Annotated in this window: 66 protein-coding genes and 1 pseudogene (1 of these 67 only partly in view); 56 read left to right on the top strand and 11 right to left on the bottom strand. The window is 43.4% G+C overall.

The genetic code is table 11. The features are described from left to right. The 7 genes from pfkA to OEL90_RS08695 form a co-directional block, all read left to right on the top strand. Positions 1-466: the final stretch of a 6-phosphofructokinase gene (gene pfkA, locus OEL90_RS08725; protein WP_300688048.1), read on the top strand. Its footprint begins 494 nt before the window's first position; 466 of the gene's 960 nt are visible here — the last part of the coding sequence; its start codon lies off the left edge, out of view; it ends in the stop codon at positions 464-466. A gap of 83 nt (positions 467-549) precedes the next feature. Next, a complete protein-coding gene (gene pyk / locus OEL90_RS08720; protein ID WP_300688007.1) occupies positions 550-2,304 on the top strand; it encodes a pyruvate kinase in 1,755 nt (584 codons plus the stop codon). A 5-nt stretch (positions 2,305-2,309) separates the two neighbouring features. Continuing rightward, on the top strand, positions 2,310-2,753 hold the full coding sequence (locus OEL90_RS08715) for an acyl-CoA thioesterase (protein WP_300688005.1): 444 nt from the start codon (positions 2,310-2,312) through the stop codon (positions 2,751-2,753). 65 nt (positions 2,754-2,818) lie between these two features. Further along, the gene (locus OEL90_RS08710; protein WP_300688003.1) at positions 2,819-3,823 is read left to right on the top strand and encodes an aldo/keto reductase; all 1,005 of its coding nucleotides are present in this window, start codon (positions 2,819-2,821) and stop codon (positions 3,821-3,823) included. Between the two features lie 13 nt (positions 3,824-3,836). Beyond that, positions 3,837-5,108 carry a glycerate kinase type-2 family protein gene (locus OEL90_RS08705; protein ID WP_300688002.1) on the top strand — a complete coding sequence of 424 codons (1,272 nt, stop codon included), beginning with the start codon at positions 3,837-3,839 and terminating at the stop codon, positions 5,106-5,108. Positions 5,109-5,319: 211 nt separating this feature from the next. Then, positions 5,320-6,261: a hypothetical protein gene (locus tag OEL90_RS08700; RefSeq protein ID WP_300688000.1), complete on the top strand. Its 942-nt coding sequence runs from the start codon at positions 5,320-5,322 to the stop codon at positions 6,259-6,261. Positions 6,262-6,263: 2 nt separating this feature from the next. Beyond that, complete coding sequence (locus OEL90_RS08695) at positions 6,264-7,076, top strand: alpha/beta fold hydrolase (RefSeq protein WP_300687998.1); 813 nt, start codon at positions 6,264-6,266, stop codon at positions 7,074-7,076. 71 nt (positions 7,077-7,147) lie between these two features. On the opposite strand, the gene OEL90_RS08690 is transcribed toward OEL90_RS08695, so the two are convergent. Then, positions 7,148-8,647: a CAP-associated domain-containing protein gene (locus tag OEL90_RS08690; protein WP_300687996.1), complete on the bottom strand. Its 1,500-nt coding sequence runs from the start codon at positions 8,645-8,647 to the stop codon at positions 7,148-7,150. A gap of 252 nt (positions 8,648-8,899) precedes the next feature. Beyond that, on the bottom strand, positions 8,900-10,264 hold the full coding sequence (locus tag OEL90_RS08685; RefSeq protein ID WP_300687994.1) for a GerMN domain-containing protein: 1,365 nt from the start codon (positions 10,262-10,264) through the stop codon (positions 8,900-8,902). Between the two features lie 145 nt (positions 10,265-10,409). Between OEL90_RS08685 and rlmD the strand changes: the two genes are divergently transcribed. The 45 genes and pseudogenes from rlmD to OEL90_RS15095 form a co-directional block, all read left to right on the top strand. Next, complete coding sequence (gene rlmD / locus OEL90_RS08680) at positions 10,410-11,810, top strand: 23S rRNA (uracil(1939)-C(5))-methyltransferase RlmD (RefSeq protein ID WP_300687992.1); 1,401 nt, start codon at positions 10,410-10,412, stop codon at positions 11,808-11,810. Between the two features lie 224 nt (positions 11,811-12,034). Next, positions 12,035-12,400, top strand: coding sequence for a hypothetical protein (locus tag OEL90_RS08675; protein WP_300687990.1), 366 nt, complete (start codon positions 12,035-12,037; stop codon positions 12,398-12,400). After that, positions 12,397-12,855, top strand: coding sequence for a putative immunity protein (locus OEL90_RS08670; protein WP_300687989.1), 459 nt, complete (start codon positions 12,397-12,399; stop codon positions 12,853-12,855). The genes OEL90_RS08675 and OEL90_RS08670 overlap by 4 nt, the downstream gene beginning before the upstream one ends. A gap of 388 nt (positions 12,856-13,243) precedes the next feature. Beyond that, entirely contained in the window at positions 13,244-13,690 is a 447-nt protein-coding gene (gene arr, locus OEL90_RS08665) for an NAD(+)--rifampin ADP-ribosyltransferase (RefSeq protein ID WP_300687987.1), read from the top strand. A gap of 185 nt (positions 13,691-13,875) precedes the next feature. Beyond that, entirely contained in the window at positions 13,876-14,565 is a 690-nt protein-coding gene (locus tag OEL90_RS08660; protein WP_300687985.1) for a hypothetical protein, read from the top strand. A gap of 118 nt (positions 14,566-14,683) precedes the next feature. Beyond that, positions 14,684-14,971: a DUF4314 domain-containing protein gene (locus OEL90_RS08655; RefSeq protein WP_300687984.1), complete on the top strand. Its 288-nt coding sequence runs from the start codon at positions 14,684-14,686 to the stop codon at positions 14,969-14,971. Positions 14,972-15,151: 180 nt separating this feature from the next. Then, the gene (locus OEL90_RS08650) at positions 15,152-15,508 is read left to right on the top strand and encodes a hypothetical protein (RefSeq protein ID WP_300687982.1); all 357 of its coding nucleotides are present in this window, start codon (positions 15,152-15,154) and stop codon (positions 15,506-15,508) included. Between the two features lie 15 nt (positions 15,509-15,523). Continuing rightward, entirely contained in the window at positions 15,524-16,372 is an 849-nt protein-coding gene (locus OEL90_RS08645; protein ID WP_300687980.1) for a DNA adenine methylase, read from the top strand. Continuing rightward, positions 16,369-16,866, top strand: a complete 498-nt coding sequence (locus OEL90_RS08640; protein WP_300687978.1) for a hypothetical protein — start codon at positions 16,369-16,371, stop codon at positions 16,864-16,866. The genes OEL90_RS08645 and OEL90_RS08640 overlap by 4 nt, the downstream gene beginning before the upstream one ends. Before the next feature lie 62 nt (positions 16,867-16,928). After that, on the top strand, positions 16,929-17,486 hold the full coding sequence (locus OEL90_RS08635; RefSeq protein WP_300687977.1) for a YodL domain-containing protein: 558 nt from the start codon (positions 16,929-16,931) through the stop codon (positions 17,484-17,486). 24 nt (positions 17,487-17,510) lie between these two features. Continuing rightward, positions 17,511-17,750 carry a DUF6133 family protein gene (locus OEL90_RS08630; RefSeq protein WP_300687975.1) on the top strand — a complete coding sequence of 80 codons (240 nt, stop codon included), beginning with the start codon at positions 17,511-17,513 and terminating at the stop codon, positions 17,748-17,750. Between the two features lie 17 nt (positions 17,751-17,767). Further along, a complete protein-coding gene (locus tag OEL90_RS08625) occupies positions 17,768-18,145 on the top strand; it encodes a SpoVG family protein (protein ID WP_300687973.1) in 378 nt (125 codons plus the stop codon). A 65-nt stretch (positions 18,146-18,210) separates the two neighbouring features. Beyond that, entirely contained in the window at positions 18,211-18,405 is a 195-nt protein-coding gene (locus OEL90_RS08620; RefSeq protein ID WP_334305966.1) for a DUF6133 family protein, read from the top strand. Further along, positions 18,365-18,817 carry a prepilin peptidase gene (locus tag OEL90_RS08615; RefSeq protein WP_300687969.1) on the top strand — a complete coding sequence of 151 codons (453 nt, stop codon included), beginning with the start codon at positions 18,365-18,367 and terminating at the stop codon, positions 18,815-18,817. The genes OEL90_RS08620 and OEL90_RS08615 overlap by 41 nt, the downstream gene beginning before the upstream one ends. A gap of 14 nt (positions 18,818-18,831) precedes the next feature. Beyond that, positions 18,832-19,035, top strand: coding sequence for a hypothetical protein (locus tag OEL90_RS08610; RefSeq protein ID WP_300687967.1), 204 nt, complete (start codon positions 18,832-18,834; stop codon positions 19,033-19,035). A 39-nt stretch (positions 19,036-19,074) separates the two neighbouring features. Continuing rightward, positions 19,075-19,875, top strand: coding sequence for a Flp pilus assembly protein CpaB (cpaB, locus tag OEL90_RS08605; protein WP_300687965.1), 801 nt, complete (start codon positions 19,075-19,077; stop codon positions 19,873-19,875). 1 nt (position 19,876) lies between these two features. Beyond that, on the top strand, positions 19,877-20,689 hold the full coding sequence (locus OEL90_RS08600) for an AAA family ATPase (protein ID WP_300687963.1): 813 nt from the start codon (positions 19,877-19,879) through the stop codon (positions 20,687-20,689). Beyond that, entirely contained in the window at positions 20,683-22,140 is a 1,458-nt protein-coding gene (locus tag OEL90_RS08595; RefSeq protein ID WP_307730932.1) for a CpaF/VirB11 family protein, read from the top strand. The genes OEL90_RS08600 and OEL90_RS08595 overlap by 7 nt, the downstream gene beginning before the upstream one ends. 2 nt (positions 22,141-22,142) lie before the next feature. Beyond that, positions 22,143-23,072 carry a type II secretion system F family protein gene (locus OEL90_RS08590; RefSeq protein WP_300687961.1) on the top strand — a complete coding sequence of 310 codons (930 nt, stop codon included), beginning with the start codon at positions 22,143-22,145 and terminating at the stop codon, positions 23,070-23,072. Between the two features lie 6 nt (positions 23,073-23,078). After that, a complete protein-coding gene (locus tag OEL90_RS08585) occupies positions 23,079-23,951 on the top strand; it encodes a secretion protein F (protein WP_300687960.1) in 873 nt (290 codons plus the stop codon). Between the two features lie 14 nt (positions 23,952-23,965). Then, positions 23,966-24,361, top strand: a complete 396-nt coding sequence (locus tag OEL90_RS08580) for a DUF4320 family protein (protein WP_300687958.1) — start codon at positions 23,966-23,968, stop codon at positions 24,359-24,361. Further along, on the top strand, positions 24,358-24,894 hold the full coding sequence (locus tag OEL90_RS08575; protein WP_331488123.1) for a hypothetical protein: 537 nt from the start codon (positions 24,358-24,360) through the stop codon (positions 24,892-24,894). The genes OEL90_RS08580 and OEL90_RS08575 overlap by 4 nt, the downstream gene beginning before the upstream one ends. Positions 24,895-24,994: 100 nt before the next feature. Further along, positions 24,995-25,552, top strand: coding sequence for a DUF6550 family protein (locus OEL90_RS08570; protein ID WP_300687954.1), 558 nt, complete (start codon positions 24,995-24,997; stop codon positions 25,550-25,552). A 63-nt stretch (positions 25,553-25,615) separates the two neighbouring features. Further along, complete coding sequence (locus tag OEL90_RS08565) at positions 25,616-27,358, top strand: hypothetical protein (protein ID WP_300687952.1); 1,743 nt, start codon at positions 25,616-25,618, stop codon at positions 27,356-27,358. Between the two features lie 28 nt (positions 27,359-27,386). Next, the gene (locus tag OEL90_RS08560; protein ID WP_300687950.1) at positions 27,387-27,728 is read left to right on the top strand and encodes a DUF3852 domain-containing protein; all 342 of its coding nucleotides are present in this window, start codon (positions 27,387-27,389) and stop codon (positions 27,726-27,728) included. 12 nt (positions 27,729-27,740) lie between these two features. Next, complete coding sequence (locus OEL90_RS08555) at positions 27,741-28,178, top strand: hypothetical protein (RefSeq protein ID WP_300687949.1); 438 nt, start codon at positions 27,741-27,743, stop codon at positions 28,176-28,178. Between the two features lie 68 nt (positions 28,179-28,246). Then, positions 28,247-29,149, top strand: a complete 903-nt coding sequence (locus OEL90_RS08550) for a conjugal transfer protein TrbL family protein (RefSeq protein ID WP_300687947.1) — start codon at positions 28,247-28,249, stop codon at positions 29,147-29,149. A 19-nt stretch (positions 29,150-29,168) separates the two neighbouring features. After that, the gene (locus OEL90_RS08545; RefSeq protein WP_300687945.1) at positions 29,169-29,426 is read left to right on the top strand and encodes a hypothetical protein; all 258 of its coding nucleotides are present in this window, start codon (positions 29,169-29,171) and stop codon (positions 29,424-29,426) included. Between the two features lie 2 nt (positions 29,427-29,428). Then, complete coding sequence (locus OEL90_RS08540; protein ID WP_331488120.1) at positions 29,429-30,034, top strand: hypothetical protein; 606 nt, start codon at positions 29,429-29,431, stop codon at positions 30,032-30,034. After that, on the top strand, positions 30,027-31,856 hold the full coding sequence (locus OEL90_RS08535) for a VirB4 family type IV secretion system protein (protein WP_331488119.1): 1,830 nt from the start codon (positions 30,027-30,029) through the stop codon (positions 31,854-31,856). The genes OEL90_RS08540 and OEL90_RS08535 overlap by 8 nt, the downstream gene beginning before the upstream one ends. Beyond that, a complete protein-coding gene (locus OEL90_RS08530) occupies positions 31,856-32,344 on the top strand; it encodes a hypothetical protein (RefSeq protein WP_300687941.1) in 489 nt (162 codons plus the stop codon). The genes OEL90_RS08535 and OEL90_RS08530 overlap by 1 nt, the downstream gene beginning before the upstream one ends. A 12-nt stretch (positions 32,345-32,356) precedes the next feature. Further along, positions 32,357-33,406, top strand: coding sequence for an amidoligase family protein (locus tag OEL90_RS08525; protein ID WP_300687939.1), 1,050 nt, complete (start codon positions 32,357-32,359; stop codon positions 33,404-33,406). 8 nt (positions 33,407-33,414) lie between these two features. Continuing rightward, complete coding sequence (locus OEL90_RS08520) at positions 33,415-33,918, top strand: gamma-glutamylcyclotransferase family protein (protein WP_300687937.1); 504 nt, start codon at positions 33,415-33,417, stop codon at positions 33,916-33,918. Between the two features lie 6 nt (positions 33,919-33,924). After that, positions 33,925-35,004 (top strand): M23 family metallopeptidase, encoded by a 1,080-nt coding sequence (locus OEL90_RS08515; RefSeq protein WP_300687936.1) that lies wholly within the window; start codon positions 33,925-33,927, stop codon positions 35,002-35,004. Between the two features lie 15 nt (positions 35,005-35,019). Beyond that, positions 35,020-35,595 carry a DUF6329 domain-containing protein gene (locus OEL90_RS08510; protein ID WP_300687934.1) on the top strand — a complete coding sequence of 192 codons (576 nt, stop codon included), beginning with the start codon at positions 35,020-35,022 and terminating at the stop codon, positions 35,593-35,595. An 11-nt stretch (positions 35,596-35,606) separates the two neighbouring features. Next, positions 35,607-35,987: a DUF3846 domain-containing protein gene (locus tag OEL90_RS08505; protein ID WP_331488118.1), complete on the top strand. Its 381-nt coding sequence runs from the start codon at positions 35,607-35,609 to the stop codon at positions 35,985-35,987. A 12-nt stretch (positions 35,988-35,999) separates the two neighbouring features. Continuing rightward, the gene (locus OEL90_RS08500; protein WP_300687932.1) at positions 36,000-36,410 is read left to right on the top strand and encodes a DUF6103 family protein; all 411 of its coding nucleotides are present in this window, start codon (positions 36,000-36,002) and stop codon (positions 36,408-36,410) included. 63 nt (positions 36,411-36,473) lie between these two features. Continuing rightward, entirely contained in the window at positions 36,474-36,734 is a 261-nt protein-coding gene (locus OEL90_RS08495; protein WP_300687930.1) for a DUF6103 family protein, read from the top strand. Positions 36,735-37,141: 407 nt separating this feature from the next. Continuing rightward, complete coding sequence (locus OEL90_RS08490; protein WP_300687928.1) at positions 37,142-37,561, top strand: hypothetical protein; 420 nt, start codon at positions 37,142-37,144, stop codon at positions 37,559-37,561. A 14-nt stretch (positions 37,562-37,575) separates the two neighbouring features. Then, positions 37,576-40,257 (top strand): MobP3 family relaxase, encoded by a 2,682-nt coding sequence (gene mobP3, locus OEL90_RS08485; RefSeq protein WP_300687926.1) that lies wholly within the window; start codon positions 37,576-37,578, stop codon positions 40,255-40,257. 211 nt (positions 40,258-40,468) lie between these two features. Then, a complete protein-coding gene (locus OEL90_RS08480; RefSeq protein WP_300687924.1) occupies positions 40,469-41,872 on the top strand; it encodes a DUF3991 and toprim domain-containing protein in 1,404 nt (467 codons plus the stop codon). A gap of 55 nt (positions 41,873-41,927) precedes the next feature. After that, positions 41,928-43,775, top strand: a complete 1,848-nt coding sequence (locus tag OEL90_RS08475) for a VirD4-like conjugal transfer protein, CD1115 family (protein WP_300687922.1) — start codon at positions 41,928-41,930, stop codon at positions 43,773-43,775. A gap of 4 nt (positions 43,776-43,779) precedes the next feature. Then, positions 43,780-44,043, top strand: coding sequence for a helix-turn-helix domain-containing protein (locus OEL90_RS08470; protein ID WP_331488116.1), 264 nt, complete (start codon positions 43,780-43,782; stop codon positions 44,041-44,043). Positions 44,044-44,177: 134 nt separating this feature from the next. Then, positions 44,178-45,401, top strand: coding sequence for a site-specific integrase (locus OEL90_RS08465; RefSeq protein WP_300687919.1), 1,224 nt, complete (start codon positions 44,178-44,180; stop codon positions 45,399-45,401). After that, positions 45,394-46,158: pseudogene (locus OEL90_RS15095) on the top strand (tyrosine-type recombinase/integrase); the annotation flags it as partial. The gene OEL90_RS08465 and the pseudogene OEL90_RS15095, both read left to right, overlap by 8 nt. Before the next feature lie 27 nt (positions 46,159-46,185). On the opposite strand, the gene OEL90_RS08455 reads toward OEL90_RS15095, so the two are convergent. From OEL90_RS08455 to OEL90_RS08415, 9 genes are all read right to left on the bottom strand, one after another. Continuing rightward, positions 46,186-47,754, bottom strand: a complete 1,569-nt coding sequence (locus OEL90_RS08455) for a recombinase family protein (protein WP_300687918.1) — start codon at positions 47,752-47,754, stop codon at positions 46,186-46,188. Beyond that, the gene (locus OEL90_RS08450; RefSeq protein ID WP_300687917.1) at positions 47,747-49,399 is read right to left on the bottom strand and encodes a recombinase family protein; all 1,653 of its coding nucleotides are present in this window, start codon (positions 49,397-49,399) and stop codon (positions 47,747-47,749) included. The genes OEL90_RS08455 and OEL90_RS08450 overlap by 8 nt, the downstream gene beginning before the upstream one ends. After that, complete coding sequence (locus OEL90_RS08445) at positions 49,400-51,010, bottom strand: recombinase family protein (protein WP_300687915.1); 1,611 nt, start codon at positions 51,008-51,010, stop codon at positions 49,400-49,402. Between the two features lie 155 nt (positions 51,011-51,165). Beyond that, a complete protein-coding gene (locus tag OEL90_RS08440) occupies positions 51,166-51,399 on the bottom strand; it encodes a DUF6870 family protein (protein WP_300687914.1) in 234 nt (77 codons plus the stop codon). Between the two features lie 501 nt (positions 51,400-51,900). Beyond that, a complete protein-coding gene (locus OEL90_RS08435; protein WP_300687913.1) occupies positions 51,901-52,320 on the bottom strand; it encodes a sigma factor-like helix-turn-helix DNA-binding protein in 420 nt (139 codons plus the stop codon). 585 nt (positions 52,321-52,905) lie between these two features. Next, positions 52,906-53,679, bottom strand: a complete 774-nt coding sequence (locus OEL90_RS08430; RefSeq protein ID WP_300687911.1) for an ImmA/IrrE family metallo-endopeptidase — start codon at positions 53,677-53,679, stop codon at positions 52,906-52,908. Positions 53,680-53,687: 8 nt separating this feature from the next. Further along, positions 53,688-54,050, bottom strand: coding sequence for a helix-turn-helix domain-containing protein (locus tag OEL90_RS08425; protein WP_300687909.1), 363 nt, complete (start codon positions 54,048-54,050; stop codon positions 53,688-53,690). A 175-nt stretch (positions 54,051-54,225) separates the two neighbouring features. Further along, positions 54,226-55,041: a helix-turn-helix transcriptional regulator gene (locus tag OEL90_RS08420; protein WP_300687907.1), complete on the bottom strand. Its 816-nt coding sequence runs from the start codon at positions 55,039-55,041 to the stop codon at positions 54,226-54,228. A gap of 187 nt (positions 55,042-55,228) precedes the next feature. Beyond that, on the bottom strand, positions 55,229-55,540 hold the full coding sequence (locus OEL90_RS08415) for a helix-turn-helix transcriptional regulator (protein ID WP_308207479.1): 312 nt from the start codon (positions 55,538-55,540) through the stop codon (positions 55,229-55,231). Between the two features lie 258 nt (positions 55,541-55,798). Between OEL90_RS08415 and OEL90_RS08410 the strand changes: the two genes are divergently transcribed. The 4 genes from OEL90_RS08410 to OEL90_RS08395 form a co-directional block, all read left to right on the top strand. Continuing rightward, positions 55,799-56,119 carry a helix-turn-helix transcriptional regulator gene (locus OEL90_RS08410; protein WP_300687905.1) on the top strand — a complete coding sequence of 107 codons (321 nt, stop codon included), beginning with the start codon at positions 55,799-55,801 and terminating at the stop codon, positions 56,117-56,119. A gap of 12 nt (positions 56,120-56,131) precedes the next feature. Further along, positions 56,132-56,437, top strand: a complete 306-nt coding sequence (locus OEL90_RS08405) for a hypothetical protein (protein WP_300687904.1) — start codon at positions 56,132-56,134, stop codon at positions 56,435-56,437. An 18-nt stretch (positions 56,438-56,455) separates the two neighbouring features. Next, complete coding sequence (locus tag OEL90_RS08400; protein WP_300687903.1) at positions 56,456-56,917, top strand: hypothetical protein; 462 nt, start codon at positions 56,456-56,458, stop codon at positions 56,915-56,917. An 18-nt stretch (positions 56,918-56,935) separates the two neighbouring features. Next, the coding region (locus OEL90_RS08395) for a Mov34/MPN/PAD-1 family protein (protein WP_300687902.1) at positions 56,936-57,516 on the top strand (581 nt) is incomplete at its 3' end.

The raw sequence follows: 57,516 nt of genomic DNA, 5'->3' as shown, positions 1-57,516 counted from the left end.
TGTGGAGGTCATGGGGCGGCACTGTGGGGATATTGCGCTGTTCGCCGGGCTTGCGGGCGGCGTTGAGGACATTCTGATTCCGGAGCGGAAGTTCGATCTGGATGACGTGGCGCGTAAAATATTGCAGGGCAGGCGCCGGGGCAAGCTGCACAGCATTGTCCTGGTCGCGGAGGGCGTTGGAAAATCCTACGAGATCGCGGAGCGCCTTGAAGCCCTCATTCACCAGGAGGTGCGCGTGACCGTGCTCGGTTATCTGCAGCGGGGCGGAACGCCTTCCGTTACGGATCGAATCCTGGGCGCCCAGTTTGGACAGCGGGCTGTGGAGCTGCTGCTGGAGAACAAGTTTGGACGCGTCGTCGGGATTCGGGATAACAAGATCATTGATCAGGACCTTGAAGCGGCGCTTGCTGAACCAAAGCGGTTCGATCAGGCCAAATATGACCTGGTGGAGCTGTTATCGCTTTAGAGGTGCGCATTGCAATGCGCAGACATTTTAACTTAACATGGAGATAATTAAAATTTGGCCACACCCTTAGGAGAGATGATGCAATGAAAAAAACTAAAATAGTATGTACCATAGGACCCGCAAGCGAAAATCCTGAAGTCTTTAAGACTTTGGTCGAAAGCGGCCTGGATGTCGCCCGCCTCAACTTTTCCCACGGCAGCCACGAGGAGCACCTCGCGCGCATTCTGATGATCAAAAAGGTCCGCGCGGAGCTGGAGAAGCCTGTAGCGATCCTGCTGGACACCAAGGGTCCTGAGATCCGAACAGGCAAATTTGCTCAGGATGTGGAGCTTGCGGAAGGTCAGACCTTTACGCTGACCACCCTGGACTATCTGGGCGACCAGGAGAAGTGCCACGTGTCGTACGCCGGGCTGCCTCAGGACGTGTCGGCAGGCACCAAAATTCTAATCGATGACGGCCTGGTGGGCATGGAAGTCGTCTCAGTCACCGAGACGGACATTGTCTGCCGCGTGCTCAATGGCGGGACTGTCAAGAGCAACAAGGGCGTCAACGTACCGGGGGTCAGCATTCAGCTGCCGGCAATTACCGAAAAGGATATCAACGACATTATTTTTGGCATCGACAACGGCATTGATTTTATAGCGGCTTCCTTTATCCGAAAGCCTGCGGACGTTCTCGAGATCCGCAAAGTCCTCGAGGAGAACAGCGGCCACCACGTCCACATCATCTCCAAGATTGAGAATCAGGAAGGCGTGGACAACATGCGTGAAATTCTCGAAGTCTCTGACGGCATCATGGTCGCCCGGGGCGATCTGGGCGTCGAGATTCCGACGGAGCGCATCCCGCTGGTTCAGAAAGAGCTCATCAAGCTATGCAACCGTGCGGGCAAGCCGGTTATCACCGCCACGCAGATGCTGGACTCCATGATCCGCAACCCGCGACCGACCCGGGCAGAAACCACAGACGTGGCAAATGCCATCTTTGACGGCACGGATGCCATCATGCTGTCCGGCGAAACCGCAGCGGGCAAGTATCCGCTGGAGGCTGTCAGAACCATGGCGGTTATTGCAAAGGCGGCTGAGGAGAGCCGGGATTACGAAGCGCTGCTGCGCGGCGTTCACAAGTCAGATGAGGATGACAACGTCACCTTCGCTGTCAGCCACGCCACCTGCCTGACGGCTCTGGAGCTTGAAGCCAGCGCGATTATGACCGCCACTTCTTCCGGATTTACAGCAAGAAAAATTTCAAAGTTCCGACCTAAAGCGCCAATCATAGCCGCGACCACCTCTGAGCAGGTACGCCGCAAGCTGTCACTGGTCTGGGGCGTTGAGTCCATTTCGCTGGGCAAAGCGGATTCCACAGACGAGATCATGGAGAAATCCCTGAAGAGCGCTCAGGAAGAGGGCCTCGTTGAGCAGGGCGACCTGGTCATCCTGACAGCGGGCATTCCGGTAGGCGTCGCTGGCGCGACCAATATGATGAAGGTTCACCTGGTGGGTGAAGTGCTCATTAAAGGTACAGGCATAGGCAAGGGCATGGCCACAGGTGCATTCTGCATAGCGAATACGCCGGAAGAAGCTCAGGCCAGCTTCAAAGAAGGGGACATTTTGGTATCCGGCTCAACGGACCGCGATATGATGCCGTTCATCACCAAATCCAGCGGCATGATTGTCGAAGAAGGCGGCTACACCAGCCACGCGGCTATTGTCGCGCTGTCGCTGGGTCTCCCGACAGTGGTCGGCGCGGCGGACGCCGTCAAGCTGCTGAAAGGCGCGCCAAATGTCACGGTGGACGCCACCAAAGGCATAGTCTACGCCGGACGCACCAGGATGCTTTAAAGCTTATGAATTATTACGATTTCGAGATCCGCCCCCGATACGAAGAAACCGATCAGATGGGTGTGGTCTACCATGGCAACTATTATCGCTACTTCGAGGTCGGACGCTGCGAGTATCTGCGGTCACTGGGCTACTCTTACCGCGGCCTCGAAGAAGCAGGCATCATCCTGCCTGTCGTCGAGAGCAGCTGCCGTTACCGCGTGCCCATTCTCTACGATCAGGAAGTCATTATCCGCACATTTATTGAAACCTTCAAAGGCGTCAAGATTGCGTTTCTTTATCAGCTTCTGGACAAAGAGACAGGTCAGCTTCTCGCTGAGGGCCAGACTCTTCACGCCTTTGTCGACAAAGCCATGCGCCCGCTGCGTGTCAGCCGCCTCGACAAGGCGTTCGTCAAAGCCATCGAGGATGCCATGGAAGGCAAAGAATCACAAAGCATCCAGGAATAAAATGGTGGCCGATGGTCTCCCATCCGCCACCGAATCATAAAATGCATGGCAAAGGAGTTGCATCCATGAGAAAACGTCTCTTGGGCAAGACAGGACTGATGGTCAGCGAGGTAGGCTTTGGCGGCATACCCATCCAGCGCGTCGACGCGCCTGCCGTCAAAACCATTTTGATGGAATGTTTGCGGCGTGAAGTCACCTTCATTGACTCCGCCCGGGGCTATACGACCAGCGAAGAGATGATTGGCGCAGCCATAGAAGGCCACCGCGGCAGCTTCGTCCTCGCAACCAAGACCATGGCGAAGAGCTATGAGGATATGAAACGCGACATCGGCATCAGCTTAATCAACTTTAGAACGGATTATATTGAGTTATACCAGGCGCACTTTGTCCGAAATCAAGAGGCTTATGACGCCCTGATTCAACAGGGCGGCTACGAAGCCATGCTGGAGGCTAAACGTGAAGGGCTGATCGGTCACATTGGCATCACGAGTCACGACCACAAGCTCCTCGAAAAGATCATTGAAGACGGCCGATTCGAAACGATCCAGTTCCCTTACAATCTGGTGGAGCATCAGGGAGAGCGGCTGTTCCAGCGCGCCCATGAGCTCGGATTAGGTGTCATTGCCATGAAGCCGCTGGCAGGGGGTGCCATTTCTAATGGTCCTCTCAGCCTTAAATACATTCTGAACAACCCCCACATTTCCGTGGCGATCCCAGGCATGGACAGTCCGCAGCAGGTTTCAGAGAATGCTGTCATGGGCAGCGCAGAGCTCAACTATACTGAAGAAGACCTAAAGAACATGGAGATCGTGCGTCAGGAAATGGGCGAGCATTTCTGCAGGCGCTGCGGGTATTGTCTCCCGTGTCCGCAAAACCTTGATATACCAACCCTGTTCCTCATGGAAGGTTATTTGAAGCGCTATGGCCTCAAGGATTGGGCACAAGAGCGGTATGGCTCCATGGCTTTCAAAGCTGCTGATTGTGTCGAATGCGGCATTTGTGAGACGCGGTGCCCTTATGATTTGCCTATTCGCAACATGCTCAAGAAAGTGGATGAGAGTTTTAAATAGGCAGGTGACGGCTATGAATAGAATTAGGCAGGATGCGCTAAGAATTATCGACTCATCCATCGATGGCGTACTTCCGGAGGCGGCAGTTCAGACTGCATTGAAAGACAGAGCCATCACCAAGGCTGTCACAGTCATTGCTATTGGGAAAGCTGCCTGGAGAATGGCAGAGGCGTCCTACTCAGTATTGGGTGAAAAAATTCGTCGAGGCTTGATTGTCACGAAGTATGGTCATTCTCAAGGCGTTTTGCCGAATTTCGAGATCATCGAAGCCGGCCATCCCATTCCGGATGAGAATTCGGTTTTAGGCGCTGAAAAAGCCCTTGAAATGGTTTCGGCCGCTGATGGGAGTGAGGATTTAATTCTGTTTTTGGTTTCCGGTGGGGGTTCCGCGTTGTTCGAACTGCCTCAGCTGGGGTTGAAGCTCAGCGAAATTATGGAAATCACGGACCAGTTACTGTCAAGAGGCGCGAACATCATAGAAATGAACGTTGTTCGGAAGCATTTGTCCAGAGTCAAAGGCGGCAGGTTCGCAGAGGCTTGTGGTCAAACAGAGCTTTTTGTAATTGTTCTGTCAGATGTCATTGGTGACCCGCTGGATGTCATTGCGTCGGGACCGGCGTTTCCGGATCCGTCGACATCGGCAGAAGCCTTAGGAGTTCTTGAAAAATTCGGGATTGCTTATAGTGCCAAGGTGAAAGCCGCGATCGAAAAGGAGACACCCAAATCACTTGGCTTCTGCGAGAGCATCATAACCGGAAGCGTTACAACCCTCTGTGATGCGGCGGCAGCGGCCTGTGAGGCTTTGGGATATGCTCCAATAATACTGTCCACCGAGATGACTGGTGAAGCCTCTGAACTGGGTCGAACGTTGGCATCATTTTCCCGGGAGATCCTGCTGGGCAAGTCAAGTCCACACAAGCTGCGTCCGCCATGTGCGATTATAGCAGGCGGCGAAACGATTGTTCACCTCAAAGGAAAAGGCAAAGGCGGCCGCAATCAGGAAACTGCCTTGGCAGCGGCTTTTGGCATTGAGGATTTGGAGCATGTCGTGATCTTTTCTGTAGGCTCTGATGGGACAGATGGCCCTACAGATGCTGCGGGAGGTTTAGTCGATGGGAATACCCTCTCCAGGATTCGCAGCGCAGGATTCGATCCAAAACAGCTTCTCGCTGAAAACGATTCCTATCACGCCTTAGAAGCCAGCGGAGATTTGGTTATGACCGGCCCAACCGGGACCAACGTCAATGATTTGATGGTGGTGCTGATTGGGGAAGTTAATAAATGAGTTTTTTTCAGAATGACATATTGAAAAGACGTCCAGTTTCAGATGCTGTTGGACGTCTTTTTTCTTTTTTTGAATTTCGCCAGGACGGCATCAGATAAAAGGTGTGATGTGAATTACGGCTCGAACCATGACCATCGGCCAACAAAATTCTTTGAGTGGGAAAACGCGGGGTACATTATGGGTAGAATGACTTTGAAAGAGGTGTAGCGTCATGGACCCATTGCTCAACTGGCTTATGTCGGGCGACGTGAGCCTGCAGTACCTGACCGGCAAATATCTCCTGTACAAACCTGAGGATGAACTTGCTGCGCTCAGAAAAAAGATTGCTGCCGATGGTTGGGGAAAAGCCTTCCTCGACGCCAGGAAGCCTTCAGGCCACTGGGGCCGTGATTTCTACCAGGTCAAGTGGATCAGCACCCACTACACGCTGCTGGATCTCAGATACCTGGAGATAGAGACGGCAGAGCCTATTCTGGAATCGTTGAACCTGATCCTGCGAACCTGCAAATCAGCTGATGGCAGCATCAACGAGTCGCATACCATTCCATCCGGCGATCTCTGCGTAAACGGTATGTTTCTGAATTATGCTTCGTTCTTTGGGATCCAGGAGTCAGAGCTGGAGTCCATCGTCGATTTTATATTGGACAGCAGCATGGCGGATGGGGGATTTAATTGCAACTACAAGAGGTATGGCGCGGTTCACGGCTCCATGCACACCACGATCTCCGTGCTCGAGGGGCTTTGGGAATTTCTTAAGGCCGGTCATTATTACCGAAAAGAAGAGATTGAACAGGCAAGGCAACGCGCGGAAGGCTTCTTACTGGATCACAGATTGTTCAAGTCGGACAAGACTGGTGAGATCATTGATAAAAGGTGGTGCATGCTGTCCTTTCCTTCCAGATGGCGCTACGATATTCTCAGGGCTCTGGTCTATTTCGCTGACGCGGGAAGGCCTTATGATCCGCGGATGGAAGACGCCCTCAGGATTCTTTTAGATAAAAGGCGGAAGGATGGCACATGGCCGGTGCAGATGAAACTCCCGGGCAAGGTGCACTTCGAGATGGAAAAGACCGGCGCACCGAGCAGGTTCAATACACTGCGGGCGCTGAGGGTGTTGGCTGTCTTTGGGGACAGCGGATTGAAGGAGGCATGATTTTGAAACAGGAACAAAAGGTTGTTGAGCTTCCCAATCATCTTTTCATCCCGTTCCTCGAAAAAGGAGACTTTAATGGAAAAGCTTTGATCTTGCTGCACGGCGTCGCAGATTCCTGTGTCGCCTTTGAGCCCATACTGCCTTTTCTCTCAAACGAGTTTCGTTCGTTGGCAGTGACTTTGAGAGGGCATGGCGATGCAGGAAAGCCTGAGACCGGGTATTCAACGAACGATTTTGTTGAGGATTTAGTTTTATTTTTAGATAAACTGGGCATTGAAAAAGCGGTGCTGCTTGGGGCCTCAAGCGGCGGATTTCCTGCCAGAAGCTTTGCGGCGGCCTATCCGGAACGAACCGAGGGGTTGATTTTGCTGGGTTCACCTGCAACGCTTGGGGATAAACCTGGTGTTGTAAAGGTTTGGAATGAGGTTATCTCCCTGTTGACAGATCCGGTAGACGAAAGCTTTGTCAGGAGGTTTGCACAAGGCCTTGAAACCGAAAATATACCTCCAGATTTCTTGGAAGTCATGCTGAAGGAAAACCTCAAAGTGCCGTCGAGGGTCTGGATTGAAACCATCAGAGGCTTAATGAATGAGCCTTTTCCGGGATCACTTGGGAAGATCGAAGCTCAGACGCTGATCTTATGGGGCGATCAGGATGTCATTTCCACCCGGGAGGATCAACAGATATTGGAAAAGTTGATTCCAAACGCTCAATTGAAAATTCTCTCAGGTTTGGGACATTTGCTGTATTGGGAGGCTCCAGATCGCATTGTGAAGGAGATCAATGAGTTTGTAAGGAGTAAAAAAAGGAGTTAGGGACAAAAAAAGAAGTTGGGGCCAACAGGCGTAAGCCGCCGACCCCAACTTCATTTCATTTATACCCGCGCTTACCGCGGCGTTAAAAAATTCTGCGTAAAATACTGCTTGTACTCGCCGCCAAAAGCTACACCGGTCCCGAGCTGTGTATAATTCCCGAGCAGGTTCACTCTATGGCCCGGTGAATTGACCCAGCCCATGTGCGTTGTCACAGCGTTTATGTAACCCGCAGCGATGTTCTCCGACGCCGCCGAGAAACTCAGCCCTGCTGCTTGCATCCTGTCAAATGGCGACTTGCCATCCGGATTTACATGATCGAAAAAGCTGCGGTTCAACATGTCCAAACTGTGAGCGTAGGCCACTTTTGAAGCGGTGGCGTTGTAAGTGACCACAGACTTGCCTTTGGCGATCCTGAAAACATTGACCAGATCAAAGGTCTGCTTCTCGTAAGCTGTACGAAGCCCTGCGCTAGCAGTGGGATACAGGCTCTTGAACGCCTCCTCGGTCACCGGTGCGATCAGTTGAAATGCCATCACCTTCTTGCTGTCCGCCAGATCATAAAAGAACGTGGCGTACCCAGCCTGAAGCTTGTAGGTGTCAAATTCCTCACTCGTCTGGATCAGGAAGGTAAAGGTTCCCTTGTTGATTTTCGTCAGGCCAGCGCCGTATTTCGACTGAACGTCACTCCTGGTACTGCCCATTCTGAGGCCGATAGCTGACTCGAACGGCCCATAATGCGTAAACAGCCCCACTACTTTGCCAGAGGAAATGCCAATCATAACGTAATCCTTATAAGTTTTGTGATAGACATACCATTCAAAGCCATATTCGCTGAGGTCCTTGCGCACCGGCGTCCCGAGGGTTTGAGTCACCTTCTCCAGTGAATCACCAATGCTGATGCCGGCGACTTTAAAGGTGGGGGATGAAACCGGCGGTGTTGAAACAACTATGTCGCCCAAATTCAGCCGGTCAGCCAGAAGCTTCGCGCTCACCACGGAGGATTCAGCCCGGGTCGCGGTTCCCGCAGGCCTGAAGCTGCCATCCGTATAGCCGCTCAGCAGCTTGACTGCGTAGGCGACCAGTGTCGGCTCCTGATAGCAGTCCCGGACAGCGTCCAGATCGCTGATCTTATCCGCTGCGATATCCAGTGTGGATGCCGTGGGGCGCTCGTTGGACCTTAAATAGGCCGCGGAAACGATGCCGGCCATTTCTTCCCTTAGGATGGGTCTGTCGAAAGTCGAAGCTGTCAGTGACGCAAAATCTGAGGACTGGATTAAGCCCAAGGCCTTCGCCTTGTCAATATAAGGCTGTCCCCAGTATTCTCCGGATGAAGCCGTCCGAACAGTTTCGCCCAGGGACTTTAGCGTCATGACCAAAAATTCTGATCGTGTGATTTGGGCATCCGGCCTGAAGCTGCCATCTGGGTAACCGTTAACGATGCCATACTTTACCAGGGTCCCGATATAATCGCGACCCCAATGCTGGTCCGTGTCTTCAAACGCAAAGGCAACAGGTGCCACAAGAGACACCATCAGTACAAGGGTGAGCAGCAGTCTTCCAAGTTTTCTCATAGGTCAGGGTTTCCTCTTCTTATGTAAGTTTTGGATTGTGCTGTAAGAGAGTTGTGAGCAATCCTTTTTACATGATAACATAGTTAACATAATAATGTCACCCCCAAAAGAGCAAATTCCCAATTGGAAGAACAAGGCGCGGCCGATGGTCGCAAACCAAACATCGTGAAACTCGGTGTCAGACACCCAGTTTCCAATGGAAACCGGGTGTCTGACACCGAGTTTCATATTGTCTTCAAAAAAAACAACCCGCTATTCAAGCGGGTTGATCAATGCCTTTCGTCTTTGTACTTCCGTCAAATCAAGCCCATTGAGACTCGTCACCGGCGCGCCGCCCAAAGTATAGAGAACGCCATCCACGCCTGGGAGGGAGGTCAGAGACTGGGTCATAGCGTCAAACATGAACGCGGCCAAAGCTTGGTCGCCGCCGTAAAGGTCGCCCTCAATACCGAGGTCCACTTTCAAAGTGGTGCCCTCCTGGGTCGTGGAGACCACAGTGACATTCGCAGGAATTGGCGCAATCAGCGCGTCGCTGTTACCCTCCTGGACAATGCCGCTCTTCAGCAGGGCCATGACATCCTCAAGGGGCGTGGCCAGCGTTGGATAGACCTTCACAAGACCGAGGAGCAACCGCTCGCCCCTGGTTCTGACGCCCAGCCATGCCGTCGGCGTATTGTCCCGTTCATAGACGGTTTCCAGGTCCATGCCGTGAAGGAAAGCGCCTGTCGATCTTCCATCCACATAAAATTTGATCTTCTGGACATAATCAATATTGAAAAGCGAGTACCGGATTGCCTCCACGGCCATCATTGAACGCGTACTGCCCGTCGAAAACGGGGCGAGATCCGCAGATCTGGTATACATATTCGCCAGTCCCTGTGCGTACTGAATGTTTGGCACACGGAAGGCCGCAGCCTCGTTCAGGAGCCCCAGTCCCACAGGCGGCGGCGCCGCCAGAGCATTTACCGTTTTTCTCAGGACTTTGTCATTCGCCGTCGCCTGGGACAGCGGGATCAAGTGCATCAGTTGCTCATCCGGATAATAGGTTTGAATAGACACATAACCATTTTGAGTAACTTGTTTCGCCGGCACATAGCGCTTGCCCGCGAAAGTGGACACCTCCGCGGAAACCGTGTTCGCGTCTGCAGCCAAATGGTTACTCGCGCTGCTGAACTCCAGCCGGTAGTGTCCGGCTTCCAGTGCCAGCGCCGCCACGTCCACAGTCAGTTCAACCTTGGTCTTATCGATCAGCCGGTCCTCCAGGAAAGGAATCTGCACGCCTGTCAGGGTCTTCACCTGTCGGTCTTTGTCGCTGACCGTCAGCGTCATCTGATCCCGTATGGCCGCCGCCGTCTGCACCACCTCGCCGGTGCCTTCGACCAGGATCACCAGGGACTCAGGCTGAAAAAGATAAGGTATGCCGATGGTCATGGTTGCGTCCTCGGAACCATCGGCCACAATCACTGGGATCTCTGCTTCTGGCTGATTGTTTTGCTCCCACTCCGTAAAACCTTCAAAGGAAAAATTAAAATCCAGAATTTTTTTATTAACGGGCATAGTGGTCAGTGTAAAAAACATGACGGTCAAAAGCACAAAATTAAATAGAAATTTTGACACGCTACCCCTCCTAACAATCGAAGTCTTTGAACTTGTTCTAAATTACATTATAATTCATTATGAAGGGCTTTGCCACCTATGAATGCAGGCAATAGGATTCTCGGTATTATGTATACCCAAAATAGAACTAATTGGAGGAACTGCCATGGATGATATTTCAATGAAACCGCAGCAGCTTACGATCACAGCGCTCAGCGAGGAAGGGGAGGGCATAGGCCGCCTGGACGGCATGGCGGTATTTATTCCCGGGGCGCTGCCAGGGGAGACGGTGGAATGCCATCTGGTTGAGCAAAAGAAAAATTATGCGAGGGGCCGGCTGACACAGATCCTGGCGGCATCACCTGCTCGTGTTTCGCCGCCCTGCCCCTATTTTCCGGAGTGCGGCGGTTGTCAGCTGCAGCATCTGGACTATCCGGCGCAGCTGGAAGCCAAACGTGTGACTGTTCAGGACGCCCTCGAGCGGATTGGCGGCTTTAAAGGCATTGATGTGCCGCTGACGCTGGGGATGGCTGAACCTTTTCGATACAGGAACAACGGCCAATATCCTATCCGGAAGGTCAATGGACAGGTTCGGATTGGCTTTTTTAAGGCGGGTTCTCATGAGGTCATTGACATCAAGGACTGCCTGATTCAACCGGAGATCAATGCGCGGGTCGTCGCGGCGCTCAAGACCTGGATCCAGGAGTCGGGCGTGACGACCTACAATCCCAAGACTCAGGAAGGGATGATGCGGCATCTGATGATCCGGCATTCCAACATCACCGGCGGACTCATGGTGGTGTTGGTGGCGACGGTTAAGACGCTGCCGGGAGAAGCCGGGCTTATCGAGCGGCTTCGTGGCGCAGTGCCGGAGATCGAGAGTCTGGTGCTCAATACGAACACCAAACCCGGCAGTCAGGTGCTGGGGCCTCAGAGTAGGGTGATTTATGGGAAAGAGCGGATCTTTGGGGAAATAGACGGCTTTAAATTTGGCATCAGTCCGCTGTCGTTCTTCCAAGTCAATACAGCCCAGACGAAAGTGCTCTATCAGAAAGCCATTGAGTTTGCTGATTTGAAGGGCAGCGAAACCGTTTTTGACGTTTATTCCGGTATCGGAACGATCTCTCTTAGTTTGTCGAGAAAAGCACGGAAAGTCTACGGGATTGAAAGTGTGAGGCCGGCGGTGGAGGATGCGGTTGAAAATGCCAGACGCGCCGGGGTGGAGCATGTGGAGTTCATTGCCGGAAAGGCGGAGGATGTCATGCCACGACTGGCGGAACAGGGCGTGCGGCCTGATGTCGTCGTCCTCGACCCACCGAGGAAAGGCTGTGAGCCGGAGGTGCTGCGGACACTGCTGGACATGAAGCCGGAGAAGATTATCTATGTGTCCTGTAAGCCTTCCACGCTGGCACGGGATCTGAAGATTCTGTGCGTCGGCGGGGAGTCGGGCCTGGAGGAACCTGCCTACAGGTTGGCAGCGGTGCAGCCGGTAGATCTTTTTGGGGAGACGGGGCACGTAGAAGCGATAATTCTGATGACGCGTAGTGGTTCAGGCGATAAAAAGTAGAGGTTGACCACAACATATAGTGGTTTTAGTCCGATTTTGGGGCAAAAAACAGACGAAAAAATGACGTTTTTTGACCCCTGAAAAAGGGCTAAAATATAGATGACATAGCAGTTTTTCATAAAAACTATAGATTTCGAGTTAATTTGATTGATTAAAAGTTAATACGACACCCCTGGAAATTCTAACGGAAATATGCAGTGTATAAAGATCTGAGGTAGTGTGATATGGAAAAATATACGAGTGAAGATTTAGCTGGTGCATTAAAAGTTGTAGATTCTACCATTAGCAATTGTGAAAAGATACAGCCCAAATTTTCAGAGGGCACATCTCAACATACCCTTCTGAAGAACAGAATAAAGGCGTTATATATATCAAAGGCTCTAATTATTAGGGAACAAAACATTGAACAGTATTCAAAAGAAGAACTGATTGACGCATTAAAACCGATTGTATCAATAATAAATAAGTGTGAATCAGGACAAAGAAAACATGAGATTGAAGCTATTCAATATAAGCGCTTTCAAAAGATTATCGATGCGATGAATACTTCCAAAATGCTGATAACAGATGAAATTGGAAAGAGGGGGTGATTGTTATTGCAACAATTGCTAAAATCAAAATAAAAGACATAGTTGAATTACGGATAAAACTTGACCAGATTTATGAGGATAAGTCGCAGATTGACTTGGCTAAGTGGGCTTTACAGTTGTCAAAATATATTTTTTCATTAATTGAATATGATTATGAAAATGAATCAGCTATTGTGGATGGGTTTACCACTAATGAAAAATGGCAAATTGGAGAGGCAAGAATGCATGATGTTCGACAGGCTGGATTTAAAGTTCATAAATTAGCAAGGGAATCTAAAGATACAGTTTTACAGGCGGCACTTCGTGTTGCAGGTCAGGCTATAGGAACAGGGCATATGAGGGAACATGCAATGGTAGCTTCCGATTATGCTATTAAAGTGGTTAACTTGAAATATCCAAATGATATGGAAGCTGTCAAAGAATTGCGAGAGTGGCAGATTCGAACAATGGAATAAATTTTATTTATCAAGTAAAAGGAAAATATCAAAGATAGAGGCAGAGTTTTTAGGTCAACTTAAACGACCTATAGACTCTGCCTCTTTTTTATTCACGAAATATGAAAGCGTAGCATAAAACAATGACCAATTTTTAATGTATGGTTCAGAGCACCCAAAATTAACCAGTCGCTTTTTAATAGATATGAAATTGTGACAATTTGCTGTTTCTGTATACTTATATTAGAATAAAAAAAAGAGAAGTTGCATTTATATTGTGCATAAATAACCCTCTCCTTAGTTTAATTATAACATAAGAAAAAAAATAAGAGTAGACTGTTTGTTCCTAGTTTTCGATGCTATAATCAAAGTACCTTAATGGAGTTCAATCATTTGGAGGAATAAGACAATGGAACAAAAAAATAACGAACAAAATCAAAGTGGACAAGGAGCAACGCCATTTGCTCAAACTTATTTTCACGGAACAAAGGCAAACTTAAACATTGGTGACCTCATTGAAGTTGGTTACAACTCAAACTATGGGCAGAGAAAAAATGCGAAATACATTTTTTTGTCTGCAACATTAGATGCTGCAATTTGGGGTGCTGAACTCGCCATTGGTGAAGGACGAGAAAGAATTTATTTAGTAGAATCAACAGGAAAAATTGAAGATGATCCCGATTTAACGGACAAAAAATTCCCGGGTAATCCAACTAAATCGTATCGCTCTACTGAACCATTTAGAGTTGTAGGAGAAATTTCAATTTGGCAAGGACACCAGGCAGAGCAGGTTAAAGCAATGAAAGACGCATTAGAGAGGCTTAAAGAACAAGGTATTAATTCGATAAATGACTAATAATTTGGGATTTTTATAAGTATGTGAAGAAACATTCCAAAGCTAAATTCCAATTTAATATTTAAATATGATTGCGATATTAGTGAAAAATGATTTTGCAATTTATACGGCAAGCTTAGGTCGAATTAAAGACCTACAGACTTGCCGTTTTTTTATGCCAAAAATCAGAAAGAGAGGGAAAAAATATGTCAAAGTATTTTATGAATGATTCAGAACTTCAAGAGCTAGAGCAGTTGATGATGTTGGTTCCAAATTTCTCACCAAGGGGTAGAGGAATAATTGTGGTCCACGGATTTGGAAAGGCAGATGAACAAGAAAGAGAAGAAGAGGTACGGCCCACCTTACCAGAACAATTCAGATTTGATTCAGATATTGGATGTCTGAATAGTAATGGTAGAGGTGCATCCTATGATCGATTCATTTCAAGTTGCTTTCATGTGTGTAAGTCGTACCGGCTTCAAAGTCGCCTTGAGTATTTGATTAGAAACTGTGCAGGTGATTTTTTCATTAGCCAAATACACAGAGCGAGATTTGATTCAGTGTGTCGGTTACAAGAAATTCTAGTTGAAAACAGAAGTCCAATCCTTCTGGCTGTTTTATTTCTACTGACTGCTGATGATAAACTTTGGTCTGCGGCTAAGGATCATGTGTATGATAACCATTTAGACTTTAAGAAAATGAATCTAAGTGGTATCAATACTGATGGCTATGCCATCTATCAAATGGCAAAGACCATCTATACGGCAAGAGAATATATCAGAATGGATGAAATCGCTGACAAGTTTTTAATAGGTGATCAGGCATTCAAAGCAATCATTCATTCAATACTCATTGCCAAATACGGAGCGACAGCGCTCCAAGTAAAGTTCACTTAAGCCACCTTCTACAAAAACAAAATGTAGGATGTGGCTTTTTTATTGTCAAAAATGAAATGGAGGGAAAAGCATTGTACATTACAATCAAGAAATCAAACAAAATGGAGGTATCGGTAATATGAAAGGTTTTAAATCTCGAAAGGAAGTTGAAAGCATCAAAGAGCAGTACCCTGTAGGCACTAGAATTGAACTTGTCCAGATGGAGGATCCATATGCACCTGTTGAGTCTGGTATGCAAGGAACCGTTAAAATTGTTGACGATGCCGGTACCCTTCATATGAAATGGGATAACGGTAGAACACTGGGCATCGTTCCCGGGGAAGATCAGTTCAAAGTAATCTCAAAACCTACTGAGGAAACAATGGACAATGATCAAAAGCAAGGCATGGGAGGGATGAATATGTAAATGTAAAACCGAAGACTGCTAGAATGAATTGAATAATCAAAGGCATAAGCGTACGGAGTTCAAACCGTACATTTTTTATGCTTAAAATCCTATGGCCGCTTGAGTGACTGCAATATGCAGTGAATCAAGCGGCCTTTTTTTATGTCTAGAAACTATCCCACCAGAAAAGGAGGCGAGGAGGTGGAACATGTAAATCTAAATGAGAGATTTTTAAGTCACTTAAAAAGAAATCACACAGGTGCAGGGAGGGCTGTGCAAAGCAAGGGGTTGGAACTTCGGTTTCAGATGAGTGGAAGGAAGGTTCGTGACATAGTCAATGCACTCAGGTGTGAAGGGCATCCCATCTGCAGTGACGATGGCGGTTATTATTATGGCGCTAATAAACATGAGGTTCTTGGAAGCATCCGTCAGCTGAGTAGCCGGATTGAAAAAATTGCAGAAGCTAAAAATGGACTCGTAAATGCCCTATCCCTCTATCCAGATTCAAGTAGCGGTGAACAGCTTCAAATCTGGTTTGTGTGTGTGAAGGAGGGATGATGTATTAATAGTTTTATGAGTTGGATAGGCGGAAAGAAATCCATGAGGGAACTGATTGTTTCACTCTTTCCGCTTTATTATGAAAGGTATATTGAAGTATTCGGAGGTGGTGGCTGGGTTCTATTTCATAAACCACCGGGCAATGATTTTGAAGTCTACAATGACTTCAATAGTTTGCTTGTCAATTTATACCGATGTGTCAGGGATCAATATGAAGAACTTCAAAATGAGCTGAAGTATGTTTTAAATTCCAGAGAGGATTTTGATGAAGTCAAAGCAGTGCTTGATAAGGCGTATGTTGAAAATGATATCAAACGTGCAGCGTGTTTTTATCAACTAATCAGATACAGCTATGCATCGGGGCTTACAAGTTTCGGTAGCCAGCCACATGATATCAGAAGCAATTTTCCTATCATAGAGCAAGCTCACCGAAGACTTGCTAAAGTCGTCATCGAAAATAAAGATTTTGAAAAGTTGATAAGGCAATATGATCGCCCTGTCAGCTTTTTTTATTTGGATCCACCGTACTTCGACACCGAAAAATACTACAAGAATGTCGGTGAAGGTGGTTTTCAAAAGGAAGATCACATCAGACTCAGAGATACACTGCTTGGCATCGAAGGGAAATTTCTTCTCTCTTACAACGACTGCGAGTATATCAGAGAACTGTATGATGCCCCTGGCATTATGATCGAAAGTTACAACCGAATCAATAACATCAAGCAACGATATGATAACGGCGCTCAGTTCCCAGAGATACTCATTGCTAATTATGACATGCACGAACGTGAGCGAGATGGCTCGGGACAAATGAATTTATTTGATATCAATAACGAACTAAACAAGGAGGAAATCAGCTTATGAAAAAATCAGAGCAAAAGGTCAAAGGTTTTCTGTGCCTTCCCATTACAGAATCAGCAGAAAGAAAAATTGGTGATGTTGGAATGCTCGAAGCAACCATTATCAAAAGTGGTGTAGTGCTTACCAAATCTGAAATGACAGTGATGGATGTATTAGAAACCATTGAGGGACTTGAAGAAATACTCAAAGAATTGTACAACGCTCTCGTTGGTGCAACAGGCATTTGCTGTGAGGACTGCGATCCAGCTGAAACAGAAGATGCAGTCGCAATCAAACTGCCAGATTTTATTCTTGAAGAAGCAGGCATTCCAAAAGACGCTAAGCTTTGTGCTTTCACAACGGAGGCGAGTGGTGAAGTAATGGTCATGGAGGCTGAATACAAACATGATCTCACCGATGTGCCTGAAGACATGCTTAGGCTACTTAATGACATTGGGGTTTGCTTATCTTGCCTCAATGAGTGTCTGATGACTGAAAGAATCATTTATGGGAAGTAGAAGTAACCAAAATCTTAAAACAGTTTATAGGGGTGGGCATGGGGCAATGGGAGGTGATGTAAATGGGCGGTATTGAAATGAAAAATGGACTGCTAATCTATTATGGGAATCCTGCAGGCTATGTCAAAGAAGATAGAGCGACAGTAGACACAATTTTTCAAAGTAAAGAATTCGAAGAGTGGCTTGCAGATAAAAAGTTCAATACAAATTGGACTGACGGCGTTTTCGAAAGGCTTTCTAAAGGTGAACAGTTAGGTGACTCATTAGAGCATAGCAGTCCCCTTAAAAACGTTCGAATCTGGCAGTTGAAGTCAGACTCAAATCTCGAACTGAGGTTCAGAGCCTATGATGAAGTACTGAAGGTATCAGGAGAACCGAGTAAAGATAATTACGATGTAGTCTTTGATGGAGGACTAGACACCAATAATCTTGAGTCTATCTATACAAAGTTCAACATGGACCATCCATCAGATTTTAAAGGACATTCTCTTTCAATTTCTGATGTGGTGGAGCTTTACGATGATAGCAGCAGTGAATTTCACTATGTGGACCAATTCGGATTCAAAGCAATTGAATTTGCTGATCAGTCACGCGAACAGGGCATGACACTTAGTATGTAAAACTAAAATTACGGAGGATTATCAATGAAGAGATTACTAAAGAAATCAAATGAGTTTGCTTTAAAACAGTTTATCAAGGCACAGACAGCCATGAGAAATAACAGAGGGGAAGGCTATATCGATACGGCAGTAAAAATTTTGATTGCAGTGGTCCTTGGCGCACTTCTCCTTGCAGGGCTCTACGCTTTGTTTGGCGATGTGGTCATGCCGACACTGACTCAAAGAATTAGAGACATGTTCAATTATGGTGGTAGCCCACATTAAGAGAGGAGCGATAAATCATGGGAAAAACAACAAGCAAGCAGAAAAAAGAAGAATCAGGCCTTCACTATGATGTGAAAATCCAAAGCATCAGACCAGAAGGGACCTTAAGAGCAACTGCAACCGTTAACATCAATAATGCTTTCGCTATCAGAGGTATCAAACTCATGGAAGGGTCAAAAGGATTATTTGTATCTATGCCAAGCTACAAAGCAGGTAATGGAGAATACAAAGACATCTGCTTTCCTTGTACCACCGAGTCTAGAAAAGAGTTTGATCAAGCCGTTCTAAATGCCTATGAACAAGCATTGACTCAGGGGCATGCACAGGAACAAAAGAATGAGCAAAAGCAGGAAGTACCTGAACAAAGTGATCCATCGCAAGAGATGACGATGTAAATAAAAAATGAAAGATGAGGTTAAATCATATGAAGAGAATCATGAGAAAAGTAAGCAATGAAATAATGTCAAAAGTAGTTTTAACAAAAGCTGCAATCAGCAACAACCAAGGTGAAGGCTACATCGATACAGCGGTCAAAATTCTGATTGCAGTAGTACTTGGCGCTCTACTTCTTGCAGGGCTTTATGCTTTGTTTGGTGATGTGGTTATGCCCACCCTTGAGCAAAGAATCAGGAATATGTTCAACTATGCCGGGTAGCAGCATCGTTCAAGCGGTGCTGTTTTTCTGCTTGATGGGATGTGCAGTCTATACAGATATCAAGAAAAGAGAAATACCAACGGCCATTTGGTCGTTGGTTGCACTGATATCAATACTAGATTTTAAGATTGTTCATCTATTTGGCATAATGGCAGCACTCCCATTACTCTTTGCAGCTATGGTGAGTCCATCAGGGATTGGTGGTGGAGATATTAAGCTTGTAGCTGTAGTCAGTCTTGTTATTGGCTTTTGGAAAGCATTGATTGGTATGGCCATTGGACTGAGTCTAGTGATCATTTTTCACGGAACAGTAAAACTGATTTATAGAATCTCGAGCAAGGAGTATGGGCGCAGGGCATATCCGCTAGCGCCTTTTCTCGCTCTTGGCTATGTATGTGTCTATTTCTTATAAAGGAGATGGTGAAAGTGTTTGTAAAAGGACAAAGATTTGAAACGAGCTATAACCATGAAACCTATGCGTATGCAGGCAAGTGGTCAGGATCTATGGTACTTGCTCCTGAAAATGATGAGAATGCAGAGGTGCTCATCTATACAGAGAATGAAGTTAACGAACTGATTGAGACTGGCGAATTAAAGCTGATCACAGGTCAGGAAATGGTGATGCGGTAATAATCTAAAGAAAAGAATCCATAAAAATCGGAGGTACGTATGAATCTATTTAAAAACAGAATGGTTGTTGGGGTGTTTTGCATTGTGCTTTCACTCCTCATTTGCTTTGGCATAACGCCGTTATTCAATAAAGGCATCAGTCAAAAGACGGATATTGTCCGTGTAATAAAAGAAATCAAGGCAGGGGAACAAATTACTAAGGATATGGTTCAGAACGTTGAAGTCGGTGGGTACAATCTCCCAACAGATGTCATGCGATCAAAAGAAACAGTAGTTGGAAGCTATGCACTTGCTGATTTATCCATTGGCGATTATATCTTGAATGTAAAAGTTTCAAAATCACCGGCTGCTGAAAATGCTTATTTGTATAATCTGGATGGCAGTAAACAAGCCATGTCCATTACCATTAAAAGCTTTGCAAATGGTCTTTCAGGTAAGCTTCAAAGTGGTGATATTGTATCAGTTATTGCGCCTGATTATAAAAAACTTGGGGCGACTGTTATTCCACCAGAGCTTAAATATGTAGAAGTCGTATCGGTGACTGCTTCAAGCGGTTACGATGCCAATACAGGAGAGAAGAAGACGAATGAGGACGAAAGGGAATTGCCTTCAACCGTTACACTGCTTGTAACTCCAGAACAGGGTAATATACTAGCAAGTCTTGAGTCTGATGGAAAGACCCATCTATCACTTGTATATCGTGGTGAACCGTTAAATGCGAAGAAGTTCCTTGATATACAATCAAAGGTTCTTTCAGATGCATATCCAAAGAGCACAACAGCTGATAAATCTGAGAAAAATGAATCTGAAGTTTTAAATCAGGTTGGTGAGGTGGAGTAAAATGATTAACTTTAAAAAGAATTCAATCTTCTCCCGTGATGCCAAAGAAGAATCGGTAAAAGAAGAGATCCTCCATGGCGGCGTTCTTGCTGTTTGGGGGAGTCCTGGATCAGGGAAAACAACAACAGCAGTTAAACTAGCTAAGTATCTTGCGGATAAAAAGAAAAATGTCATTTTAGTGCTCTGTGATATGACTGCACCGATGCTACCTTGTATTTGTCCGCCATCAGATTTGGAATGTGAAAAATCCCTTGGAAGTATTCTATCTGCAACACATGTGACCGAACCGTTGGTGAAATACAACATGATCACCCACAAGAAGATGGCGTATCTAACGATGATTGGCATGCTGAAAGGCGAAAATGAGTATACCTATGCTTCGTATTCAAAAGTACAAGCGTTGGAATTCATTGAATCGCTAAGAAGAATTGCGCCGTTTGTCATCATTGACTGCAGCAGCTATATTGCCAATGACATTTTATCAGCTGTTTCGCTTCTTGAATGTGATAGCGTCCTCAGGCTTGCCAATTGTGATTTAAAATCTATAAGTTATCTCTCCAGTCAGCTGTCACTCTTGCAAAATAGCAACTGGGATATGGACAAACAGTACAAAGTCGCTTCCAATGTCAAATCCAATCACGGTATAGAGCATATGGCCGGGGCGCTTGGGACTGTTTCATTTAAACTGCCAAATTCTGAAGAAGTTGAAGAGCAGACGCTCTCAGGAAATTTACTTGCTGACCTGACACTTAAAAACAGCAGGGAGTTCAGAAAAGAAATTGAAAAAATTGCAAAGGAGGTGTTCGGATGTTAGATAATCAAGAGGTATTAGGCATTGAACCAATGGAAAAACGAATGGAAGAACTGATGAACACCTCGAGTAAACATAAGAAAAACAAGGAGCTGGGTACTGAAAATCGTACCCACTCCTTATTTTTTGCCCCAGAGTCAGAGAAAAAAGATTTTCAAACGGTGCTCAAAGAAGTGCAAGAATTCATCTCAAGTAATTATTCGGTTTTGATTACTGATCAGGGATTGGAAGATGCCAAAGCGCAGATGAAACGCTACATCAGCAATTATGTCATGAATGAAAGAATTGCAGTTAAGGGCATGGATGGACAGGAACTGGTGGATGTCCTATATACCGAGATGGCTGAGTATGGTTTTCTGACAAAATACATCTTTGGGAAAGGCATTGAAGAGATAGATATCAACTCATGGAAGGATATCGAAGTGCAATACTCTGATGGGCGAAATGAAAAATTAAAGGAACACTTCGATTCGCCTGAACATGCCATCAATGTCATTAGAAGAATGCTTCACGTCTCTGGGATGGTCCTTGATAACGCAAGCCCTGCAGTCCTTGGACATCTTTCAAAGAATATCCGAATTGCTGTCCTTAAAACGCCACTTGTGGATGAAGACGTTGGCATTGCAGCATCTATCCGAATTGTTAATCCTCAAAGTATGAAGAAAGAGGATTTTGTCAGGAGTGGTACAGCAACGGAAGAGATGCTCGACTTCCTGTCCAACCTCATCCGCTACGGCATTTCTGTTTGCGTAGCAGGAGCAACAAGCTCTGGTAAAACAACGGTCCTTGGATGGCTACTGACAACCATCCCAAACAATAAGAGAATCTACACCATTGAAAATGGATCCCGTGAGCTTGATTTGATCCGTCATGATGAGGGGAAGGTCGTCAATTCAGTGATTCATACCATCACTCGTGACAGTGAGAATGAAAAACAAAGAGTCGACCAAATCATGCTTCTTGATATGGCACTTAGGTTTAACCCTGATATTGCAGTAGTTGGTGAAATGCGTGGTGCTGAAGCAAACGCGGCTCAGGAGGCCGCTCGAACAGGTATTGCGGTACTTACAACAATTCATGCCAACTCTTGTGAAGCAACCTACCGAAGGATGGTATCCCTTTGTAAACGTGCGGTGGATATGTCAGATGACACGCTTATGGGATATGTAACAGAAGCCTATCCAATCGTGGTCTTTTGCAAACAGCTTGAAAACAAGCAACGAAAGATGATGGAGATCATGGAATGCGAAATTCTACCGGATGGATCCAGGAGTTATCGTGCACTGTTTCAGTACATCATTACTGAAAATCGAATGGATGAGCAAGGCAAATTTATCATTGAGGGAACACATAAACAGGAGTGCACTATATCTGAGAGCCTTTCAAAACGACTCCTTGAAAATGGAATGCCTATTGAAATGATCAATCGCATGAAACGAAGGGAAGTGACTTAGAGATGAATGTAATACTACTAATAGCCTGTATCGGAATGATAACGGGCTTTTTTATACTCTTATCGTTATCACCAATGGAATTTACAGATAGCGTTTTTAAAAACATTTTGAACAAACCGCGCAGTATCAAAGAAGAAATAAATGAAATAACCAAACGAAAGAAAGTGTCTTACTTTAGACGAGAAGTCATTGAAGTGCAGTCAATATTGAAGCTGACTGGGCGAGAAGGATGGTTTCCAATGATCTGCGCAGTGTCGCTATTTCTTTTTGCCATTGGAAGCGGCATTGCAATTGTGCTTGGCAATTTCTTTTCAGTGCCTGTACTTGGCATCGGTTTTATGCTTCTACCGTTTTGGTATGTGAGGCTGACACAGACCCATTTTAAAAGGGATATTGCAGCTGAACTTGAAACAGCTCTGTCGATCATCACGACAGCGTACCTAAGAAATGAAGATATTGTGACTGCGGTAGAAGAAAACATCGACTATCTGAATCCGCCAGTTCTGTCTGTATTCAAAGGTTTCGTCTATCGCATTAAGATGATCAACCCAGACATTGCAGCAGGTTTGGAGGACATGAAAGTACAGCTTGAAAACGCTGTGTTTCGTGAGTGGTGCGATGCTTTAATTGCATGCCAGATTGATAGAAACCTAAAAACCACACTGACACCCATTGTATCAAAGCTTTCTGATATGCGAGTGGTAAATGGTGAGCTAGAAAACATGGTTTTTGAACCAAGAAAAGAATTTATCTCTATGCAGCTCTTAGTGGTTGGCAACATACCGCTATTATATTTTTTGAACAAAGACTGGTATAACGCTTTAATGCATACACCTCTTGGCCAGATTATTCTAGCCATCTGTTTTGCTGCTATCTTCATTTCGGCAGCATTTGTTATTAAGCTGACACAGCCCATTGAGTATAGGAGGTAGGCAGAAATGATGATATTGATTGTGTTATTTGGACTTCTGTTTGCCGTGGGTCTATTCTTCATACTAGCTGAGGTATTCAAGCTTCCAAGGCTTGCAACGGGGAAAGCCATGATCTCTGCAGTGAGTCAGAATAAGGGTAAGGCGAAAAATCTGGATGTTTTGATTGGCAGTTTGTCGGTGAAGATTGCCAAACATCTTCCTATGGATGAATACAAAAAAAGCAGGATGAAAAATACTTTGAAAGCCGCAGGAATGAGCCAAAGCCCAGAAGAATTCATGGCGTTCGCACTTGTTAAGGCTTTACTTGTGGCGATTAATGTTATTCCATGCCTTCTGGTTTTGCCGTTACTTGCTCCTGTTTTGATGTTCCTTGCTGTGATGATCTACTTTAAAGAAATTAAAAAGGCAGATGAAAAACTGTCTGCCAAAAGAGAAAAAATTGAATCCGAACTGCCAAGATTTGTGGCTACGATTACACAAGAATTAAAAGCGAGCAGGGATGTCCTTGGAATACTTGAGAACTTTAAGAAAAATGCTGGGGAGGAGTTTGGAAATGAACTGGACGTTTTAACGGCGGATATGCGGTCCAGCAGTTATGAAGCTGCTTTGACAAGATTTGAGGCAAGAATCAATTCACCTATGCTATCAGATATCACAAGAGGATTAATTGGTGTTCTTAGAGGTGACGAAGGTGGCGTATATTTTCAAATGCTTGCTCATGATATGAAACAACTGGAACTTCAAAGACTGAAGGCACAGGCGATGAAAATACCACCTAAAATTCGAGTGTTCAGCTTCATCATGCTCATGTGTTTTCTCATGACCTACATGGCAATTATTGTGTATGAAATTCTACGTTCCCTTGGTGGAATGTTCTAGGGAGGAGGTATCGTGTGAAGCATTTATTAAAAAGCAACCGTGGTGAAGGATACATTGATGTGGTAGTACTTGTCCTTTGTGCAATGCTCGTGATTGCGCTAGCGGTTAAGGTATTTCCTGCCTACATCATCAAACAGCAGGTGGACACCTTTGCCGTAGAGCTAATGAGAGAAGCAGAAATTGCTGGAAGAGTGGGAACAGAAACTACCCAAAGAGAACTGATTTTAAGAGAAAAAACTGGAATTATCCCAACGATTGTATGGTCAAAATCAGGTCAGATTCAGCTCAACGAGGAAATAACAGTGACTGTGACTTATCCGATTAACATAGGACTGTTCGACGGTTTTGGATCTTTCCCGATTACCCTCAGAGCTGATGCTGCAGGAAAGGGGGAAGTTTATTGGAAGTGAAAAGAGTACTGTCAAACAACAGGGGCAGTGGTTTTCCACTGGCAGTTGCCATCACGCTGTGCTTGGTTATGATTTTCACTGGAATCTCTGAATATTTCAGGCTCATGATTGTTGCACAAGGTGTCCGTGATGCACTTCAGTCAGCTGTTATTTCAACAGTCAGTGACAATTATGACGATGTATATCATGGTGTTCGTGAAGGGTACTCAGGTGGGTATCAACCTATTGATTCGGATTTTGAAGAGTCCTTCGATTATGGGGATATTTATGATCGATTAGATGGCATTCTCGGTTTGAATCAACTTGGCTATGACCATATAAAAATAACCAACGAAGGTAAAACAGAGTTCAAAATATGGGATTTGAACGTTGATATTCAAAATGCGCCACTGGCTAGCGGAGATATCCATCAGCAAAGGTTTAATGTGGATAGTTCCATCATGCTTGAAGTACCTGTATCATTTGGTGGAAAACTTCTGCCACCCATGATAATTAAGGTCAAAAACAGCGCTGGTTATACCCCAAAATTTTAGACTCTAAGAACTTGTCAAATTATAGTAGACTGTTCAAAAAGCTTGTGCTAGGGTGAGGTTTAAGAGGGACAATACTTTAAAAATTAAGGAGGCATTTCTCATGAAAAATATGAATGATAAAACGAAGAAAAGAGTAGTACTGGCTTGCGGTCTTGTGATCAGCGTGGCACTTATTGTGATGATCGGGGCTAGATTTACGGAAGCACCAGTGGCCGAGGAGGTCAATAAAGCACAAAACACTGAAATCAGTGAAGTTGTCGTAGAAAATCCAAATGGTGTAGAAACAAATAAAAATGACGAGGTCAAGGTCGAGCCAATCGAAGTGCCAAAAGAAACTCAAGTGGATAGTGGTGCAGACGATACAGGAACAGACCAAAAAATTCAAGGTGATGTTCCCGATAAACCAACTTATACTGAAGAACAACTGACTGATCCGACACAAAAGCCTGACGGCGAAAAAGTAGATCCACCAAAATCAGAAGATAAGAATCCTACAACGACTACAACACCAAAGCCAAATAAACCGGTAACGACTACGGAACAGAAACCTTCTGGTGGATTACCTGGATTTGATAGTGTGCCAGATGGTGGAGCGAATCAAGTGATTAACGGAGAAAGCGATGGAGATATCAACAAAGAAGTTGGATCGATGGATTAAGAATAGTAGCAAATGAGGGCACTGCATATAGCGGTGCTTTTTCTTTTGCAGAAAGGAGCACAAATGAAAAAAATAGCTACAAGCGTTTTGATGATTCTGATGATATTCAGTCTATTGGTACCAGTGAATGCATTTGCTGATGGGGACGGAAACATCGATACAGGTGGTGGAGACATGGGTTCGGGAACAAGTACCAACGTATGGAATCCCGGGAATGAAGGCGTTAGGGTTACTGTTGTTCGTAGCAGTGATCACGCAGTTGTAACTACACCGATTGATATTACAAACAAGCAACCCAGTGCGTCCATTTATCACTTTGGTAAAGTGAGTAAAGTCCAATACAGTAGCGGTAGAGCACTGTCGCCAGTAAAAGGTGGATATACTAGTGTGAAACCATCTCTGAGCATGCCTAAGATTATCAGTACGAGCGGAAAAAATAATATAACAGCTATTAAAAAATACTTCTGTTCGGAGTATCTAGTCAAGTTGATTACCAATCAGACAGGTATGAACTATGACGTTTTAGTCAGTGGCGATTATAAATTACTCCTTGAACCGATGGCATATTACAAATTTGAAGGGGTTATGATTGCAACTACTGCGACTGAAGCCGCCATGTATGATGAGAAAGTAAACGGTTTACTAAGAAAACGTATGGTCTCGTTGACTCATAAAAACTTGCCACTAGCCATGTTCTTAGAAGTTGCGGATTTAGGATATCCTGCGTGGAGTGGTAGCACGACAACACCAGCTACAAATGCAAATATTAAATCCTCATTAGGACTTGGTTTAGTCAGGTATAAGGATGAGCCAACCGAAGCACCAGTAGTAAGTGCTAATGATTATGAATACCGAGTCAACACTGATGTCATCACAGCGGTTACAGTTAGTGGTGGTCAATCGGATCCAGATCACCCAACGCGGGTCAGTTTTAGCATTGAAGGAACTACCTATAACGTTGGAAATGTATTTTATCCGAGTGGTGATTCACAATTGGCATGGGTCAAATGGAGGACGCCTTTAGAACCAAATAACATGACCATACAAGTAACTGTAAGTGGTCCCGGAAATACTTCGAAATCAACGATTCATGTTAAAATCATTGACCTTGATAAGAATCCGCCACCAAATCCTGTAGCAGATGATAGGAACGATGAGTTCACATTTTCATCAGTACCTGCAAGACAAGAAATGACAAGGGCAGATTGGAGTATTTGGCGCCCTTGGTGGTTTGCATACTGGGTCGATGAAGGTCATTGGGAGAGAGACTCATGGACGGATAGCGAGGGACACTCGCACTCGAGTAGTTATTGGGTATCCAATTGGGTTGATCGAGGATGGTGGGAATTTAACCTTGATCAATATTATGCTACTTTTTCATCGAACATGAGTATCAAATGCGACAGTAAAAACCCAACCGCAAATGGCAGAACAATGAAAAGTGGATACGGAATCAATGAATCTGTAACTGCATCAATCATCAGTAACCAAAGCACCGCAATCACACATCCTCAGAATGCAGTGGCTTATTTTCCAGAGTTTCAGTACAAAACTTACTGGAGGCTACTTGAAAAAATTCAAAGTGGATCAACGGCAAGATTTGAGTATAAGAGGAATCCATATAGCACTTACAATAACCGAACACACTTCACACCTATATGGATGCCTGATGGAAACTACACAGTGAATACTTGGGTCATCGATGCATGGACTCCTGTTGGGATGTTATCCATGAACCTAATGGACTCGTTAACAATCAGGGGCAACCTTTGGAATGACTGGCACATTGCACCGCTAAAACCTTAGTTAAAAACAAGAGAGGTGGAAAATCTAAATGAAAAAATATAAAAAAATAGCAGTGATTATCTGCATGGTATTACTGCTGACATTAATGTTTAGTACCACAGCCTTTGCAGGTGGTACTGGAGATGTTGCAGGAGCAATTGAGAGCACTTGGACTGATGCCTCTGGGCAAATCAAAACCGTTGTGAACAAGGTAGTCTTTCCGGCAATCGACCTTATTCTAGCGGTTTTTTTCTTTGCTAAACTTGGGATGGCATACTTTGACTATCGGAAACACGGACAATTTGAATGGGCAGCGCCGGCCATTTTATTTGCGTGTCTTGTTTTCACATTAACTGCCCCAACATATATTTGGAAAATACTTGGGATATAGGAGGCCTTGTCTATGAACTTTTTTGAACAGGAACTAAAAAGATTTTTCGCAAAGGATCACGCATTCGATGATGTCAAATTCATAGGAAAAGCCTGCTATGGTACTTTGGGTGAGAAAACTAGAATGAAACTTGAATTTGTTACTCTAGGTACCTATCAGAAATATGAGGGAATCAAGGCGACAGTCATTGATAAAAATGATGGCGTCATTGACACACTCACTTTGAAGTTTTCAGATGTTTGGGGAAAGAAAAAACTCAACAATCCTAACTTTAGAGATGGAATAGAGCCATACGTCTGGATTTATAACGAAAAAGTGGAGTGGTATGCCTACGAGCCAACAAATTCTGATTACAAAGTAATGGCTGAATCAGTGAGTGACTATGCTGAGCTATTCAAAGAGCAGACACAGGAGATAAAAAACAGTTATTCTCTAAATCAACAAATGTAATAAAGAGAGGCATGTCGTGATAAAAACGGCATGCCTTTTCACTTTGATGGAAAGGAGGTTGCTGTCAAATGTTTATTTGGGATTTTGTAATGGGTGATGTCATGGATCAGATTATTGACTGGTTCTATGGTCACCTCGTTGGTTTTCTGGGAGATTTCTTTGCCCAGATGGGCAACATGGGTGTTGAGCTTTTTGATATGACATGGGTGCAAAGCATTGTGCTTTTTTTTACTTATCTTGCTTGGATACTGTATGTGGTGGGGTTAGTTGTGTCTTGCTTTGAAACAGGAATTGAGTATCAATCAGGAAGAGGAAGTGTCAAAGATGCTGCGCTTAATGCCATCAAAGGATTTATGGCAGTGAGTCTTTTCACAACTGTACCGATTGAACTCTACAAGCTATCAGTAACGCTACAAAGCAGTTTAACTGCAGGCATTACGGGTCACAATAGCGGCGTTGGAGATCTTGCAAATGCAATTATTGGGGAACTGGGAAACATCAGTGATGTTTCAAGCGTAGGCAGTTCAGGTGTTTTCGGTGGACTTTCTACGATAACGAGTCCTATTATGGCTCTTTTTATTATTATCCTCATGGGATATGCAGTCGTGAAAGTGTTCTTTGCAAACCTTAAAAGAGGTGGAATCCTGCTCATACAGATAGCTGTAGGAAGTCTTTATATGTTCTCGGTGCCAAGAGGATATATAGATGGATTTATTCAGTGGATAAAGCAAATCATTGGTCTGTGCCTCACGACTTTTTTGCAGGCAACAATACTGACTGCAGGGCTAATGGTGGTAAAAGATAACGCGCTCCTCGGTCTTGGACTCATGTTATCAGCTGGAGAAGTACCAAGAATCGCGGGTGCCTTTGGTCTAGATACATCAACAAAAGCCAATGTGATGAGTGCGGTTTACACCGCTCAAGCAGCCGTTAATACAACTAGAACGATAGCACAGGCTATACCAAAATAAAAAAGAGGAGGAGTGATAGATGTACATGTACCCTGACAACCTGAAAGCTAAAGCCACACTTTGGCTTTGGGAACTAAAAGATATAGGCATTATTGGAGTGGGACTTCTGATATCTGTATTTGCGCTTTCACAGACTGGAATCCTGCTTCCTATAGTGTTAACAGCAGTTTATGCCTTTTTAGCAATCCGATTTGAGGACACGAGTATTTTGGATTTTATCTGTTATGCTTGTGCCTTTTTTATTTTAAAGCAGCAAATGTATGAATGGAGGTTGTAGATTTGAAAAATAATCGTCAGAAAGAAAAACAAAAGCAGTCTACTAGGGAGCTCATAGGGATTAATGAAATCACGGACTATAGCATTAAAACGGCATATGGGGAACTAGTCTATTTCATCATTCATCCAACAAACATTTCTGTTTTATCTGAATCAACAGTCAGTGCAAGGATCTATGCCCTCATGACTGTGCTTAAAGGAATTGCTGAGATTGAAATGCTTTGTCTAAACTCGAAAGAGAACTTTGATGAAAACAAGCAATACCTGAAAAAAAGAATGGAAGAAGAATCAAATCCAGTGATTAGAAAACTACTTCAAATGGACAGTACGAATCTCGACCGAATGCAGGTTCAAATGGCTACTGCTAGGGAGTTTCTAATTATTATTAGATTAAACAGAGGCGATGAGAAAGGTCAGAAAGATAATACTTCAGATGTGTTTCCATATCTATCAAGAATTGAAAAAAGCCTTAAGGATCAAGGCTTTACTGCAAGACGAGCAGACAATGCTGACATAAAGCGATTACTCGGAGTCTACTACGAGCAGAATGTAACGACTGAGAAGTTTGAGGATTATGATGGCGAAAGGTGGGTGATTATCGGTGAGTAAAAAAAGAAGTGAGAAGTTGTCCAGTTATGATAGTGAAAAAATAAAAGCCTTTGTCGACATGATTGCTCCATCAGTCATCAAATTCAACGTGGACCATTTCATCTGCGGCAACACATTCCGCTGTGTTTGGGCACTTCGAGAGTATCCGACAAGCACCAATGAGCAAGCAATTCTTAGACACTTGGGAGAGAAAGATGGCGTTACATTACGTATCTATACAAGACAGGTGACAACAACAGAGGAAAAGAAAATCATTCATAATGCAGCCAACAAGAACCGAATGCATTCCACAAGCACGAATGATCTTCAGCAAACCGTCACAGCCGTAAGCAACCTTCAAGATGTGGTTACCTTGGTATCTACCATGCATCGAAATAGAGAACCACTGATTCACTGTGCTGTTTATATTGAACTTACTGCTAGTGATATGGATGGCTTAAAGCTCTTGCAGACGGATGTTCTGACTGAGCTCGTAAGGAGCAAATTGAATGTGGATCGGTTGATGCTTAGACAGCAGCAGGGTTTGATGTGTGTTGGGCCAACGGGTAGAAATGTGTTCGGCTGTCAGTATGAAAGGGTGCTTCCGGCATCATCAGTCGCCAATTTATATCCCTTCAACTATTCGGGGAAGACCGATAGTAATGGCTTTTATTTAGGCAGAGACAAATATGGATCCAATGTCATTGTAGATTTTGACAAGAGAGATGATGACAAAACCAATCCGTGTATCCTCATCTTGGGGAACTCCGGGCAGGGCAAGAGCTATCTCTTGAAACTCATTTTGTGCAACATTTTGGAATCAGGCAAGAATGTCATCTGCCTTGATCCTGAGCATGAGTATGTGGAGCTCGCTGATAACATCGGTGGATGCTTTGTAGATTTGATGTCTGGTGAGTACATGATCAATCCGCTTGAACCCAAAACATGGGATGAGGGTGGATCGCCACAAGATAAGGATGCACCCATTTCTTTTAGACAGGCAACAAAACTCAGTCAGCATATTTCATTCTTAAAAGACTTCTTTAGATGCTATAAGGATTTTGATGATAAGCATATTGATGTCATTGAAATTATGCTTGGCAAGCTATATAGCAAGTGGAACATCAGTGACAATACCAATTTTAAAAGCTTAAGCTCCAATGACTATCCAATCCTATCAGATCTTTATCAGTTGATTGAAGAAGAATATCAAAACTATGATAAAGGCAAATTTCAACTGTACACGACAGAACTGCTTCAAGAAATACTCCTTGGGCTCCACTCCATGTGTCAGGGGGCTGAAAGCAAATTCTTTAATGGACACACCAACATCTCATCGAATCGCTTCATAGTGTTTGGTGTGAAAGGTCTACTTCAAGCAAGTAAAAATGTGAAAAATGCTTTGCTTTTCAACATACTGTCCTTCATGAGCGACAAACTTTTGACGGAAGGCAATACAGCTGCCGGGATAGATGAACTCTATCTGTTCCTGACCAATCTCACTGCAATTGAATATATAAGAAACTTTATGAAACGTGTGCGTAAGAAAGAATCATCGGTTATTCTAAGTTCTCAAAACCTTGAAGATTTCAATATCGAAGGGATTAGAGAACTGACAAAACCGCTGTTTTCCATCCCAACGCATGCGTTTTTATTTAATGCTGGCAATATCGACAAGCAGTTTTACATGGACACCTTGCAGTTAGAAGAATCAGAGTACAACCTCATTAAGTTCCCTCAACGTGGTGTCTGCTTATATAAGTGTGGGAACGAACGATATAACCTTGCCGTACATGCCCCGGCATATAAAGAAAAACTGTTTGGAAAGGCAGGTGGAAGATAATGAATACCCAGAGAAATCTAGTGGAACTTAGAAAGAAGAAGGACGATATCATTGCTGACATGAAAGCTTGCATTACCTATACACCAGATCAAGTAAACGATCTGCTATGCCTAATGGAGCAATATATAAAAGCAGAGACTGAAGAACGGCAAAGGCTTATTGGCCAGATCAGAAGATGCATGGATGGAGAAATCTATGATAATCCTTTCGAAGCCTATTATTGTTATTCAATTGATGACATTGAAAGATTCGATCAGATCTTGAGCAGTTTCATTAATCAAAGTAAGGGCCTTGGCTATAGGCAACTTGAACTTGAAGTTGAAGTTCAACAGGTTGTAAAACAGCTGAATCATTTGAATGCTAGTTGCCGTGATGAGTTAATTGATCCTTACCGAAGAGAAAAGCTGCTAAATCTGTTTGAAGAAGTAGGAAAGCTTCTAAAAGTTGATGGAATCAAAGGAACAATCAATGATCACCGAACATGGTAAGGCGGTGACTTCATGGACCTACGAGATCAGAAATTTGGAATTGAAATTGAAATGACGGGCATTACAAGACAAAGAGCTGCCGAGGTGCTTTCAGAATATCTTGGCGGCTATACAGATTATGAGGGAGGTGGGTATGGCACTTATACTGTAGCTGATAGTGAAAACAGAAAGTGGAAACTGGTCAGTGATGCCAGCATTCAGTGCCAGAAAAAAGTGGGGAACCGCAAGCAGATTGCCGACCGAGATTACAGTGTTGAACTGGTAAGTCCGATTTGTAGGTATGAGGACATTGAAAAGATTCAGGAGATGATCCGAGTGCTTAGAGAGGCAGGGGCTTTCAGTAACAAATCATGTGGCATTCATATTCACATCAATGCAGCACCCTTTGAAGCGTATCAGCTCAGAAATTTGGTGAATATTATTGCTTCGAAAGAAGACATGGTCTACCGTGCTTTACAAGTGGATTCACAGAGAGAACGGCGATATTGCAAGAAAATCGATTCAGAGTTTCTCGAAAGCATGAACCGCCATAAGCCTAAAACTATAAGTCAGTTGCAGAACCTTTGGTACAAGGGGAACGATGGCAGCTATCAGCATTATCATGACAGTAGGTATCACTGCCTTAATCTTCATTCTGTCTTTCAAAAGGGAACGATTGAATTCAGAGCGTTTAATGGAGCTCTTCATGCAGGTAAGGCGAAAGCTTATGTTCAGTTCTGCATGGCAATTACAGCCCAAGCTTACAATCAACGCTCAGCGAGTCCTATCAAAACGGTATCAGACAATGAGAAATATACGTTCCGTGTTTGGCTACTTCGCCTTGGTCTTATCGGAGATGAATTTAAAACAGCACGAAAGCATCTGTTAGATCATCTTGAAGGGAACATCGCATGGAAATCCCCAGAACAGGCCATTGCACAGAAAGAAAGACTTCGAAAGAAAAAGGAGCTAGAGCTCATTGAACCTAGTGCATCAGTAATAAATCAAACAGAATATGTAGTCATTGAAGAAATTCAGCAGGAGGAAGAGTCTCCTGCTTTTTCTATGTCTATGGGAATGTAGGAGGAAAAATGCAGAAAGAAAAACTATATATCGCCTATGGTAGCAATATGAATTTGCCCCAAATGAAACAACGTTGTCCCACAGCAAAACCAGTGGGGACAACTGAAATCAAAGATTACGAACTGCTATTCAGAGGTTCTAAAACGGGTGCTTATGCAACGATAGAGCCAAAGGAAGGTAGCACTGTTCCTGCTATGATTTGGTCTGTTGGTCCAAAGGATGAAATTGCACTAGACCGATATGAAGGATATCCGAGATTTTATGACAAAGAAACTGTAGAACTTGAGGTAGATGGTGAGTCTGTGTCGGCTTTTGTCTATGTGATGACAGAAGGTCATTTGCTTGGTATTCCATCTGATTTCTATTTGAGAACCATTGAAGAAGGCTATCAGGCCGCAGGTTTTGATACGGAAATTCTAGAACGGGCAGTCGAGTATACCAAAGAACGAATGGAATCAGAGCAAGTTGAAGACTACGAACAAGATAATATGTATGGACTCGGGTGGTGGTGATAAAAAATGGCGGATCCTGTTTTAGTGGCTAGAGCTGTGGCAATGGCCCTTAGTGATGAAAGAATTAGAAAAAGTGTTGGGTGGACGATAGTCGCTATACTGTCTCCAATCATTGTGTTAATCGCTATCCTTTGCGGGATGCTTTCTGGGTCTGCAAATCATAACAATACAGCACTTGAACTGTGCTTTCATGGAGGTGCCATAGCAGGGAGTGTGCCGGCAGAGTATCGCGAGCACATCGAGAATATGCGGGGTAGTTTTTCTGTTCTTGATGATGCGATAAAAGAGGTAAATTCAAGTATGGAGGGTGGAGATAGTCTGGATTCAACAAGAATCAAGGCTATTTTTTATTCTCTGTATTTCGGCGCCGAGCAGCCATCCCAGGTAAACAGCAAGACATTTGTTGATTGCTTTGTAACTTATGAAGAACGCACAAGGTCGGTGATTGGTGAAGACGGAACAACTCATACTGAAGTTTATACCGTTACAGTTCCAATAAAAGACCAGCCTAACATCTATAAAAATATTGATATGACAATGGGCAGTACCATCACAAGTGAAAATAAAGCAAACGCAACAGAAATCTATTATCGGATTTTGTATGGAAAACCTGCGCCTACTTACGGTAGTGAGTTTGACGATTTTATTAATGGAATTGCAGTTTCAACGGAACCTTTCATTGGTGAGGATGGGTTCTGTTCGCCTGTCGGTGCTAATTGGAGGAGTGCTGTGACGAGCGAATTTGGATATCGAGCGGATCCTTTTACCAAAAAGAAAAGAGGGCATGGTGGTATAGATTTGGGGATGCCCAAAGGAACACCTGTCTACTCGGCTCTAAGCGGTACTGTCATGTTGGTGAGGTACTCAACCTCTGGATATGGCTATCATGTCGTTGTTGATCATGGCGGTGGCGTTATCACTTTGTATGGGCATTGCTCGAAAATTCTTGTTAGTGAGGGAGAACCCGTAACTGTAGGTCAAGAGATTGCCAAGGTCGGCTCTACTGGAAGAAGTACAGGAAACCATCTACATTTTGAAATCAGAGTGGGCGGTGAAAAACAAAATCCAAGAAATTACTTACCTTAGAAAGGACGTGGTGAAATGCTAAAAACAAATGCTATATTTTTTAGAAAAGTAAGCGAACTAGAAACACAGCCATGTGTGATTGAAGCTATACAGCTGATGAACCAGAGTGAATATGATGAGCTTTCAAAAGGATTACTTAGGGATAGGTCCTTTATTTCAGATAAAAAAGAAGATATGTTCACAGACCAATCTGGACAAACCCACTGTCTGCTTGCACTGAATGAAGAAAGTGGTGACGGAATTTTGATTGATAGCAGCGGCTATAACTATGCAAGATACATCAGCTTCATGCCTAATATTAAGGCGTACATTGATCAGCAAATCTCTCAAGTAGCAGATCAAATCCTACAGGAGGCCGCCGAAAATACATCGAATGGTAGTTGGATTGTGTACTTTGATGAAATCGCTGAACAGCACAGTCTTAATGTGAAAGTGAATAACGGAATAGGCACATTGCTTGTGAACGAGCTTCAGGGCAGAGAAGAAATGGCGGAAATTAACTTAGAGGAGGATTGTCTTGATATGACGCTTTACCTCGACTTCTGCAAGAATATCAATCCATCTGAGTTAGAACAAAACATGGGAATGTAGGGAGGACTACGATGATGAAAAACGAAAATACGATTAAGGTAATGAAAATTGAACCCGGGAAAATGCCTTATGAAAAAGAAATGGTCAATGACCTTGAAGGGATTCAAGCTGAAGTAGAAGGTATGTTTGAATGTGTTTATCTGGATAATAACTGCATTGCTGTTGTGAATGAAGAAGGAAAATTGAATGGAATGGAGTTGAATCGAAGGATTGGTAACGACATTATTGCCGGTCCTTTTTTCATTTGTGGCGATAGCGATGATGGTGAATTTATTTCATTAACAGATGAGCAGATGGATGTGTTCGCTAGTGAATTTAAGTATGCCCCTGTATTTACTGGTGATGAGCCAGAGGCACAACCGAGAATGATCGTTACTAGTTTCAACTATTAGGAGGTGCAAATCATGAGTATAACAACAGAAAAAACAACGCTTCAGGTGAGCTTTCCAAAAGAAAAGTTGGAGGCGCTCAAGTTTTATATGGACGAAAAGGATACCACTGTTGAAAAAGAATTGCAGGGTCATATCAAAAGTATTTATGAAAAATATGTTCCTGCAGCAACAAGAAGATACCTTGATCGAAACGATCCTGCGGAAGGTCTGCAAACTGAAGTCAGGGTTGAAGCAGAGGAACAAGCACAAGAACAAGCACAAGAAATAATCGCACCAACGCCTTCGACACGTGGCAGAAGACGTAACGCCAGAGAACAAAATGAGGAGACTGTGGACTCAAATCAGTTAGTTGAATCCGAAAGTGCAGATGAAAATCAGGAGCAAAGTGAAGAACAATCACAAGGGATGAGCATGTCTATGTAGACTTTTCTCATCTTAACATTGCACATTAAAGCTATGAAAAATCATATTTGGAGGATGTCGATTATGAAAAAAGAAACAATTGCAATCAGCCTTGAGGCTGAAAAACTGAGAGCGATTAAGAAGTATATGGAGAAAAAAGAGGCCGATCTGCAGGCAGAGATGGCGGATCAGCTACAAAAGCTTTACGAGAAATACGTGCCGGCCAATGTCAGAGAATACATTGACGAACGAGAAGAGGACGAAATCGCGCCAGAAAAGACAAAAAAAGTGATCAAAACGATTACTCAGCCGAGATCCATTCCAACATCTCATGAAGGGCAGTAGTTAATCGGCTTTTTGAGCCGTTATTTCCCCTGTGTGCGATTATTTAGCATGGAGTGGAGTAACACTACCCCCTGCTAACATTTGAGCGAAATTTGAGCCGAGTTTGGCAGAAATAAAATCTGGCATGTGATCGGAAATCAAAGTCTAAAATAGGGGTTAATCGTGCCTGATTCTATTTATGATTCTGGTGCGGGATAAAGCAAGGTGCTGTGAACCGCCCCTTGCACTCACAGCGGTCGGCAGTGCCGACCGCAATTCTAAAGGTTTTAGGGATTCTCACGAATGAAGTGTTAGGTGCTGTAAAACGACAATTATGCTGTGTAAGGTGCTGTAGATGGCTTTAAAGCCTAGAAAACACCTGAGATTTAGGTGCTGTAAGAGGTGCTGTAAAGAAAGGAGGTCAACATTTGGAGAAAAAGAGTGAATTGAAGGAGCGTGTTGTGGCTTGGCTTTACCCTGAAATGATCGAAAAGATGAATAATCTCATGGAAAGCAACAACATGAGGAATCATACAGAGTTTGTCGAGCAAGCAGTTAATTTCTATATAGGATATTTAAGTGCACAGGACAGCACTATGTATCTTTCAAAAATAATTCTCGGTGCAATACAAGGCGTGCTAAAAGAAACGGAAAATCGACAAGCTAATAATTTATTTCGCTTGTCGGTTGAAATGTCCATGATGATGAATATCCTCGCAGCTGGACTTGAAATCGGTGATGAAGACTTGCGAAAGCTTCGTGGACGGTGTGTCAATGAAGTGAAAAAAACTAAAGGGAGGATAAGTATGGATGAGGCTGTGAAGTTTCAACAAGGGATAGAAGAATAGATGGGAGGTGACCTATGCCCAGAATCATTTTGAAATGTCCTTATTTGAAAGGAGGCAGAAAGAAGACTGCTTCTCATCTTTCAAATCTAGTGACCTACATGGCGACAAGAAGCGGTGTCGAAAAAATATCGAAGTCCAAGGCCACTCTTCCATCTAGTTTGAAACAAGAAGATTTGATTCGTCAAATCATTCAGGAATTTCCTGAAACCAAGGATCTATTTGAGTATGAAGACTACGCTCAAAATAAAACAGTTGAGAATGCATCAGAATTTATTTCAATTGCATTAGAACAGAACATCGATAAGATAGGTCAGCGAAAAAACTATATCGACTATATTGCCAATCGTCCAAGGGTCCAGCGGAAGGGAACACATGGTTTATTCACTGGTGGAGATGATGAAATTGTATTAAGTCGTATTGCCGAAGAAGTTAGTAATCATACCGGTAACATTTGGATTCCAATCATTTCACTTAGAAGAGAAGATGCGATTCGCACAGGATTTGATAGTGCTGAAGTTTGGCACAATATGCTTTCTTATTTTGCTCCTGAAATCGCAGAGTCGATGAAGATTCCGATTGAGAATTTTAGATGGTATGCAGCATTTCATAACGAGAGTCATCATCCTCATGTGCATATGGTGTGCTATTCGACAAATCCTAGAGAAGGTTACCTCACGAAAAAAGGTATCGATAAGATGAAGTCTGGGCTTGTAAAAAGTGTTTTTAAAAATGAGATGCATTCAATCTATGAAGAGCAGACTCGAAGACGCGATCAACTTAAAAGTGAAAGTCGCAAGGTGATGCTTAAACTCATTCAAGAAATAAAAGTGGGTACTGTAAATAATTCCAGAATTGAAGAACTCTTTTTGCACCTTTCAAAAGAACTTAAGTCAGCTACAGGCAAAAAAGTATATGGATATCTTACTCCTGGGTTAAAGGCGATAGTTGATGAGCTTATAGATGAAATTTCTAAAGAGCAAGTTGTATCAACAGCCTACGAGCTGTGGTACGAAATGCGGGAAGAAGTAATAAATAGTTATATGGATGAGTTCTCTGAGCATCTTCCACTTTCAAAACAGAAAGAATTCAAGTCAATCAAGAACATGATCATTGCTGAAGCTAATCAGTTTTCGATGGATGCATATGATATCAATGAGCTCGATGGAATAGATGATGGCGAATTGCTAGAAGAGATTTTTGAAAGCAATGAAGCTTTTGTTGTCAACAGTCCAGAAGAAATTGACAATGAATCATTAGGAAGTGTCGAAAGTATCGTAAGTAGTGAAACCTCTGAAAATATGTTTGTGAAATGGACTGATGAATATAAACTGGCTCGTGATTATCTTTTTGGCACGGAGGAGATTCAACAAGATTTTGGTGAAGCACTTTCTCTGCTTTCGGAAGAAGCACAAAAGGGAAATGTACTCGCCGTTTATGACATAGGGCGAATTTATTCAGACGGTCTTGGTGTTGAAAAAGATCATGAGATTGCTCATGAATATTATGTAAAAGCACTTTCGGGTTTTCAAGAAGTGGAGGCACAGAAACCTTGGAAATACACTGAATACCGCATAGGTAAAATGATTGCCGTAGGACTTGGGACGGAACAAGATTATCAGATTGCAGCTGAGTGGTTTCATTTATCAGCAGAGAAAAAATACAAATATGCACAGTATTCTCTTGGAGCACTGTACCACAGAGGGAAAGGTGTTGAACAAAATCTCGTAAGAGCATTTGAGCTATACCTGAAGTCTGCAAATCAAAATTTTCCTTATGCAGATTTTGAAGTGGCCAAGATGTATCGTGACGGAATTGGTACCGATCAAAACGGAACAAAATCTGGACATCACTTTCAAAGAGCTTTCAGTGGTTTTGAAGTCTTAGAGAACACTAGTCATGATGAAAAAATCCAGTATCGTTTGGGGTGGATGCTTCAAAATGGTATTGGAACAGAGCCAGATTTGCTAAGAGCTAAAGATTACTATGAGAAATCAGCAAAGCTTGGCAATGTATATTCAAGCTTCGCACTAGCAAAGATAGTTCTTAAAGAGGATAACCCTGATCCAGAAGAATTGAAAAAAGCAATCGAGTTTCTGAGTGCCGTTACAAACAGTGATGATTTAGTACCAAAACATATTAAATCATCCGCAGTCTATTTACTTGGAAAACTTTTTCTTGAAGGTAAGGTAATGACTAAAAATATAAACCAAGCGATTCGATGCTTTGAGACATCTCATGAATATGGAAATCAGTGGGCAAGCTATCAGCTTGGGAAGCTGTTCTTGCAAGGAAAGGAGAATCCAAAGAACATTGAAAGGGCCATTTTTTATCTGACAAGCTCTGCAGAAGCTGGAAATCCGTTTTCGCAGTATCTATTAGGTAAGACCTATCTGCTTGGTAAAGATGTCGCTAAAGATAAGGACCAAGCAATCAAGTGGTTGACCTTATCTGCTAAGCAAGGGAACGAATATGCAAAACTTTTTTTAGATAATATTGATAAGTTCAAAGATCCTTCTGTAGCACTTGTCATATCCCGTCTGCTGAATCATATGGGAAAGATCTTTGAAGAGAACCTGATACCACATAGGAACTCAAATGGAATGAAAATTGATAGTAAACTGCTTAGAAAGTTGAAGGAGAAGAAGGTGGCGCAAGGTCATAAAAGAAATGATAAGGATCATGAGATGCTAATTTGATAATGTTTATTGCAGAAATAAGAAATAGTCACATTTGATTCCTAAACCTATTAAACGAGGAGAAGTTGAATGAAGGAAAATCGAAAAACCAAATCAAAATCAATCTATAGAAATTTTGAAAAGTTAAACATCAATTCCTACATGAAACGCCGTCCAGTAAAAATGACGGCGTTTCATCGTATAGGAACTAGAAGACAATAGGCGGTGCATTATGGGGACATACATTCATTTTACCGACGATCAAAAGCAAAGAGCCAATAGCGTAGATCTTGTTGAATTTTTAAAAATGCAAGGTGAGACACTTTTGTCTTCCGGAAGAGAGAAGCGCCTTGAAAGTAACCACAGCGTAACTGTGCGAGGGAATGAGTGGTTTGATCATGCAACTAAGGAAGGTGGACTTGCGATAGATTTCGTTCAATATTTCTATGGGCATACATTTCCTGATGCGGTTACAATGCTTCTTAACGGCGAGCAAGGCATTCCATACATTAAGGCAAAAAATGATCAAGAGACTAAAAAACCATTTAAACTTCCGCCGTGCAATAATGACATGCGAAGATTATTTGCATATTTAACCAAGCATAGATTGATAGATCCTGAAGTGGTGAGTTTCTTTGTCAAAGAAAAACTTATTTATGAAAGCAAAGAGCTGACTGCTGATGGATCAAAGGAATATCATAATGCCGTGTTTGTGGGCTACGATGAAAATGGAGTTTCAAAGCACGCTCATAAAAGAGGACTCTACTCGGAAGGAAAAGGCTACAAAGGGAATATCGACAGTAGCAATCCGTGTTACAGCTTTCATCATATCGGAAACAGCAATCGATTATATGTATTTGAGGCCCCTATTGATCTACTGTCATTTATCACAATGCATAAAGAATCGGGCTGGAGAAAACATAGCTACCTTGCACTTTGTGGTTTATCAGAACAGGCACTTTTCAAAACCCTTGAGTATAATGCAGAATTAACGCATGTTGTTTTGTGCTTGGATCATGATGCGGCTGGGATTGAAGCTTGCGAGAAAATTGAAGATATACTTGCTGAGAAAAATAAAAGTTGTAGCAAATTACAGCCTTGTTTCAAGGATTGGAATGAAGACTTAAGAGCAAGACAGAACTTAGTTGCGATTCCGTCTGAGGAGCACCCACAGCATCGATTGAAAAATGATCTGTGCGAAGAAATACTGATTCTCATGAAAGATATGGGATCGATGAATTTAGGATATCCCGATGGAGTAGACATACTGAAGCAAGCCCAAATAAAAAATGAAAATCAAGCTGAAGCCATGAAGTTGGCATCAGCTGTTTTTTTATGTTTTGCATTGAAAGAACATCGGCAATTCGGGCATCAGATAGAGGTAGAAGAAATCGTTCAAAGTATGTGTGAACAGTTTCGTGCATATCAAAATCGGAGCCGATGGGATCCTACGTTGTCTGAAGTATTCGATGAGTTTTCTAGAATAAAAATGAATGTAGAAGCCATTGATGAAACAGAAGTATTGAGCTATGCCATTGGATTTCAGAAAGTTGCTTTAGCCCTTTTGAAATCTACGATTAAGCGAGAACTTCTTGTGCAAAAGCAGATACAGACTCAATCACTTAATATGGCATGAAATTATGAGGCGTGGGAGAAATCTCATGCCTTATTTTTATGAAAGGATGTGAAAAATGAATTCTCAAGTATATATGTTAATAGCTGCTGCAGCCGTTATGTTCTCTGTTATCGGCGGACTGTCCTTACTAGCCCATTACTATACTTTAAACGGTATCAAATCCAAAACCGTTGGGGATGGACAGCATGGTGTCGCAAGATTTGCAACGAAAAAGGAAATTGAAATCACTTATCATCATATACCATTCAAGGTTAAAGAGTGGCGACAAGGTATCAACCTACCAATTGATGAAAAAGGCAATCCGATGCAAGGATTAATAATTGGATGCAAAGAATCAAATAACATGGTGACCGGTCTTGTGGATCCTGGAGATGTCCACTGTTTAATGATTGGCGCGGCAGGCGTTGGTAAGACGGCATATTTTCTATATCCGAATCTAGAATATGCCTGTGCCAGTGGAATGTCATTCATTACAACAGATACCAAGGGTGATCTCGCAAGAAACTATGGAATGATTGCTAAGGAGAGCTACGGCTATAATATTGCGGTCATTGATTTGCGTAACCCAACCAGAAGTGATGGAAATAATCTACTCCATCTGGTCAATAAGTACATGGATTTGCATCAAGAAGATAACAGCAATTGCACTGCGAAAGCAAAAGCAGAAAAATATGCAAAGATCATTTCTAAAACGATTATTTCAACGGATGGAAACAATGCTACCATGGGGCAGAATGCTTTCTTCTATGATGCGGCAGAAGGGCTCCTCACATCTGTAATTCTACTAATTGCAGAATTTCTCCCACCAACAATTGAAGATGGTAAACGAGTAGATAAGCGACATATCATTTCTGTTTTTAAAATGGTTCAAGACCTCATGGCACCGAGCAAGATCAAAGGAAAAAGTCAATTTCAACTCTTGATGGATAAACTACCACCTACTCATAAGGCAAAGTGGTTTGCAGGCGCAGCTCTCAATTCGGCAGAACAAGCAATGGCATCTGTACTCTCAACGGTATTGTCACGACTGAATGCATTTCTAGACTCAGAGATGGAGCAGATCCTTTGCTTTGACACGGCGATTGATGCGGAAACATTCTGTAACGAAAAATCAGCGGTCTTTCTCATTCTCCCAGAGGAAGATAACACCAAGTATTTTATGGTATCGCTGTTCTTACAACAGTTTTACCGAGAGATGTTGACTGTAGCAGATGAAAACGGTGGTAAGCTCCCAAATAGAGTGATGATATACGCAGATGAAATTGGAACCATCCCAAAGATTGAGTCTTTTGAGATGATGCTGTCTGCTGGTAGGTCGAGACGGATATCGGTGATTCCAATTATACAGTCATTTGCTCAGCTCGATAGAAATTATGGAAAAGAAGGCAGTCAAATTATCACAGATAACTGTCAGCTGACTATCTTCGGAGGATTTGCGCCAAACTCAGAAACGGCACAGGTGCTCTCTAAGGCTCTTGGTAGCAGAACGGTTATGAGTGGCAGCATTAGTCGAGGTAGAAATGATCCGTCTCAGAGTCTACAGATGATAGAAAGACCACTACTTACAGCGGATGAATTAAAAGCATTACCCAAAGGAAATTTTGTTGTTATGAAAACGGGTGTACATCCGATGAAAACAAAGCTGAAACTCTTCTTGGACTGGGGAATAACATTTGAAAAGATATATGAAACTGAGGAGAAGTCCCATCGAAAAGTTTACTACGCTGATAAAGAGGAGCTTGAAGAAAACATCGTGAGGCATACCATGGCATTGGATGTTGATGACGAGGTAGCTAATGATGAGAATACTGAAGCTGGTAAGCGAGGTGGAACACTTCATTCTCCTGTGATGGATCAAAGCGATGAATCTGCTCTGAAGAGAAAAGCAATTATTAGAACATAGGGAGGTGAGACGATTGAGTTTCTTCGGGAATTTATACAGAGAAGAAATTTCCTCTCGAGCCAAAGCAGTATATATGTATTTGAAAGACAGAAGCAATGCAGAAGGTGAATGTTGGCCAGCCATAAAAACCATTGCCAGAGATACATCAATGTCTGTCAGTACAGTAAAACGAGCTCTAGATGATTTGTTGAAGTGTGGATTACTTCGAAAGGAATGCCGCTATAGGGAGAATGGCAGCAATTCTTCAAATCGATATTATGTTCGGTAAGTTGTTATGTAGAGTTGAGGGTTGAAGTCGCTGTAGCGAAGCGATTTTCAACCATTATGACTACGCATAATAATTCTCGGTATAATTCATTTAGGGTGAATTCAAGCCCAAATAAATTATACGGAGGTCAGCTTATGGCACATAATCAAATGAAACTAAATGAACTGATTCATGCTGTATCTAGTGAATGTGAGTCGCTAAAGTATGAGAAGGAAACACTTGAGAATTTCAACGACACCTGGCAAGCATTTAAGAGTTACTCGGAAAACAAGCAAGAGCTATTTTATAAAGAGCAAATAGCTGCACAATTTCTCAAGGAGCTCTTTGACTATCCAGAAAGAATTCCCAATAGTAGAATTGCTCGTGCGATGATACGGGCACTGCGTGTTCTTGGTGATTATCATATTTTTGGAAGACTTCTTACCCATAACGGAAAGTTGCAGCCCTTCATGTCTGAAGATTTTCGACAAGCTATCTTGAATTTCACGGATCATTGTAAAAAAAGGAATAATGCAGATCAAACCATCCAACGCCGAATACGAGTGATTCATAAATTCTTTGAACACCTTACTGGTTCTGGTGTCGATGCTTGTAATGATATTACTCCGCAGCATATCTCTTCTTTTGTAACAGGGCTTGCGGGGTACAGCAAAAAGACTTCTGATCAATATCTTGAAAGCTTAAGAGTATTCTTTAAATCGTTATATTTTAGTGGTCAAAGAAAAGATGATCTTTCAAAATCAGTTCCGACTCTTTACTATCCAAAACAAGATAGAATTCCCTCTGTTTGGAGTGCAAATGATATCGAACAGCTATTGTCGGTGATTGATAGGGGAAATCCAAAAGGCAAGAGAGATTATGCCTTGATATTTCTTGTAACACAGCTTGGATTAAGAACATCTGATGTTTTAAATCTGAAATTAGAAAATATAAACTGGTCTGAAAGTAGAATAGAATTTGTTCAACAAAAAACGGGTATTTCTGTCAACTTGCCCATTGTCGAAGATTTGGGAATCGCTATTATTGATTATTTGAAATACGGAAGGCCTAAGTCAAACGAACCCTATCTTTTTCTCAAACATATTCAGCCCTTTGATCGAATGAAAAATGGTCACTATCTGATAACGCAGTATCTTGTAAAAGCAGGCATTCCATTAGAAACAGCTAAGCATCATGGGCTACATTCTTTAAGACACACCTTAGCAAGTAGATTGCTTGAACAAGATGTTCCATTGGAGATAATTTCAAGTATTCTTGGCCATACAACTGTTGAATCGACCAAGCCATACTTACACATTGACATAGAGAATTTGCGTAAGTGTGCACTGGTAAGTCGGGAGGTGGCTGAAAATGAATAAGCCCATTATAGTCAATTCATTTTCAGGTCCTCTTGCAGATACCATCGAGAAATTCATAGCCGAAAAACGGGGAATAGGATTGCAGTACAATGGTGTTTCAACTTATTTACAGAGCTTTGATAGATTCTCTATCAGCTTTCATTTGGAGGAATCTGTTCTTAGTGGAGAAGTCGTAGAAGCTTGGTTAAAACAAAATCCATCTCAGAGCCAACAGACTCTTAGGATGAAAGCAATAATAATTCGCCAACTCGGATTATATATGAAACGCATGAATATAAGTTCATATGTCATTTCAGAAATACCAAAGCGAAATCATCTATTTACACCATATATTTTCAGTGATAATGAGATTGAAAAAATTATCGAGCAAGCTGATACTGTGAAACCATTGTCTAAAAAAACATCAAAACATCTTGTCATCCCGGTGTTTATCCGATTACTTTATTTTTGTGGTCTACGCTTTTCTGAGGTCCAACAGCTTCGGGTTGAAAATGTTGATTTGGATAACGGCATTTTAATTATTTATGGTTCAAAATTTGACAAAGATAGGCTGGTACCAATGTCGCCTGAGATAACAAATATTTGTCGGGCATATTCTGAAAAAGTACATGCTCATTCATCGGGAGATGCAATCTATCTTCCGAATACCCATAATACTATTTACGAAAAAAGATGTTTCTATAGCGTGTATAGGGATCTGCTGTGGAAAGCCGGGATCTCTCATGGTGGCAGAGGAAATGGACCAAGGCTTCATGATTTGCGGCACCCGTATGTCAAGCACGGACTAAAAATTTGCAGCCAATTTATTTCTGCCGATTATCCCGCAGAAGTCCTTGATCTTCCAGTCCACCTCAATCCTGTTTCCGGGGAATATGCGAACCTTATCAATCAGTTTTTCAACGAGGGGTCGCGTCAGTTTGCTTTCCGATTTAACGTCCCTCGCCAAAGTCTGTATCTTTGAACGCTCCGTGCTATCCATACGAAATTGCGTTATGCTTGTGGCGGCGGAAGCGGAGAGCCGATTAAGGTTTTCTATATCATCATCGCAGGCAGCCTTTGCCGCCTTGTATTCCTCCAGACTTATATCCTGTGACAGAAACCGTTCATACAACCCACGCTTTTGATCCCCCAAAGCCCTCAGCTGCTTTTCATATTCCGCGTTCTTGGCAAGACTGACATCATACTCGTTTAGGTTGACCACATTATCCAGGCTTAGAATGATTTCTGCCTGTTTTGAAATTACCCGAAAAAGCAGTTCCTCCAACTCGGATTCCGCGATCTGCAAGCCGTGGCATTCCAGCGAAGCGTCAACTCTTGAGTGCTTACAAGTAAAAACAGGTTCTTTTTTCGGAAGCCGATACAATGCGTGCTCACAGCAACCGCAGAAGGCCTTGCTTCGCAGCGGATACTCCTTGAAAACCTTCTTGTCATTTTTGCAATGCCGAAGCTTTGACTGAACCTTGTCATAGGTTTCTTTACTGATAATTGCCGGGTGACTATCTGGGATGGTAAACCATTCCGACTTATCCTTGAGCCTGCTCTTGTTCCCACCGATTTCTTTAACAGTGCGTTTCCCGAGAATATAAGTGCCAGTATATCGCTCATCCTCAAGTATCCGCAAAACTGTGGCTCTCTGCCAAATGCCGTTGGTCTTTGTGGTGTCGTGTGCAGTGTTGCCCCTCGCGGCCTTGTACTCCCCAGGTGTGGGGATTTTTTTGTTGTACAGGGTTTCTACGATTTGATAAGCCGTTTTTCCCGCAAGTGAAAGATCGAAAATCATTTTTACGATTTCGGCAGCCTCATCGTCGATTTCCATCTGCTTATCCTTGCCGGACTTATATCCATATGGACAGGTTTTACAGCGGTATTCGCCCCGGCGCATCTTGGCGTATTTGGCGCTCTTGGATTTTTCGGATAAATCCTTGCTGTAATATTCGCCGATGATGTACTTGAAAGCGACCTCAATGCCGCCGGTGTCCTCTTTATAGTTGATGGAATCGTAGCCGTCGCCGATGGAAATGAATCGGGTTCGGAAAAGAGGAAAGACCTGCTCAATGAAATAGCCCATTTCGATGCTGTTCCGCCCGAAGCGTGAAAAGTCCTTGACGATAACGCAATCAATTTTATACTCGCGCACAAGCTCCAGAAGCTCCTGTACCGCTGGGCGCTCGAAGTTTGTGCCGGAATAGCCGTTGTCTACAAACTCAAGGATTTCAATATCCCCAACGCCCGAAAGACTTTCGGCATATTCCCTCAGCGCAATCCGCTGATTATCAATGCTCATGCTGTCATACTTTGAATCTTCAAGAGAAAGGCGGATATATAAGGCGATAACGTATTTGTCCTTATCCATTGATAACCGCCCCCATTTCGTCTAACATTTCCATACCGCTCTCAAAAGCAAACTCAATCTCGACGTTTCGGCTCTTATCAACTGTAATCCTGTTGATGAGTTTCCCGACAAGCTCGGCAGTCAGTTCTGTATTCACGCTAAGCCCGCTGATGCTTTCACCGAAAGCGGAACAGCGTTCAATCTGAGTAAGCAGTTCGGCCTGTTCTTTGTCATAATCCTCACTTTGGTTCAACGCCGCACTGATTTTATCCTCATAAGCGGACTTCATGTCGAGGTATTCGCCATCAGTGATAATACCTTCCACCAGATTTTCATAAAGGCTTCGAAGATACCGCCTGCTTTTATCAATCTCTTGATTGAGCCTTGATATTTCTGATTTTGCATTATCCAGCCTGGTTTTCAGCGCAAGCTCATTTTTCTGGATGAAAAGGTTTTTGCCTGTAACGACCTCGATCCGCTTGAGAAGAATATCCATCACCAGAGAACGCAGTTCGTCCTCATAAATAAGCGTTCCTTCGCAAGTACCTTTCGCTATACGGCTGTTGGAAATGCAGTGATAGCAATAGGTCTCAGGCATCTTTTTTCGTATGCAGCGCTGTTTGTGGAGGCTCTTGCCGCAACAAGCACAGAATATCTTCCCCTTGAAGATGTTTTCGGCATAAGACGTTTTCCCACGCCGGATAACCTCAGCGGATACATTCTCCCGATAGTTTTTTACAGCCTCAAATACTTCTCTGCTTATAATCGCTTTGTGCGTATCCCTGACTGTAATCCAGTTTTCAGGCGGCACAGGCGTTTGCTTGTGATTTACGGACTTTGACTTCCCCTGCACCATATCGCCGGTGTAAGTGTCAGTAGCAAGGATTTTGGCAACCGTTCTGGTCTGCCATTTTCCCATGCCGATCAAGTTTTCGTGGGTTATGCGCCCCTTTAGCTGACCGTACTGGCTGGGTGGCAGGATATTCGCATCGTTCAGTCTTTTGACAATATCGTTTATCCCGATTTTTTCATACGCCCACTGAAATATCTGCCGAACGACTTCGGAAGCTACGGGATCAACAATCAATTTATGGCAGTTATCGGGGGCTTTGTCATATCCGTAGGGTGGTCTGGCACCAATATAATCGCCAGCTTTCATGCTCTGCTGAGCCTGAGCCTTGATTTTGCGGCTGATGTCGATTGCGTAAGCCTCGTTTATCATGTTTTTCAGGTGCAGGATAACCCCACCGGAAGGACTGTTTTTATCGTCGGTATCAAAGTTGTCATTGACCGAGATGAACCGCACATTATGAAGCGGAAAGTATTTTTCGATGTAATAGCCCGTATCAATGGCATTTCTGCCAAGGCGGGATAAGTCTTTGACCATCACGCAGTCGATTTTGCCGGCTTCGATGTCTGATAACATTCGCTTGAAATCCGGCCGCTCAAAAGTTGTACCCGTGGCCCCATTATCAATGTAAACACCGTATTCTTTGAAATCGGGCTTCAGAGCGATGTACTGCTCCATGATATTTTTCTGCGAGTCTAAAGAATTGCCCCGGCCCTTCATATCCTCAACCGAAAGCCGGATATACAGCACGGTTCTGATATGCGAAGCGGTTTCGATGACAACCGCGTTCTCTGTTTTTCTGCTTTTCCTTGCCATTTATACCGCCTCCCTCTGATCCGTAATAATGGAAACTGCCTTTTGATATTCGTCCTGATACCTGAACGTAACCTCGATCTCGGATTTGCCGGTAATTTTGATCGACTGAATAAGCTGGATGACTGCTTTTCTGTCCAAAGCCGTCAATGCCTCAAACTTTTTGAAGTGCTCGATCCAGCGCAGCCGTTCGCTGGTGTTGTTTTGAATTCCGTCAAGTTCCTGTTGCAGGAGCAAAATGGCATTTTCAAGCCGCTCGCCGTCCTCGGCATATTGGTTTTTATGCAGCTTGTAATCGTCTTTTGAAAGGATACCGCTGACGAAGTTCTCATAAAGGCTGGCCTTGTACTTTTTTGTAGTGGCGAGCTGTTTTTCGTTTTCTTTGATTCTGGCTAAGTATTGGCTCGCCAGCTTGCGGTTGATGTTTTGCTCACAGGTGTTGTTGAGCAGCTCATCAAGAGAAACAACATTGCCGACGTGGGATTTCACGAGATCAAGGACACAGCCCATTAAATCCGATTCCTTGATTTTTGGAGCATTACAGCCATTTTTCTTTCCTGTCGTACAGCGGTAGTAATAATACTTGATACCTTTATACGGCACAGTCTGCCTTGTCATTCTCGCCCCGCAGCACTCGCATATGAGAATGCCGGAGAACAGATAAACCTTATCTTCATCAGGGGCGGTGCGGGTGTCCATGTGCATGATCCGCTGCACAAGGTCAAAATCATGTTTGCGGATGATGGCTTCATGAGCGTTATCTGTCCGAATCCATTCCGAAACCGGCTTCGTTGATAAATCTTTCAGCTTATAATTGCTGGTACCTTGTTTGCCTTGAAGCAGCGTTCCGGTATAGGTTTCGTCTTGGAGAATACGGATAATCGTTGTCGCTGACCATCTGCCGTTATCTTTATCTGCATAGCCGCCGGAGGGACAAGGCAGGCCGTTGCTTTTCTTGTACTCAAACGGAGATTGTAGTCCCTGCTTGTTCAGCTCGTTAGCGATACTCAAAGCGCTTGCGCCCTCGATCTTCATTCTAAAAATATCCTGGACCACACGAGCGGCATATTCATCGACCGCAAGCTGATTTTTGTTTTCGTCCGATTTTCTATAGCCGTAAATCGGGCAAGCGCCGATGTAGTCGCCGTTTTTGCGTTTCGCCGCCAGAGCGCTTCGGGTTTTCACCGAAATGTCCCGGCAGTAAGCGTCATTCATAATTGATTTCAGAGAAACGGCAAGGTCATCGCCGGAAGAATCCTTTGCAGTGTCGATGTTGTCGTTTATCGCAATGAACCTCACGCCGTAGGCAGGGAATATCCTGCGGAGGTATCGTCCGGTTTCGGTATGCTCACGCCCCAGGCGGGACAAGTCTTTGACGATAACACAGTTTATCTTGCCGGCGTGAACATCCTCCATCATTTCTTTGAATGCCGGTCGGTCGAAAATGATGCCACTGTAACCGTCATCAACTTTTTCGGACACGATTTCTATGTCGGGGTTATTCTTCACAAAATCGTCGATGAGCTTCTTTTGGTTTTGGACGCTGTCGCTTTCGTTTGATTTGTCGTCCGTATATGAGAGACGAACATACTTTGCTGCTTTCCAAGTCTGCATAAAAAAATCACTCCTTTGAATAGGCGGACTTTCCCCGCAATCAAAGAGTGACTCATTAAAACCTAAGTTTTAATGTAGGTTTGGCTTATTCTGTTTTCCCCAAAACCTATTATAGCGCACTCATTAAAAAAGCGCAGCGCCCAAAATGAAAATACTCATAAAATAATTCCTTGCAGGCAGTCCTCGAAAGAAACGCCGTTGTCCGCAAATTTTGCCTTAACCACAAACTTCCCGCAGCGGAAATGATAGGGATCTTTAATCTGCCGGACAAACTCGGCGATCCGTTCTTCTTTTGGCAGGTTCTTATCCACCGACACATCTCTTATGTCCGCCAGTGTTGAAACGCTGCCGGATGAAGTAGTCCTTAATTCCATTGTGTTACCGCTCATATCTGCGCCCCCTCGTTAAATAATCAGTATCAAAATCACAGTGATAGGTCGGACTACGCAAAAACGCAGTCCGGCCCATAGTCTCTGATTTCGGTTTTCGCCTATTTGCCACGCGACCCGGCGAAGGGGGATATTCCAGGTGACGGCTGGCGCCGTTCGCATAACTCCGCGATATCGTTGCTTTGCCAAGCTGACATATATCGCAGGGCTCCCCCTCAAGTCTGTGGGAGGTCGTGAGAAAGTTTCATTATCTTCAGCGTGGGTCGTTGCACCCCGATTGCCTGTCGGGGCTGTAAACGGATGTTGATCGCTCAAACAAGCAAGAAGCCTGTCCATCATGGCGCCATCCTTCACCGGCTCGCCGCGCGGAAGTCTGTACCTGGAACACCGTATATGAGCCGGCATAACGCCTGCTGTTTGTCAAAGAGCGCTTGAGAGAATCCGAAAATATGTCCTCTCATATACCCATACATTTTTGGGGCTTTTTGCGGGGGTCTTGGCTCAATTTGCTTCAAAATATTTTGCCAGATTGGTCAGTGCCCGTTTTAAGCTCTCCTGTATACTCTTGCGATGTGCCGCTTCCATTCGGGCGATTTCACTGATGCTTTTTCCGAGGATGTAGTGAGCGAAGATGCGCCTGGCCTGTTTTTCCGGGAGTATGGATATCGCCTCACGGAGCATCGTTTCTGTAACTTGCCGCTCCAAAATTTCATAAGGGGCCTCCGGCCGTATCAGAGCTTCGTTCTCAATTCCGTCAAGCGCATCGAGACTGAAGTAAGCCCGGTGACGGTACTCTTTGACTTGGTGGGCAACTTCCTGGCGCTCAAAATCCTTGAGCGTTTTGGCAACATCGTCAGGAACTCCGGCTATGCTACCTTTGGGATAATGCGGGTAATAGTCGTGCAGATCGATTGTTATCATTTTCATTTCCTCCGTTTTGTTTGAATTGGGATAAATTCAGAACAAACGGAGGTCAGGGATAACGAGCGATATAGCAGAGCCAGCTCTTTTTCATAGCGTCCTTTCCGCTAACAGAGCTGCTCTCAATGCAAAAGAAAAAGCATGACGAATAGCTCTAAAAGCTACTTGTCATGCTCCTAACTCGAAAGTCCTTGTCCTATCTCATTGAGATGGTATAAGCTCTTTTCCGGCTTGCTTTAGCCGCATATGCGGCCGTGTCCGGCGGCTGGTGCTATGTACGAAGTACATATTTTATTCAATTTCTGTTTCGGTTGAGATCAGGTATCGGTTTCCGCATTTCCCGCACTTTATTAGCAGGCTCTCAAAGGGCTTCCTGTATTCTGACAACTGCAAGATACTTGTTTTAGCGCCTTTCATCTTGTCGCATAATCGGCGCTTGCAAGATGGACAAAGTACATAGTCAGCGTCTATCCTGTCTGTCGCCTCAACTTTTGTTATTGTAATCATTGCAAACACCTCTCTCTGTTGTAACTATGGTCTACTGAACGCATTTTTGCGTACTTAAAAATAAAAGAAATGGGACGCTTAGGCGCGATTGCCCCATGTCTTGTAATCGACGATTCCGGTCAGCTTTTCAAGCCTGATGAGTGCAGCTCGTTCAGACACCTGAAAAACCTTAGAAACATACTTCGGTAAGAGCGAAGCATACCGGTCATCCAACGGGCTTTTCCCGCGGATAATTCGTCTTGGTTTATCATCGTAATACTTGAAAAACTCTTTGAACGTCATGCGAAGCGTATCTTTCGGCATGAGCAAAGCGGATGATAAAAAATCAGCCTGACGCTCGATGCGGTCGCTGTCGGTTCTGTCGTTCTGTTTGCGGCTGTAATCAATCCTGCCCTCTTTAGCGGCAAGATACTGGTTCTCGTACTTTTCATTGCTAAAAAATTGGTTTTCGGCTGAGAACACCTTTCTGTGTAAAAGCCAATGTGAGCCTTCATGCCCAAGCGTAAAGCGAAAGCGTGGAAGATTTCGTTTGGTGGTTAGGCTATTTTCTACAATTACCGTTCCGGTTTCGACAGACAAAGGCTCTGTATGCCCTGTTTGCTCGTCGATGATTTGCACATAGCCAGGGTTAAACGCCGTCAAGCCCAATACTTTCTGATCATAACTCAGACGTTTATACTCAATCTGCAAGCCAAGATAAAACTCAAGAAAATCCTCAATATCAAGAGCTTCGGGTTTCAATAAAAGAGTTCTCTTATAGTCTCTGATAACATCGGTCGCATACTCATCAAGTGCGCTGTACTCGATATACGGCACATGAGAAAAGGTATATGAGGTTATGAGTTCAAGCATTCTTCCACCTACTTTTTTTCTAAGTCATCGATAAACTTACGCCAGTCCTCGGGGCTGGCTTTTTCTTTGGCAATACGGAGAGCGACTCTGACAACCTCGTTCTGCATGATGTAGTTCGGTAGATCAGGAGATACTTCTTCCCGTGCCTTTCCAACAAGGTCATAAAACTCTATCTGATCTTCTTCTGAGATGCTCAGAACAGTAATGAGCTTGTTCAGCACCTCACTGTCAGGCGGGTTGCGTCGCCCTTTTTCAATGTCGTTGTAATACCCAGGTGACATACTGATTAACTCAGCCATTTTCCGTACTGTTATACCTTTAGCATAGCGTCGCTGTGAGATAAAATCTCCGAACGCTTTTGCGCTATTCAATACAATCACGCTCCTTACGGGCTTGTCTGCATTTTTGCGGACAAGATGAGGAAAAATTTACAGCTGGTCAAGCTGTTACAAATAGTATAGCGAACACGGATTCTGATTTCAAGTGAAAAAGACGAAAGAAAACCGAGCTGGTCGTTTTTTGAACAGTTCGGTTTGGAAAAGCTGATTATTCCGATGTTTTTTGAAATGATGCCAGCATAGCATCAAACTCTGCCAAGACATCATCCGGTTTGTGAACCTTTATTTTGCCTCCAAACGAAAATATCCATCCGTAAAATGTCTGACTGGCGGAAGCCTCAACTTTTGCGGTAAAATGAGTGTCGCTGAAGGCGACCGTTTCAACATCCTCGCCGAATTGGTCTATTATGTATTTCATCATAGAGTTTTCGCATTTTAAGATCACTTCTCTTAGCTGTCCATCATACATTTTGAAAACACGTTTACCGTATATGGACATATCAAAATCATCAGGACGGGGTACAGCCTGTGAAGCTGTCATTTTAGGTGCGGTAATGCGGTCAACTCTGAAAGTGATTATTTTATCGTGGCTGTCGGAAAATCCAGCGACATAGTAGTTTTCGTGATTCCATACCAGGCCATAAGGACTGAATGAGTAGACCTTCCCGCTGTGCTTAAAGACCTTTTTCTTGTCCCTGTCATACTCGAAATATTTGAACTGAACCTTTTTTCCCGCGTTTATTGCTGTATGCAACAAGTCGGCGGTTATGTAAAGCTGTTCATTTGAAGTCTTGATCTGTTTATCGACATACAGGTGGCGAACAAGCTCGTCTTGCTGATGCAAGCTCGTAAATGTTGTGAATTTTCCAATCAGAGCCTGGCTTTTTTGCGTTGAGATGAAGTGAGCAGCTTGTACGGCATCAATGAGTAGCTTCAGTTCTGGTATCTCAAAATGCCTATCACCCATGAAATATTCAAAACGCCTGCCTTTATTGCAGACAATATCATATCCAAACGCAATCATTTCCCCAATATCTTCGGAAACAGTCTTGCGATTTGCCTTTATGCCCTTTGTTGTCAGATAATCGACAATATCCGCATTGGAAGCAGGATGGTCCTCATCCGTATGGGTTTCGAGGAATCTTAGGATAGAAAGGAGTCGTATTCCGGTTTTCGTTGTAACTCACCTCGTTTTGCGATTACCCAATATATCACTTTAAGTTCTTTATTAAGTTATAAAGCAATTCCTTTTGCTCGGCTGTAAGCGCTACCCATTTTGAAAACAATTTTTTTTGTTCTTCGGATAGTTCGATAAGATCATCTTCTGCGAAAAATTGAGATAAAGAGATACCAAAGCCAAAGCAAATCGCTTCTATAGTAGATACACTTGGAACAGTATTTCTTTTGAAAATATTTGAAATCGTTGATTGAGATAAATTTGAGGATTTTGCCAATTTATATTCAGACCAGCCCTTTTCAATCATGAGCTGCCGTATGCGTTCGTTAACGTCCAGTCTGTCCACTACCCTTCACTATACCATTATACCGTTCATTTGAACAGTATTATATTGTTCATATGTATTGATATTAGTATTCAGATGGGTTATAATATCTTGATCCGATTTTCTCTTTTTGACTGTATTTGAACCAATGCAAGGTTTTATGCCAAATTTTTCGGGAAATTTTGACAGCGGCTATTGACAAGTTACTTGTCACGCAGTATAATGACAAGTAAATTGTCACGATGGCTTGTAGGATGACTGAAACGGATGGTGATAGTTATGGTATCGGAAGTACCGATTTCAAAAGAACAAGAAGAAATGATTGAGGCTTTGATCAAAGATTTGCCAACATTAAGAAAACATATGGGGATATCACAGACTGCATTAGGAGAAAAAATCGGGCTTAGCAGGCAATCTATATCCTCTATTGAAAGAGGTGCAACCCGTATGACATGGAACGCCTATCTTTCGTTTATGATGTTTTTTACCATGAATAGCGGTAATATGTTTTACTTTCCGAGAAAAAATGACTATAAGTACACTAAGCATTTAGAAAAGCTACTAAAAATAATGAAGAATGACACCCCAATAAATTTGTAAAGGAGTTTTACGATGAAAAAGCTATTTGTTGTTAAGGGAGTATTTGCCGCAGACGAGGACGCCGCTGCCGCAAAACGCAGAGAGATTGCCGAAAGGTTAAAAAGAGGCGAAGATGTTAATGTTACCGCCTCTGGTCAAGTTGTTCAGCCCAATGACTCACAAGCAGAAATGGGCAAAACCCTCAAAGCCCCCGAAGGAAAGCTCGCGACCGACACGTTTGTTTGTGATACCTGTGGTTGCAGAATGATGCTGAAAATATTGGGAGACAAAACACACTGTCGTGCTGATGGGTGCAATGGAACAATGCGCCGCGTATAAATAAGGAGGTGAACATGTATGGCTTTTTATTGGTATGAGCGAAACCCCGAATTGTTTAATGCTGAAAAACAGGCTATGAAGCAGTTTTTCCCCAACTTTTCGTTGGATAAGCTGGAAGATGACCGCATATGCTGGATCGGCAATCTCAATCCTCGTGGTGAAGCCGGCGGCACATGGACATTGATGGTTGTATATGATCACAACCACCCTCATAACAATACTTTCGGCGGATCGTTACGAGTTTACTCGGTAAAACCAGACTTGAATGATTTATACAAAGCCACTGGTTCCTTGCCTCATGTTCTTAGGGACGCTAACGGCGATTTATATATGTGTACCGCAAGAAAAGAGGATATTGATTCTGGAAACCGTACAACATCCGCAGTAAAAGCATTAGGCTGGGCGGCAAAGTGGATATTCGCTGTTGAAGGTTGGTTAGCTGGAGAAATTGGCGACGAGGTTTTTGAGCATACATACTAAAAAAGGGGGAGCTGTTCATTGCCAAAGCAAATAGTATTTTCCGATAGAGCTATGACAGCTCTCTTGGTTGAGACATATGAGAAAATAAAAACTGAGACTGGTGGGGTTTTTCTTGGATACCGCAAAGGCGATGTGTGGTATGTTGTTGAGACGATTGACCCAGGCCCGGATTCTATTTTTCGCACAGCATATTTTGAGTATGATCAAGCGTATATTAACCATTTAATAAATAAAATATCTCGCTTATACAGAGAGCAACTTGATTTAATTGGTTTATGGCACAGACATCCGGGTTCGCTTGATGAATTTTCATCGACCGATGACGGGACGAATAAACAATATGCTCAACTTGATAAAGATGGTGCTGTGTCTGCACTCGTAAACATTGATCCGACTTTTCGGCTTACTGTTTATGAAGTTAAAGAACCTTTATCATATAAAAAAATCAATTATGTAGTTGGAGACGAAAATATACCAGTGCATTTGCTCGGCTATGTTTCTCAAAAGCTACTTACTTCAAAAATTAACGACACAAGCAATCAAGTCCCAGGCAAACCTAAAGCGAGCTTTAGTAATCTGCTCAAGCAGTATCAAATCTG

The organism is Acidaminobacter sp., assembly GCF_030247605.1.
Classification (GTDB): Bacteria; Bacillota; Clostridia; order Peptostreptococcales; family Acidaminobacteraceae; genus Acidaminobacter.
This window is presented reverse-complemented; position numbering and strand designations above follow the sequence as displayed.

What these genes read in the sequence shown, in the direction of transcription:
- OEL90_RS08480 (WP_300687924.1), top strand. Translation starts at nt 40,469, where the DNA reads ATGGGGACATACATTCATTTTACCGACGATCAAAAGCAAAGAGCCAAT.
- OEL90_RS08590 (WP_300687961.1), top strand. Translation starts at nt 22,143, where the DNA reads ATGAATGTAATACTACTAATAGCCTGTATCGGAATGATAACGGGCTTT.
- OEL90_RS08705 (WP_300688002.1), top strand. Translation starts at nt 3,837, where the DNA reads ATGAATAGAATTAGGCAGGATGCGCTAAGAATTATCGACTCATCCATC.
- OEL90_RS08635 (WP_300687977.1), top strand. Translation starts at nt 16,929, where the DNA reads ATGGGCGGTATTGAAATGAAAAATGGACTGCTAATCTATTATGGGAAT.
- OEL90_RS08475 (WP_300687922.1), top strand. Translation starts at nt 41,928, where the DNA reads ATGAATTCTCAAGTATATATGTTAATAGCTGCTGCAGCCGTTATGTTC.
- arr (WP_300687987.1), top strand. Translation starts at nt 13,244, where the DNA reads ATGGAACAAAAAAATAACGAACAAAATCAAAGTGGACAAGGAGCAACG.
- cpaB (WP_300687965.1), top strand. Translation starts at nt 19,075, where the DNA reads ATGAATCTATTTAAAAACAGAATGGTTGTTGGGGTGTTTTGCATTGTG.
- OEL90_RS08445 (WP_300687915.1), bottom strand. Translation starts at nt 51,010, where the DNA reads ATGCAGACTTGGAAAGCAGCAAAGTATGTTCGTCTCTCATATACGGAC.
- mobP3 (WP_300687926.1), top strand. Translation starts at nt 37,576, where the DNA reads ATGCCCAGAATCATTTTGAAATGTCCTTATTTGAAAGGAGGCAGAAAG.
- OEL90_RS08405 (WP_300687904.1), top strand. Translation starts at nt 56,132, where the DNA reads ATGAAAAAGCTATTTGTTGTTAAGGGAGTATTTGCCGCAGACGAGGAC.
- OEL90_RS08570 (WP_300687954.1), top strand. Translation starts at nt 24,995, where the DNA reads ATGAAAAATATGAATGATAAAACGAAGAAAAGAGTAGTACTGGCTTGC.
- OEL90_RS08495 (WP_300687930.1), top strand. Translation starts at nt 36,474, where the DNA reads ATGAAAAAAGAAACAATTGCAATCAGCCTTGAGGCTGAAAAACTGAGA.
- OEL90_RS08640 (WP_300687978.1), top strand. Translation starts at nt 16,369, where the DNA reads ATGAAAAAATCAGAGCAAAAGGTCAAAGGTTTTCTGTGCCTTCCCATT.
- OEL90_RS08530 (WP_300687941.1), top strand. Translation starts at nt 31,856, where the DNA reads ATGAATACCCAGAGAAATCTAGTGGAACTTAGAAAGAAGAAGGACGAT.
- pyk (WP_300688007.1), top strand. Translation starts at nt 550, where the DNA reads ATGAAAAAAACTAAAATAGTATGTACCATAGGACCCGCAAGCGAAAAT.
- OEL90_RS08620 (WP_334305966.1), top strand. Translation starts at nt 18,211, where the DNA reads ATGTCAAAAGTAGTTTTAACAAAAGCTGCAATCAGCAACAACCAAGGT.
- OEL90_RS08520 (WP_300687937.1), top strand. Translation starts at nt 33,415, where the DNA reads ATGCAGAAAGAAAAACTATATATCGCCTATGGTAGCAATATGAATTTG.
- OEL90_RS08450 (WP_300687917.1), bottom strand. Translation starts at nt 49,399, where the DNA reads ATGGCAAGGAAAAGCAGAAAAACAGAGAACGCGGTTGTCATCGAAACC.
- OEL90_RS08505 (WP_331488118.1), top strand. Translation starts at nt 35,607, where the DNA reads ATGATGAAAAACGAAAATACGATTAAGGTAATGAAAATTGAACCCGGG.
- OEL90_RS08550 (WP_300687947.1), top strand. Translation starts at nt 28,247, where the DNA reads ATGTTTATTTGGGATTTTGTAATGGGTGATGTCATGGATCAGATTATT.
- OEL90_RS08465 (WP_300687919.1), top strand. Translation starts at nt 44,178, where the DNA reads ATGGCACATAATCAAATGAAACTAAATGAACTGATTCATGCTGTATCT.
- OEL90_RS08660 (WP_300687985.1), top strand. Translation starts at nt 13,876, where the DNA reads ATGTCAAAGTATTTTATGAATGATTCAGAACTTCAAGAGCTAGAGCAG.
- OEL90_RS08655 (WP_300687984.1), top strand. Translation starts at nt 14,684, where the DNA reads ATGAAAGGTTTTAAATCTCGAAAGGAAGTTGAAAGCATCAAAGAGCAG.
- OEL90_RS08525 (WP_300687939.1), top strand. Translation starts at nt 32,357, where the DNA reads ATGGACCTACGAGATCAGAAATTTGGAATTGAAATTGAAATGACGGGC.
- OEL90_RS08545 (WP_300687945.1), top strand. Translation starts at nt 29,169, where the DNA reads ATGTACATGTACCCTGACAACCTGAAAGCTAAAGCCACACTTTGGCTT.
- OEL90_RS08565 (WP_300687952.1), top strand. Translation starts at nt 25,616, where the DNA reads ATGAAAAAAATAGCTACAAGCGTTTTGATGATTCTGATGATATTCAGT.
- OEL90_RS08420 (WP_300687907.1), bottom strand. Translation starts at nt 55,041, where the DNA reads ATGATTGCGTTTGGATATGATATTGTCTGCAATAAAGGCAGGCGTTTT.
- OEL90_RS08690 (WP_300687996.1), bottom strand. Translation starts at nt 8,647, where the DNA reads ATGAGAAAACTTGGAAGACTGCTGCTCACCCTTGTACTGATGGTGTCT.
- OEL90_RS08510 (WP_300687934.1), top strand. Translation starts at nt 35,020, where the DNA reads ATGCTAAAAACAAATGCTATATTTTTTAGAAAAGTAAGCGAACTAGAA.
- OEL90_RS08455 (WP_300687918.1), bottom strand. Translation starts at nt 47,754, where the DNA reads ATGGATAAGGACAAATACGTTATCGCCTTATATATCCGCCTTTCTCTT.
- OEL90_RS08715 (WP_300688005.1), top strand. Translation starts at nt 2,310, where the DNA reads ATGAATTATTACGATTTCGAGATCCGCCCCCGATACGAAGAAACCGAT.
- OEL90_RS08500 (WP_300687932.1), top strand. Translation starts at nt 36,000, where the DNA reads ATGAGTATAACAACAGAAAAAACAACGCTTCAGGTGAGCTTTCCAAAA.
- OEL90_RS08400 (WP_300687903.1), top strand. Translation starts at nt 56,456, where the DNA reads ATGGCTTTTTATTGGTATGAGCGAAACCCCGAATTGTTTAATGCTGAA.
- OEL90_RS08435 (WP_300687913.1), bottom strand. Translation starts at nt 52,320, where the DNA reads ATGATAACAATCGATCTGCACGACTATTACCCGCATTATCCCAAAGGT.
- OEL90_RS08710 (WP_300688003.1), top strand. Translation starts at nt 2,819, where the DNA reads ATGAGAAAACGTCTCTTGGGCAAGACAGGACTGATGGTCAGCGAGGTA.
- OEL90_RS08645 (WP_300687980.1), top strand. Translation starts at nt 15,524, where the DNA reads ATGAGTTGGATAGGCGGAAAGAAATCCATGAGGGAACTGATTGTTTCA.
- OEL90_RS08630 (WP_300687975.1), top strand. Translation starts at nt 17,511, where the DNA reads ATGAAGAGATTACTAAAGAAATCAAATGAGTTTGCTTTAAAACAGTTT.
- OEL90_RS08555 (WP_300687949.1), top strand. Translation starts at nt 27,741, where the DNA reads ATGAACTTTTTTGAACAGGAACTAAAAAGATTTTTCGCAAAGGATCAC.
- OEL90_RS08430 (WP_300687911.1), bottom strand. Translation starts at nt 53,679, where the DNA reads ATGCTTGAACTCATAACCTCATATACCTTTTCTCATGTGCCGTATATC.
- rlmD (WP_300687992.1), top strand. Translation starts at nt 10,410, where the DNA reads ATGGATGATATTTCAATGAAACCGCAGCAGCTTACGATCACAGCGCTC.
- OEL90_RS08410 (WP_300687905.1), top strand. Translation starts at nt 55,799, where the DNA reads ATGGTATCGGAAGTACCGATTTCAAAAGAACAAGAAGAAATGATTGAG.
- OEL90_RS08585 (WP_300687960.1), top strand. Translation starts at nt 23,079, where the DNA reads ATGATGATATTGATTGTGTTATTTGGACTTCTGTTTGCCGTGGGTCTA.
- OEL90_RS08700 (WP_300688000.1), top strand. Translation starts at nt 5,320, where the DNA reads ATGGACCCATTGCTCAACTGGCTTATGTCGGGCGACGTGAGCCTGCAG.
- OEL90_RS08595 (WP_307730932.1), top strand. Translation starts at nt 20,683, where the DNA reads ATGTTAGATAATCAAGAGGTATTAGGCATTGAACCAATGGAAAAACGA.
- OEL90_RS08440 (WP_300687914.1), bottom strand. Translation starts at nt 51,399, where the DNA reads ATGAGCGGTAACACAATGGAATTAAGGACTACTTCATCCGGCAGCGTT.
- OEL90_RS08675 (WP_300687990.1), top strand. Translation starts at nt 12,035, where the DNA reads ATGGAAAAATATACGAGTGAAGATTTAGCTGGTGCATTAAAAGTTGTA.
- OEL90_RS08515 (WP_300687936.1), top strand. Translation starts at nt 33,925, where the DNA reads ATGGCGGATCCTGTTTTAGTGGCTAGAGCTGTGGCAATGGCCCTTAGT.
- OEL90_RS08560 (WP_300687950.1), top strand. Translation starts at nt 27,387, where the DNA reads ATGAAAAAATATAAAAAAATAGCAGTGATTATCTGCATGGTATTACTG.
- OEL90_RS08625 (WP_300687973.1), top strand. Translation starts at nt 17,768, where the DNA reads ATGGGAAAAACAACAAGCAAGCAGAAAAAAGAAGAATCAGGCCTTCAC.
- OEL90_RS08600 (WP_300687963.1), top strand. Translation starts at nt 19,877, where the DNA reads ATGATTAACTTTAAAAAGAATTCAATCTTCTCCCGTGATGCCAAAGAA.